Source organism: Campylobacter sp. US53 (assembly GCF_004378995.1).
Lineage (GTDB): Bacteria > Campylobacterota > Campylobacteria > Campylobacterales > Campylobacteraceae > Campylobacter_D > Campylobacter_D jejuni.
This window is the reverse complement of sequence record NZ_RYYH01000009.1, coordinates 1-57,671: the sequence shown is the minus strand read 5'-3', so window position 1 is coordinate 57,671 and position 57,671 is coordinate 1. Positions and strand designations below refer to the sequence as shown.

The following is a 57,671-nucleotide window of genomic DNA, read 5'->3' as shown; positions in this document are numbered from 1 at the left end:
GCACCATCTTCGATCAAAGTGATATTTTTATCTTTTAAAATTTCTTCTAAAGCCCTTAAATCACTCATTTGTCCAAACATACTTACTGCTATAACAGCTTTAGTTTTTGGGGTTATTGCTTTTTGCACTGCTTCAAAATCAAGATTGTAATTTGATAAATTTATATCTACAAAAACAGGTTTTGCGCCTGTTAAGGCCACAACTTCAGCTGTTGCTATGAAAGTAAAACTAGGCACTATAACTTCATCATCTTTGCCAATATCTAAGGCTCTTAAGGCAAGATATAAAGCACTGGTTCCACTTGAACAACCTATAGCGTGTTTAACACCTAAAAAATGAGCTAAATTTTGCTCAAATTCGTTAAGCTTTGCACCGCCTATAAAAGAAGAGCTTGATAAAACACTTTCAATTTCAGTATTGATTTCATCTTTGTATGCGAGATATTGGGCTTGAAGATTGATAAAATTCATAAAAAACCTTAGAGAAATAAAATTAAATAAAAATGTTTATTGTATTTTAGTTTTACTTAATTTAAAGTAATTTTGGTATGATATGTTTTTATAAAAATTTCTTTAGGAAAATTCATGGATATTAGAAAAGCTTATTTGGATTTTTTTGCATCAAAAGGACATGAGATAACCCAGTCAAGTCCTTTAGTTCCTGATGATGCAACTTTACTTTTTACTAATGCGGGTATGGTGCCTTTTAAAAGTATATTTACAGGAGAAATTCCACGCCCAAACCCTCCACGCAAAACAAGCTGTCAAACTTGTATAAGAGCGGGTGGAAAACACAATGACTTAGATAATGTAGGATATACCGCACGCCATCATACTTTTTTTGAAATGCTTGGAAATTTTAGCTTTGGAGATTATTTTAAAGAACAAGCCATAGCTTATGCTTGGGAATTTGTAACTGAAGTTTTAAAACTACCTAAAGACAGACTTTATGTAACCGTGCATGAAAACGATGATGAAGCTTTTAATCTATGGCAAAAACACATCCAAAAAGAAAGAATTTACAAATTTGGTGATAAAGATAATTTCTGGCAAATGGGCGATACTGGTCCTTGTGGTCCTTGTAGTGAGATTTTTTATGACCAAGGACAAGAGCATTTTAACTCAAGCGAAGATTATATGGGTGGAGATGGAGATAGATTTTTAGAAATCTGGAATCTTGTTTTTATGCAATACGAAAGAAGCGCTGATGGAGTGCTTAGCCCACTGCCAAAGCCAAGTATTGATACAGGAATGGGGCTTGAAAGAGTAACTGCAATTAAAGAAGGTAAATTTAGCAATTTTGATAGCTCGCTTTTTATGCCAATCATCAATGAAATTTCAAAACTTTGTAATAAAACTTATGTTTATGAAAGTGGAGCAAGTTTTAGAGTAATAGCCGATCATATAAGATCAAGTGTATTTTTACTCGCGCAAGGGGTAAGTTTTGACAAAGAAGGCAGAGGCTATGTTTTGCGTCGCATTTTGCGTCGTGCTTTAAGGCATGGATATTTGCTAGGTTTTAAACAAGCTTTTATGTATAAACTAGTTGATGTTGTATGCGATTTAATGGGCGGACATTATACCTATCTTAATGAGAAAAAAGACTTTATAAAAGAACAAATTCGCCTTGAAGAAGAAAGATTTTTAAGCACTATAGACAATGGGATTGAAATTTTTAATGAAGAGCTTAAAAACACCAAAGAAATTTTTAGCGGAGAAGTAGCCTTTAAGCTTTATGATACTTATGGTTTTCCGCTTGATTTAACGGCTGATATGCTAAGGGAAAAAAACCTCAAAGTTGATGAAGAAAAATTTGAACTTTTAATGAATGAGCAAAAAGCACGCGCTAAGGCTTCTTGGAAAGGAAGTGGAGATAAAACTGCAAGCGGAGATTTTAAAAACTTGCTTGAAAAATTTGGAGAAAATCATTTCGTAGGTTATGAAAAAGCAGAATGTGAAAGTAAAATTTTAGCCCTTTTAGATGAAGATTTTAAAGAAGTTTCCACCCTTAAAGATGCGGGTTGGGTGATGCTTGAAAACACACCTTTTTATGCAACAAGCGGGGGGCAAAGTGCTGATAGTGGCTTTATAGCTAAGCGTGAAGTTTTAGATACGCAAAAGTTTTTTAATCTCAATCTTAGCTTTGTAAAAGCAGGCGAAGAACTAAAAGTTGGCGATATAGTTCATGCAAGAATCGATACAGAAAAAAGAGAGCAAATCGCACGTCACCACTCAGCCACTCATCTTTTGCACCATGCTTTAAGAGAAATTTTAGGTTCTCATGTAAGCCAAGCAGGGTCTTTGGTTGAAAGCGATAAACTAAGATTTGATTTTACTCATCATAAAGCTTTAAGCAAAGAAGAGCTAGAAAGCGTTGAAAAAAGAGTTAATGAAATGATTATAAACTCAAGTGAGGCTATATTAGAAAATATGCCTTTAGAAGAAGCTAAAAAAAGCGGTGCTATAGCATTGTTTAATGAAAAATACCAAGGCAATGTGCGTGTTTTAACTCTAGGTGAAAGCAAGGAACTTTGCGGAGGAACCCATGTTAAAAATACTGCTCAAATAGGAAGTTTTTACATAGTTAAAGAAAGCGGTGTGAGTGCTGGAGTTAGACGCATTGAAGCTGTGGTTTCTAAAGCGGCTTTAGAATTTGTAAAAAATCAATTTGAAGAACTTTTTAAAGCAAAAGATGAACTTAAAAATAATGATATTTTAAGCGGGGTTAAAAAGCTTAAAAATGAAATTTTAAGTTTAAAAAATGAGCTTAAAAATTCAAGTAAAACCGAGCTTGATTCTAAAAATATCCAAGGTGTTGAAATTTGCGTAAAACGCGTAGATAATGGCGATATTAAAGCTATGATTGATGATTTTAAAAATAAATTTGCTAAAGCGGTGATTTTACTTATTCAAGTAAAAGATGAAAAAATCACTTTAGCAGCTGGTGTTAAAGATGCACCTTTAAAAGCAGGAGCTTTGGTTAAAGAAGCGGCGCAAATTTTAGGTGGAAATGGTGGCGGAAGAGATGATTTTGCTACTGCAGGTGGAAAAGATTTAAGCAAAATCAATGAAGCTTTAAAACAAAGCTTAGAAACGATAGAAAAAGCACTTTAATGTTAATTCTTGCTTCAAGTTCCATTTCAAGAGCTAACTTGCTTAAAACCGCAAAGATTGATTTTAGGCAAGTTAGTTTTGATTATGATGAAAATTTAAATAAAAATATTTCACCTTTTTTATATGTTCAAAAAATAGTTCTTGAAAAAGAAAGACAATTTTTAAGTACTTTAGGCAAAGATTTTCAAAACCAAAATTTGCTTTTTGCAGATAGTATAGTTTGTATAGATGAAAAAATTCTTACCAAAGCAAAGGATAAAAAAGAAGCTTATGAAATGCTTGCTTTGCAAAATGGCAAGTATGCAAGTATTTTATCGGCTTTTTTGCTTGTAAAACCTGAAAAAAGAGTTTTTTCTCTTTCAAAAACTACGCTTTATTTTAAAAATTTTGATGAAAATGTTTTAAGAGATTATGTAGAAAATGATCTTTATAAAGGCAAGGCGGGTTGTATTATGTGTGAGGGTTTTCATCAAAATTTCATCACTCAACAAGTAGGAAATCTAAGCACTGCTTTAGGGCTTGATATCCAAACTTTAAAGGCTTATTTATGAAAATATTAAAATATATTTTTTCATTTTTTACTCTTTTGTTTATAGCTGGATTTATTTATGTGGCTTATCTTTTCACAAGTGCTGATACTGAGGGTTATACTTTTAAAGAATACAAACCTCCTCTTACAACACAAATTTACGATAGAAATGGCAAGCTTGTGGCTAATATTTTTGAACAGCATCGTTTTTACGCTCCTTATGAAGAGCTTCCTCCACGCCTTATAGAAGCTTTAGTTGCTATAGAAGATACAAGCTTTTTTGAACATAATGGAGTTAATATCGATGCCATTTTTAGAGCTGCTGTAAAAATCATAAAAAGCGGTGGAAAAACCATGGAGGGAGCTTCCACTCTTACCCAGCAATTTATTAAAAACACAGAATTAACCCCAGAAAGAACTATTACGCGTAAAATTCGCGAAGCTTTGCTTGCTTATAAAATGGAAACCATTTTAACTAAAGAGCAAATTTTAGAAAGGTATTTAAATTTTATCTTTTTTGGACATGGGTATTATGGAGTAAAAACCGCAGCTTTGGGGTATTTTCATAAAAATTTAAATGAATTAAGCCTTAAAGAGATTGCTATGTTAGTAGGTATGCCAAAAGCACCTAGCAGTTATGATCCTACAAAGCATTTAGATCTTTCCATCTCAAGAGCAAATAATGTTATTTCAAGAATGTATAATCTAGGTTGGATTTCAAAAGCAGATTATGATACAGCCATTAAAGAAATTCCGCAAGTTTATGATGATACGCTTACTCAAAATGCTGCTCCTTATGTCGTAGATGAAGTGATTAAACAATTAAGCCCTAATATCAAAGACTTAAAAACAGGTGGATATAAAATCATTTTAAATATAGACTTAGATGTTCAAAATATGGCGCAGAATGCTTTGAAATTTGGTTATGATGAGATAGTAAAACGCGATAAAGATGCAAATTTAAGCACTTTAAACGGAGCTATGGTCGTGGTAAATCATCAAAGTGGCGATGTTTTAGCTTTGGTAGGTGGGGTTGATTATGAAAAAAGTAATTATAACCGTGCTACTCAAAGTATGCGTCAACCTGGAAGCTCTTTTAAACCTTTTGTGTATCAAGTGGCGATTAATTTAGGATATTCGCCTATGAGTGAAATTGCTGATATTTCTAGAATTTTTGAAGGTGGAGCGGGTAATAATGAGGATTGGAAACCTAAAAATGAAGGGGGTAAATTTTTAGGTTTAATTACCTTAAAAGAAGCTTTAATAAGATCAAGAAATTTAGCTACCATTAATCTCGCACTTGATATGGGGCTTGATGTTCTTTATTCTAAACTAATGGAATTTGGATTTAAAGATATACCGCCTAATTTATCAATCGTATTGGGAAGTTTTGGTATTTCTCCTTTGGAGTATTCGAAATTTTATACCATGTTTGGGAACTATGGTACGATTAAAGATCCTCAAATTATCAGACAAGTTCAGGATAAAACCGGTAAAACCATCATGGAATTTAACTCAAATGAGCGTAAAGTCAGCGATGAAGCGCAAAGTTTTCTGGTTTTAGATATGATGAGAAATGTTGTTGAAAAAGGCACAGGACGTAATGCAAGAGTAAAAGATATAGAAATAGCAGGAAAAACAGGAACAACGAATAAAAGTGTTGATGCTTGGTTTTGTGGACTTACGCCTGAAATAGAAGCAATCATTTGGTATGGAAATGATAACAACAAGCCTATGCGTTATACAGAAGGTGGGGCTAGAACAGCTGCTCCTGTGTTTAGAGAATTTTTAACTCAATATATAGAAAAATTCCCTGATACAACTAGAAAATTTAGCATTCCTAATGGGGTTTATCGTGGAAATTATAAAGGAGAAAGTGCTTATTATACCACCAAATCACCATTGCCAAAAGCAAATATGAAATTTAATGAAAGCGAGATTATATTTTGAAAGTAGAAAGATCTACTTTCAAAATGATTAAGCTTTTTTGATGATTATTTCATCATCTTTTGCATCAATGATAATGCTATCATTTTCATGAAGTTCATCAGCAAGTATCATATCGCTTAATTTATCTTCTATAAGATCATAAATAGCTCTTCTTAAAGGTCTAGCACCAAAATCAGGATCAAAACCATTTTTAGCGATTAAAAGGGCTGCATTTTCGCTTAAACTTGCTTTTATTCCCTTGTTTTCTAAGCTCATTTGCAAATCTTTAAATAAAAGCTTAACTATTTCATAAGCTTCATCTTTTCCAAGTGGATTAAAGGTGATAATATCATCTAAGCGGTTTAAAAACTCAGGTTTAAAGAAATTTTTTAACTCATTTTTTACCGCATCTTCTTGTTCTTTTCCGCTTAAATTCATAATAGCACTTGAGGCAATATTAGAGGTCAAAATAATAATAGTATTTTTAAAATCCACTGTTACACCTTTGCTATCGGTTGCTCTACCATCATCTAAAATCCCTAAAAGCACATTAAATACATCTTTATGTGCTTTTTCAACTTCATCAAACAAAAGCACGCTATAAGGTTTTCTTCGCACAGCTTCAGTAAGCTCTCCACCTTCTTCATGTCCTATGTACCCTGGAGGTGCACCTAAGAGTCTTGAAACACTATGTTTTTCCATAAATTCACTCATATCAAAGCGAATCATTGCTTTTTCATCGTCAAATAAAAATTTCGCCAAAGCTTTAGCTGATTGTGTTTTTCCTACCCCTGTTGGCCCTAAAAATAAAAAGCTTCCTATAGGTTTATTGTCCGCATTAAGCCCTGCTTTGTTGCGTTTAATGGCTCTAGCTAAAGCACTTAAGGCCTTATCTTGTCCTATGACACTTTCTTTTAAATGTTTTTCCACTTCTAAGAATTTTTGTTTTTCAGAAGTTAACATTTTTTGCACGCTAATACCCGTCCATTTGCTTAAAATTCCAGCAACTAAATCCTCATCTACTTGATTTTTAAGTAAAACTTCATTTTCGCTCATTTTTTTCCATTTATCTTCTAAGATTTCTACTTCTTTTTCAAGACTTGGAATTTTTCCATATTCTAGCTCGGCTGCTTTTTGAAATTCACCTCTAGTTTTAGCTAAAGAAGCTTCATTTTTAAGCAGATCAATTTCTTTTTTCTTAGTGCTTATACCATCAAAAACACTTTTTTCATTTTCAAACTGTGAATTTAGGGCATTTTGTTTTTCTTTTAAATTGGCTAGTTCTTTTGCGATTTCATCGAGTCTTTTTTGATTTTTCTCATCATTTTCCATTTTTAAAGCTTCATTTTCAACTTCTAAAGTTTCTATATCTTTGCGTACTTTTCTTAAAGAACTTGGTTCACTTTCAATCTGCATTTTCAGTTCAGCTGCAGCTTCATCGATTAAATCAATAGCCTTATCAGGTAAAAAACGATCTGCTATATAACGCTTTGAAAGTTTAGCTGCAGTTACTAAAGCGCTATCATTTATGGTTATATTATGATGAATTTCAAGCTTTTCTTTTATACCTCTTAACATAGCCAAAGCCTCATTAACACTTGGTTCACCCACATTTACAGGTTGAAAACGGCGTTGCAAGGCTGCATCCTTTTCAAAATATTTACGATATTCTTTTAAAGTAGTTGCGCCTATGGTATGGAGTTCACCTCTTGCAAGAGCGGGTTTTAAAATATTTGCCGCATCCATGCTGCCTTCACTCGCTCCAGCTCCTACTATAGTGTGAATTTCATCGATAAAAAGAATGATATTTTCACTTTTTATCACTTCATTAACTACAGCTTTTAATCTATCTTCAAATTCTCCTCTGTATTTTGCACCTGCAATTAAAGCACTCATATCAAGAGCGATAACTTTTTTATTTTGCAAAGATTTTGGAACATCTTTTTTAATAATTCTTTGTGCTAAAGCTTCTACTATAGCTGTTTTTCCTACGCCTGGTTCACCTAAAAGTATAGGGTTATTTTTGGTTTTGCGTATTAAAATTTGCATCAAACGCTCGATTTCTTCTTCTCTGCCTATAACAGGATCAAGTTTACCCTCGCTTGCTTTTAAGGTTAAATCTATACCAAATTTATTTAAGCTATCTAAGGTTTCATCGCTTGTTTTGCTATCGATTTTGCGTCCAGCTCTTAGACTTTCAAGCTCTTTTTGAAATTCTCTTAAATCTAAAAATTGCGCCAAAATTTCTTTAATAGGACTTTTTTGACTTTCGCTTATAAGCCAAGTATCCACACTTAAATAACTATCTCCATTAGCACTCATCAATCCTTTAGCATTTTCTAATGAATTTATAAGTTCATTGGAAAAGCGTATATTTTCACGGTTTACATTTGAACTCGTTGCAAGTTTTGAAATTCTGCTTTTAATTTCAAGTTCTAAGGCTTCTTTAGAAATATTTAATTTATTTAAAATTTGATTTAAAATACTTGCATTATCTACGCTTAAAGCCCATAAAAGATGTAAAGGTACAACTTCATTATTTTTAGAATGTATAGCTAAAGATGCTGCACTTTCAAGGTTTGAAAGCATATTATCAGTTAAAAAATCTTGTATATTTGCCATGTTTTATCCTTTATTTAGTTTATATACTTGACATTATATAACTTTAGTCATATAATGTCAAGTTAATTGAGTAAAATTTTTTAAATAATAGGACAAATGACTAATTTTAGATTATTTCATAAACATATCTATAGCCTTGTTTAATTCTTCTATACTTTGAATATCATTTTCTTCTACAGCATGTACCATACAATGAGCTAAATGTTCTTTTAAAACTACTTTTGCAGTATTGTTAACTTCGGCTTTTACGGCAGCAAGCTGGATTAAAATTTCACTACAGTCTTTGTCATTTTCAACCATTCTTTTAATAGCGCTTAAATGCCCTATGGTTCTACTTAGACGATTGCAAACTGCTTTAAGATGTTTTTGAGAATGTGTATGAGTATGTTTTTCTTGGCACATTGTATTAACTTTCTTTTTGGAATTTTTAGTCTATTTTAACATATTTTTAAGAATTTAAATTTATTTACGAAGTTTTAAGCAATTTTTATTAAAATTTACTCTTTAAACTAAAACTCAATGATGGAGCTTATTTTGAAAACAAAACGATTTTTTGCGGGTCTTGCAGGCTTTGCCACTACTTTTATTTTATGTCTATTTTTAACAAGTCATTTACAAGCTAAAGTTGATCAAAAAGAAGAGCAGGTTCAAAAACGCCTAGAAGCTTTAGATAAGCTTACAAAAACTCTTGCTATAGTAGAGCAATACTATGTGGATGATCAAAATATCAGCGATTTGGTGGATAAATCTTTATCAGGACTTTTAAGCAATCTTGATGCGCATTCTTCTTTTTTAAATGAAAAAGATTTTAATGATATGAAAATTCAAACCAATGGCGAATTTGGTGGCCTTGGTATAACCGTAGGTATGAAAGATGGTGCTTTAACAGTTGTTTCTCCTATAGAAGGAACACCAGCAGATAAAGCAGGGATAAAATCGGGAGATATTATTTTAAAAATTAATGATGAGGCCACTTTAGGAATTAATCTCAATGATGCGGTAGATAAAATGCGTGGTAAGCCAAAAACTCAAATCACTTTAACCATTTTTAGAAAAGGTGCAACAAAACCTTTTGATGTTACACTTACAAGAGAAATTATTAAGATAGAAAGTGTTTATGCAAAAATGATAGAAAATGAAAACATTCTTTATCTTAGGGTTACAAATTTTGATAAAAATGTTGTAGATGTGGCAAGTAAAGAACTTAAAAAATATCCTAATGTTAAAGGAGTTGTTTTAGATCTTAGAAATAATCCTGGTGGACTTTTAAATCAAGCTATAGGACTTGTAAATTTATTTGTAGATAAAGGTGTTATTGTTTCTCAAAAAGGACGCATCGCAAGTGAAAATCAAGAATATAAAGCCGATCCTAAAAACAAAATTTCTAATGCTTCTTTGGTTGTGCTTGTAAATGGTGGAAGTGCTAGTGCAAGTGAAATTGTAAGTGGAGCTTTACAAGATCTTAAACGCGGTGTTATTGTGGGTGAAAATACTTTTGGAAAAGGTAGTGTTCAGCAAATCATACCTATTAATAAAACTGAAGCTTTAAGGCTTACTATTGCAAGGTATTATCTTCCAAGCGGGCGTACTATTCAAGCAGTGGGTGTAAAACCTGATATTGAAGTTTTTCCAGGTAAAGTAAATACTCAAGAAGATGGTTTTTCTATAAAAGAAAGCGACTTAAAACAACATTTAGAAAGTGAGCTTGAAAAAATAGATAAAAATAAAAAAGAAGATAAACAAGAAAATAAAGACAATAAAAATCTAATCAGTCAAAAACAAATCAATGATGACGCACAGTTAAAATCAGCTATTGATACTATTAAAATTTTAAATATCAAACAAGGACAATAAAATGACAAAAAAAGAAATGCTCTACGAAGGAAAAGGTAAAAAACTTTTCAAAACTGATGATGAAAATTTACTAATTAGTGAGTTTAAAGATGATTTAACTGCTTTTAATGCAGAAAAAAGAGGCAATGAAAGTGGAAAAGGTGCATTAAACTGTAAAATCAGTACTGAAATTTTTCATTTGCTCGAAAAAAATGGGATTAAAACCCATTTGGTAGAAACTATAAGCGATACAGAACAAGTGGTTAAAAAATGTAAAATTGTTCCTATTGAAGTTATAGTACGCAATGTTGCAACAGGTTCTCTTACAAAAAGACTGGGTATTAAAGATGGTACTGTGCTACCTTTTGCTTTGGTGGAATTTTGTCTTAAAGATGATGCCTTAGGCGATCCTTTTATCAATGATGAGCATTGTTTGATTTTAAATTTAGTGCAAAATGAAGCTCAAATTAGTGAAATTAAAAATATGGCTAGAAAGATTAACTCTATTTTAACTCCATTTTTTGATAATAAAAATTTAAGGCTGATTGACTTTAAAATCGAACTGGGTTTAACTAAAGATAATGAGCTTGTTTTAGCTGATGAAATAAGCCCTGATAGTTGTAGATTTTGGGATAAATTTAGCAATGAAAAATTAGATAAAGATAGATTTCGTCAAGATCTAGGTAATGTAAAAATGGCTTATGAAGAAGTTTTAAAAAGAATATTAAATTAAGGAAAAATATGGAAGTTATTGTAAAAATTTCTTTAAAAAATGGGGTTTTAGATCCACAAGGCAAAGCGGTGGAAAAAGCTTTGCATTCTTTAAATTTTAATAGTGTTAAAGAAGTAAAAATAGCAAAACAAATCAAAATTTCTCTTGATGAGAAAGATGAAAAATTAGCCAAAGAACAAGTAAAAAAAATGTGTGAAGAGTTGTTGGTAAATAGCGTCATTGAAGATTATGAGCTTGTAATTGAGAAAGAGTAAAATGAAAGTTGCTATTATTAGATTTCCAGGGACAAATTGTGAATTTGATACAGCTTATGCCTTTGAAAAACTTGGAGTAAAAACGCAGATTGTTTGGCATGAAGAAAAAGAATTTGATGCAGATTTGGTTGTTTTGCCAGGCGGATTTTCTTATGGAGATTATCTAAGATGTGCAGCTATTGCAAAACTTGCTCCTGCTATGCAAGGTGTTTTTAATCATGCAAAAAAGGGAGGATATATCTTAGGCATTTGCAATGGTTTTCAAATTTTACTTGAAAGTGGTCTTTTAAAAGGTGCAATGAAGCATAACAACAATCTTAGTTTTATCTCAAAAAACCAAAATTTAAGAGTAGTTTCTAATGATAATGCCTTTTTGAAAAATTTCAAAAAAGATGAAATTATTAATTTGCCAATTGCTCATGGAGAGGGAAATTATTACGCTGATGAGACTACTTTAAAAGAATTGCAAGATAAAGATCTTATTACTCTAAAATACGAGCCAAATCCAAATGGTTCTGTATTTGATATCGCAGGAATTTGTGATGAAAACAAAAAAATCTTTGGACTCATGCCACATCCTGAGCGTGCTTGTGAAAAAGTCCTAGGTAATGATGTAGGTTTAAAAATGCTTAAAGGCTTTTTATTTTGAAAATTTTATTAACTTTAATTTTTAGTGTTGTTGTATTGTTTGGCAGGGGTGAAATTTCTGTATTTAGTGGCCAAGATGAAAATATGCAAAAAGAATTACAAAAATTACCCCAAGAAGAACAAAAAATTTATCAAAATATTCCGCCAAGTGATGAAAATAATGACTTTGAAAGCAATGTAGATGATCCTTTTGTAGCTAAAGGGAGTTTGGTTCTTACAAATGATGAATATCCAAGTAGGGTATATGTTGGAGAAGTTTTTCCTATTACGATCTATGCTCGCACTACGGAAAATACAAAATTTGATTTTAACATAAGCGTAGAAAAAACTAACTTATCTTTTTTAAATCCAGATGCAAAATGGGAATTTATCAATAACGAATATAAAACAACTTTATGGTTTGAAGCTAAAAATTCAAACGCTAGTTTGAGTAAAATTTCTATCAAACTTCTTAGAAATAATGAAGCTTTTCAAGAGGCTAATATCAATCTTAATCCTATCAAATTTGAAAATACTTTATCCAATAAAGATTTTTCACACCTTGTGGCAAGTTCTTTGGAAATTAAAAAGGTTAAAGCGAGTTATTTTGATGATGCTAATATCATTATGATGGTAGAACTAAACGCAACCAATACAAATCTTAAAAGCTTTTTTATAGAAGGAATTCAAAAGCAAGGTATTGAAAATTTAAAAGGGGATTTTAATGCCTCTAGTGCTTTTTATTATGCTATTTTGCCATTAAGTAAAACAAATTTTGAATTTTCGTATTTCAATAAAGATAGTAAAAAGCTTGAAAATATAAATTTAAAATTAAAAATTAGTGACGATGAGATTAGCACTCAGAGTGATTTAAATCCTGTAAATAAAGACTTAAATATTTATAAACAATATACCTTATGGTTTTTAGCGGTTTTATTTGGAGCTTTATTTGTATGGAGAAAAAATTACATTATTCTGGCTTTGGCAGTTGTTTGTTTTGCACTTAGTTTTCTTGTAGATACCAATACTCAAAATGCAATTATCAAGGCTGGTTCTAGGGCTAAAATTTTACCTACAGAGCCTTCAACTTATTTTTATACGGCAAATGTAGATGAAAAAGTAGAAGTTTTAGGCAAACGACAAAATTATATTAAAGTACTGTTTTCTGATGGAAAAATAGGTTGGGTTAATAAAGATGATTTACAAAAAAATTAAAGCTCTTTATTTTTGGATTTTTTTTGTTTTAAGCGTTGCTTTGGTGGTTTTTTGTTTTTGCTTTACAAAATCTCAAAACACACTTTGGAAAATCCGAAAAATTTGGGCTAAATTTCAAAGATATACCATCTCTTATAAACAAGAAATCATTGGTGCTTTTAATCCACAAGCTCAGATGATTTTAATGAATCATCAAAGTGCTTTAGATATTATCGCTTTAGAAGAGTTATATCCTAAAAATTTATGCTGGATTGCCAAAAAAGAATTAGGAGAAATTCCTATTTTCAAAGTTGCTATGAAAAAACCAAAACTTCTTTGTATAGATAGAAAAAATCCGCGTGATTTAGTACGAGTTTTAAAAGAAGCAAAAGAAAGAATTAGTGAAGATAGGGTTTTGGCTATTTTTCCAGAAGGAACTAGATCTAAAAATGAAAAAATGCTTAAATTTCAAAGTGGAGCAAAAATTTTAAGTGAAAAATTAAATCTTAAAGTTCAACCCATTTTAATTGTGGATTCTGCAAAAATTTTAGACACAAAAAGTTTTAGTGCAAGCAGCGGAGTGCTTAAAATCATTTGTATGGATTTAGTCGATATAAATGATGACAAATGGCTTGAAAAGACCAGAAAAAAAATGCAAGAATTACTCGATCAAGAAAGAGCTAAGCTTTGCTAAATACCCTTTTAGTTGTTGGTTTTGGGGGATTTATAGGAGCAATCTTAAGAATGCTTTCTATTAATTTAGTGAATAAATTTTTTCCTTATTCTATCAGCTTTGGAACTCTTTTTGTTAATGTTTTGGGTTCTTTTATCATAGGATTTTTGTTTTCTTATGCACAAAATAAAGGTTTATCTCCTTTACTTAAAAGCTTTATAAGTACAGGTTTTTTAGGAGCTTTTACAACTTTTTCTACTTTTTCTTATGAAAATTTACTTCTTTTGCAAAGTGGAAATTGTTTTCATTTTGCGTTAAATATTATCTTAAATGTCTTTCTTTGTTTATTTGCCGCATGGCTTGGTTTTATAATTTTCAAATAAATCTTTAAATTTACTTTAGAATTTGTATTTTTTGCTAAAATACCACTTTAAAAAATCACAAAGGAGACTAAAATGCAATTTCAAACCGAAGTAAATCAGCTTTTACAGCTTATGATACACTCTTTATATTCTAATAAAGAAATTTTTTTAAGAGAACTTATTTCAAACTCAAGTGATGCTTTAGATAAGCTTAATTTTTTAAGCGTAAGTGATGATAAATATAAAAGCTTAAAATTCGAACCTAAAATTGAAATCAAAATTGATAAAGATAAAAAAACTTTAAGTATTAGTGATAATGGTATAGGTATGGATAAAGATGATCTTATCAACAACCTTGGAACCATAGCAAAAAGCGGTACTAAAAGCTTTTTAGAAAATTTAAGCGGTGATGCTAAAAAAGATTCTCAACTCATAGGACAATTTGGAGTAGGTTTTTATTCTGCTTTTATGGTGGCTAGCAAAATCGAAGTTTTAAGCAAAAAAGCTTTAGATGATAAAGCTTATCTTTGGAGTTCTGATGCAAATGGTTATGAGATTGATGACGCAAGCAAAGAAGAACAAGGCACAAGCATTACTTTATACTTAAAAGATGATGAGTTTGCTAATACTTATAAAATCGAAAGCATTATAGAAAAATATTCTAATCATATTCAATTTCCAATTTTCATGGAAAAAGAAGAATTTACTCCTGCTAAAGAAGGCGAAGAAGAAGGAAAAACTGAACTTAAAATTTCTCAAATCAATAAAGCCAATGCTTTATGGAGAATGCAAAAATCAAGCCTTAAAGCAGAAGATTATGAAAGATTTTATGAGCAAAATTTTCATGATTCAAACAAACCTTTATTTTATCTTCACACTAAAAGTGAAGGAAAATTAGAATACAATTCTTTATTTTTCATACCACAAAATGCACCTTTTGATTTATTTCGTGTGGATTATCAAAGTGGCCTAAAACTTTATGTAAAACGTGTATTTATCAGTGATGACGATAAAGAACTTTTACCAACTTATTTGCGTTTTGTGCGTGGGATTATCGATGTAGAAGATTTGCCGCTTAATGTAAGTCGTGAAATTTTACAAGAAAATCAAATTTTAAAAGGTGTTAAAGAAGCTAGCGTTAAAAAGATTTTAGGTGAACTTGAAAAACTCAAAAACAATGATAAAGAAAAATACTTATCTTTCTTTAAAACTTTTGGTAAGGTATTAAAAGAAGGACTTTATGGTTTTGGCGGAGAAAAAGACAGTCTTTTAAAACTCATGCTTTATAAAAGCACTAAAGGTGAAAATTTACGCTCTTTAGAGGAGTATAAAAATGACCTTCAAGGCGAACAAAAGGAAATTTTTTATATAGCAGGAAATAATGAAAGTTTATTAAGAACTTCTCCTTTACTTGAAGAGTATAAACAAAAAAATATAGAAGTTTTACTTATGGATGATGAGATTGATTCTTTGGTAACTCCTATGCTAGAATTTGAAGGTTTAAAATTTGTAGCCATCAATCAAGTAGAAGATAAAAATGAACTAAGCGATGAAGAAAAAAATATTTTTGCTCCACTTGTAGCTAAATTTAAAGAACTTCTAAAAGATCAAGTTGAAGATGTAAGACTAACCAGTCGTTTAAAAGATAGCCCAAGTTGTATAGTTTATGATAAAAATAAACCTGATTTTGCTATGCAACAACTCTTAAAACAAATGGGTCAAGAGCAAAATTTCAAACCTATTTTAGAAATCAATCCAAAACACGCTATTTTTACAGGTCTTAAAAACAACGAAAATTTTAGTGCAGATATAGCAACACTAGTTTTAAATATGGCAAAACTAAGCGAAGGTATGGGGGTGGATAATCCTGCTGAATTTAATGCAAGTCTTACAAAAATTATCAATAAGGCTTTTTCATGATAGAAAATATCCCTGCAAGTCTTTGGACAAAGCAAGATTTAAACGCATATCAAATTTTTGATGTGCGTACTCCTTTAGAATGGGAAGAAGGTATTTTACCTAATGCGCAATGTGTGGCTTTATATGATAATCAAGGGCTTTTAAATGCTAAATTTTTAGATGAATTTCAAAGCAAAAGAGATGAAAGTAAAAAACTTGCTTTTATTTGTCGTAGTGGCCATAGAAGCATGGTTGCAGCTGAATTTATAGCTGAAAAATTGGGACTTGAAAGCATCAATTTAGATGGCGGAATGCTAGCCCTTAAGGGTTATTAATGCTAGGAATTTATTTACTCATAGCAGCTTTGTCTTTTTTAGCTCTTTATTTTGCTGTTAAAAAGCTTACTTTAAATATAGACGAGCAAACCCTTTTAGAGCCTATTAAAATGGATGTTTATCCGAAATTTTGCGATTTAATCGATGAAAAAATCAGAGAATTTAAAGAAAATGTCCAAAATACTAATTTAGCATTAAAAAATTCTGATCAAAAAGATGAATTTTTAGAAAAACTTGGGGATTTAAGCAGAGAGTTGACTTTCATACAAACCATGAATTTAAGCAATAAAAACGATAGTATTTGGCAAAATGAACTTTTTTCTTTTTTAAAGGAATTAGAAAATTTATTGCTTGAGTATCTAGAAAAAGGCGAAGAAGAAGCCGAAAATTTAAGAGAATTTCTGATGAATGAATTTGAAAAACTAAAAGGTTAGGCATTGCAAGAGGAAAGAAATTCTTTAAAATATTTTAAATTTATTTCATGGAGTATTTTTACTTTAGTTCTGATTTTTATTTTAATTCGTTATGACGAGCTTGCCAATCTTTTAGCAGGAGTGGCAATACTTCTTATTGGAATGACTAATTTAGGTATAGGTTTTAAAGCTTTTAGTGGTGGTTTGCTTGAAAAAATTTTAGCGAAGTCAACCGATACAAAGATAAAAAGTATACTTTTTGGTACTTTAAGTACTTTAATTATGCAATCTTCAACTTTAGTTTCTATTATTACGATTTCTTTTTTGAGCGCAGGGCTTATTTCTTTGGGTGCGGGCATAGGGATTATTTTTGGAGCAAATTTAGGAAATACGACAAGTTCTTGGCTGATTGTTGGTTTGACAAATATTAAAATTTCAATGCTAGCTATCCCACTTTTGATTATTGGAGTATTATTTTTCTTTCAAAAAGATAGTGTTTTAAAAGGTTTAGGTAATATTTTTATTGGTATAGGATTTTTCTTTTTGGGTGTGGATTATATTAAAAGTGGTTTTGAAAATTTTAAACATATAATTGATCTTTCTCGTTTTGATTTTGCTGGGTTTAAAGGAGTTTTTGTTTTTTTAGGATTAGGTGCTTTGCTTACAGGAGTTATACAATCAAGCACAGCTACAATGGCTATTATTGTCGCTGCTTTACTTGCAGGACAAATCAGTTTGGAAAATTCCTTAGCAGCAACTTTAGGCACTAGTGTTGGAGGAGTTGTAACGGCTGTTTTAGCTTCTTTAAGTACCAATATTGAAGGAAAGAAATTAGCGTTTGCAAATTGTATTTTTAATTTTGGTATAGCTTTTTTAATAGTGCTTATTTTTCCTTATTTTATACATTTTCTTAATTTTTTATCCATTGTATTAAACATAGAAGATATAGCTTTGAAAGTAGCATTATTTCACACTTTGTTTAATTTAATTGGTGTTGTGCTTTTTTCATTCTTTACTCCTCAAATTGTTCTTTTTTTAAATAAGATAGTAAAAGCTCCTAAAGATAAGAATAAAGACAAGCCTTTATATCTTGATAGTAGTTTGGTTAAGTTTAGTGACACAGCCATCGAAGCTTTAAGGAAAGAAAGCGAGCATCTTTATAACAATACCTATGCAATTGTTGCTCATGCTATAGGTTTTAGTCGTAAAGATATACAAAGTGATAAAAGTTTTAAAGAAATTTTAGAAAATAAAAAGTGGTTTAGTAAAAATGTGGATTTGGACTATTTGTATCAAACTAGGATAAAGGTTCTTTTTGAAGCTATTATCGATTTTTCAACTAAAGCACAAGTTTATATTAACGATGAAACAAAGAATCATAAAATTTTTACCTTTAAGATGGCAGCTAAAAATTTAGCCGAAACAACTAAAAATTTAAAAATTATCCAAGCAAATATTAAGAAATATTCTAGTTCTTCTAATGAATTTTTGGCTTTAGAGTACAATAAAATTAGATCGAATTTAGGAGAGCTTTTAAGAAGTATTGAAGAGCTTAGAGTGGTTGAAGATCGTGAAAAGCTTTATTTGATTATTAAAAATCTTCAAAAAGGAAAAGAAATTTTAAAAGAAATCGATACTTTAACCTTGAGCAATGTTGAACATCTTATTGCAGTAAGAAAAATCACAACAGCTGAAGGAATTTCAATACTTAATGATGCAACTTTTGCTGCTAAGATTGCTGAAGAACTTATAGGTGCTGTTGAGGTGATATTTTCTAAAGATATATCAAACTAGTTGTTTGTGCTAGTTTGGTTATTGTCTTGTATAGGCGTTAGAAATTCTTCATTGATTAAAATATCAACAACATCTTTAAACATAGGCAAAGCACTTTGTGCAGCATAATAACTATAAGGTTTAGTAGGATGTCTTACGAGAACTCCTATGGTATAGGCGTGATTTAAATCATTTGCAAAACCAAAAAAGGATGCATTGTAGCGATTTGAGGTATAACCTTGTCTTTCGGCTATTCTTGCCGTTCCTGTTTTACCTCCTGCAATAATACCTTGTGTAATTGCCTTTTTTCCTGTTCCTTTTTCTATAACATTTATAAGAACATTTTGCATCGTTTTAGCGGCTTCGCTAGAAAGAATTTTTTCTTTTTTTATATCATCATCAAGATTTGTAAAGCGTCCATTTTGATAGAATTTTTCAGCTAAACGTGGTGTGATATAAAACCCATCATTGTTGAAAACATTATAAGCTGCAAGGAGTTGTATAAAGGTTGTTTTAAGTCCATAGCCATAACTTAAAACAGATTTTTCTATATCTCTTAAGCGCTTAGAATTTGGAATTTCTCCTTTTTGTTCATAGGGTAGATCAATACCACTTTTTTCGCCAAATTTAAATATTTTAAGTCCTGATACGATTTCTATATTGTTAAGCCTTTTAGCAATTTGTATCATGCCTATATTTGAAGAATATCTTATAACTTCCTCCATAGTCATTTTGTCCATTTTGTGATCGTCTTTGATGGTGAAACGTCCTAGCTTGTAAGAACCGCCATAAGTATTAATCACTTCATCCATTTTTATTTTACCAAGTCTTAAGGCTGTTGTAAAGATAAAAGGTTTGATAACAGAACCTGCTTCATAGCCGTATTCTATAGCGCTTGCATTAAGAACTGATAGATCTTTTCCACGATTTTGCGGATCATAGCGCCTTGAGCTTGCTAGAGCTAAAATTCTTCCTGTTTTGCTTTCCATTACTCCAACTATGATTTCATTGGCTTTTAAATCCTCATTTCTTTGATCTATAGCTTTCTCTATACTTTTTTGCAGTTTTAAAGAAAGATTTAAATATAAATCACAACCATTGATCTTTTTTTGTTGTAGTGAATTTAGATTTAAAATAATATTTCCACCTATATCTTTAAGTCCTTGAATTTTTTCATTTTGAACAGGACTTAGACATTCATCGTAGTATTTTTCTAAACCTTTAACTCCTATATTTTTTAAAATTCCACTTTCTGGATCTAATATCATTTTGGTATAACCGATAATAGGAGTAAAAGAATCTTTTGACATGTAAATTCTATCTTCTTCATGTTCGATGATATTTAATCCTCTTGTTTCAACTCTTCCAGAGTTGTTTGTAAAAGCTTTGAAAAAACCTTGTATATAAAGTTTTTTAGCAAGGTCTTTAAGATAGCTTGCTTGCTTGGAATCTAAGTTTTGCAAAAGAACAAAATTATAAGAGCGTTTTTTTTGATTTTGCATTCTTTTTTTAATATCTGCTACTTGATCGTTACTTATCCCACTATAAATTTGAAAAAGCTTTAAAAATAGATCAAATTTATCTTTGTTAATACTTCTAAGATCAATTTCAGCGCGATAAATTTGTTTAGAACTTGTGATAGTAAAATTATCTTTAGTTATAATCGATCCTCTTAGAGCAAGAGCGTATTGATCTTTTTCGGTGTTAGGTATATGACGTTTTGATGTAAGAAAAAAAGTAGAGCTGATAAAAATAATCATAAACAAAAGTGCCATGCAGTAGGCAAAGGCAACTTTTGAAACCCTATTTTTTTTATATTCTTGCATTAGGGTTTAAATTTGAGTTCTTGTGATTTCTTTATAAGCACTGATCGCTTTATTTCTTACTTCTAGCATAAATTTCATGCTGCTTTCAGCTTTAGTGATAGCTATAGCTGCTTGATGTAAATCTTTTACTTGTCCTGTGGCAATGTCCGTCATTGCAGCTTCTCCACTTTCTTGTGCTTTATTTAAATCATCGATTTCATTTTTAAGCATCTTGGCAAATTCATCACCAATTCCTCTGGAATTTTGACTTTTGTTGGTATTTGAAATATTATTATTTAATCTTAAATCATTAATATTGTTCATTTTTTATTATCCTCTTAATAAATCAATCGCACTTTGAGCTATAGTTTTTGCACTTGTAAAAGCACTTACATTGGCTTGATAAGCTCTTGTAGCTTCAATTAAATCTGCCATTTCAATAATAGGGTTTACATTTGGATACGCTACATAACCTTCAGCATTTGCATCAGGATGGCTTGGATCATACTTCATACGAAAATCTTTGTCATCTCTGACCACTTTATCCACTACAACACTTTGAATAGCGGGTTTAGCCTCTTCTGGCGAACTTGGATCATTTAAAGGATTTTCATATTTTAAAAAATTATTATCTTTGTTAATTTGCTCATTTAAAAGCTTATCAAAATCTGTTGCTTTAAAGATCACTTCGCGTCTTCTATAAGGCCCACCTTCAGCTGTTCTTGTAGTGTTTGCATTAGCTATATTAGAGCTAATAACATTCATTCTAAAACGTTGAGCACTTAAACCATAACCACTAATATCAAAATCACTTAAGTATGCCATAATTTACCTTTAACTTAATTTAGAGCTTGCATCAAGTATAGAACTAAAGATATTGCTTTGTCTTCTTAAAACTCCATCAAGAGCTGTTATCATAACTGTATTTTTACTCATTTCTGTAGTTTCTACATCTAGATCAACAGTATTTGCATCATTTCTTGCTAAATGACCATCTCTTAAGTAAATAGTAGATTTATTAGGATCAGGGAATTTCCAAGGTTTTTGATGCCCTTCTTCAGTTACAGCTAATTGCAATTCTTTATTGTCATTTTTTTTGAAAATTTCATTTGCACGATTTACCAAAGCTGTTTCAAATTCAATATCTCTTGCTTTATAAAAAGGAGTATCAACATTTGCAAGATTGGCATTGATGAGTTGATTTCTTAGATTTCTACCCGCTAAAGCACCAGTGACTAGTTCTTTTGATTTAAATGGGTTAATCATTTTTTATCCTTTTTATAATTTTTAATATTAACAAGCAAATACCGTTCCAATTTAACTATTTTGTATAAAAATATCAAAATTATTTTCCTTTTTGTAAATTTATGGCTTTATTGTGATCATCTATATTTGTGCTAAAAATATGAACCCCAGTATTTTTATCACGCACAAAATATAAATAATCTGTCTTTAAAGGAAAAATAGCCGCACGAATAGCAGCTAAAGAAACATTGCAAACCGCTTCTTTGGGCAATCCTGTAAATTTATAGGTATTATAAGAGCTATTATCTTGTCTTATTCTTTGTGGGGTAACTTTTACATGGGAGTAAATTCCATAATTTAAAGTTCCATCCATTTGAAGCTTCATACCTTTTTTAAGTCGATTGTAAATTACACTTGCAACTATAGGCATTTCATTTTCATTAGCAGCTTCTTTTTGTATTACAGAAGCGATGATGATATATTGGTGCCATTTTTTTGGATTATAATCACCGAAAATTTTCTCAGAAGTTTTTTTATTGGAAATTTCAGCATAGTTTAAAAGCATTTGAATGAGTAGATTTTCTGTAATGCCTTTTGGGATTTTATAAGTTTCTGGTAAAAAAACTCCTTCATCATAAGGAGCTTGAGCTTGAAATTCTTTTAAAAGTATATCTTTATCAAGTCCAAGTTGTTTGGCTGCTTGTTCTAAAAAGATTACGCTTGTTTCTCCTGGGATAAGAGTAATGGTTTGAAGTGCTGCTTTAGCAATAGTAAGTTTATGTAGAAATTCAGCCCTATTTAAATCTTTAGTACCTATGTTGATCCAGCCTGATTGGGGGTGTCCTAAAAAAAATAAAATATATTTATCAATACTACTCATCTGATATTTATTTTGCTTTAAATATGTTATAATTTGAGAAATTGAACCTTGGGGAATAAATACCACAGAATTGCTTTTTAAAGGCTGAGTTAGATAATAAAAAATCCCCAAAAACAATATCAAAAAGAAGTTGCGTATGAAAAAGAAAATTTTATATATTGTTGTATTTTTTGTTGTGTTTATATTAGCTTTGTTTATAGTGCTTAAAAATGGGATTGTCATCTCTAGTATCCAATTTGATTTTTTAAAATTAGAACAATTATATATTAAATTAGATAAAAAATTAATTGTACGAGCAAAAAATATCACTATAAATGAGACTCAAAATTCCGAAATTTCATCACAAACTCACTCTTCTGATAATGCTTCAACAGAGATTTTAAAAATAACAAAAAATTTAAAATATCTATATACTTTTGTTGAAGAGATTGATATACAAAATTTAAATATAGAAGATAATCATGTGCGTATTTTATTTAAAGATAATGAATTTTTTATAGATAATGATTTATTATTTTTAAAATTAACATTACAGCGTCAAAATAAAGAACTTATAGCTGATATTAAAAAACTTTTATTAAAAGATTATGATTTAAATATTGATGGAAATTTAAGTATCAATACTAAGAGCGAGTTTTATTATTTTCAAGGTAGAGCAAGCGGAGAATTGCTTGACTTTAACGCAAGTATCTCTTACAAAGATAAAAATTTAGCTTATAAAATAGAAGATTTAAACATTAGAAATATTACGGAAATTTTTAAAAGAGTTAATAAAAGAATAGAACTTCCGCAGAGTTTAAATCTCTGGGTGGCATATAAGGCTAAGGGAGAATTTTATCATTTGGATTATTTGCAGGGCTTTATAGATTTTGCTAAAAATAATTATTATTTAGATAATATTAACGCATCAGGTTATGTTAATAATGTCAAAGTTCGTTTGGATGATAAAATGAATGCTATTGAAATTCCAAAACTCGATTTAAATTTAAACAAACAAAAACTTGATTTTGTTTTTAATAAAGCTTTCTATAATGGTGCTGATTTAAGTTCTAGCAAGGTTTATCTATATGATTTGTTCGATGAAAAAAAAGCTGGGATTTATTTGCGTATTAAGTCTGGTAATCTAAAATTTGATGAAAAACTTGCTAAAGCTTTAGAGGATTATCATTTTTCATTACCTTTTTATCAAAAAAGCGGAAAAATTAAAAGTGATTTGGAGCTTAAAATTGATTTTCATGATAAGGGTGAAATTTCTTATAGTGGTATTTTAGCTTTAGAGAATGCTAGTATTTCTTTGGCTGATTTTAATATTACAAAAGCATTTGTAATATTAAATCAAAATGATTTAAATATAGAAAATGCTAGTGTTAAAAATAGCTTTTTAGAGGCTGATTTTAATGCTAAATTTGACTTACAAAAACAGCAAGGAAATTTCAATACTCAGATTTCAAGGCTTTATTTTGATAATGGAGAGCTTTTAGATTTAAAAAATCAAAATGTAGAAGTAAAATTAGATTATTCGCAAAATGTTAACATTAGTATTCCTCAGTGGAATTTGATTTTAAATTTTAAAGATGGATTTGAGGCTAATCTTAATAATCCTAAGATTTTATTTTCATTTTCTCCATTACTTAAAAAGTTTGGGTTTATCGATGCTAAAAATGTTTATTATAAAACTTTAAATTTTAAAGATTTTAATGCAAGCGTTAATGATGCTTATTTTAAAAATAATTTACTTATCAACGGTCAAACTCCTTATGAAAATGATAGCTTTGATATTGTAAAAAATAAGGGCATTATCGAAATTCATACTCAAAGTGATACAGCAAGTGCTAAAATAAGTTCTGATAATAAAGAAATTCATTTAAAAAATTTAAGTTATATTTATAGAGAAGATTCTTCAAATTCAACATTTGATATTTCTACTAATACCCAAAATATTAGTTTTGGTGGAGCAAATGTAGCTTTAATTTTGCCAGATTCTAATAAAACTTTGGCTTTTGATAGGGTAGAGGCTGATTTAAAAGGCAATGCTTTGGATCTTAAAGGTTCTAGAGGAAATGCAAAATTTGATCTTTATTATTCTTCTAATGATTTAAATTTAAACGTTAGCAATATCGATGATAATTATTTAAATGAATTTTTGCAAAAACAAGCTGTTCAAGATGGAGTATTTAACTTAAGTATAAAAGGAAGTGGATTGGAGTATTTTGATGGACAGATTGATTTTAAAAATACTTATGTAAAGGATTTAAAAGGTATAAATCAGCTTATTTCCTTTATCGATACTGTACCAAGTTTATTGATGTTTAAATCTCCAACTTTTAATCAAAAAGGTTTAAGCTTGCATGATGGAAAGATTATTTTTAATAGAAAAAAAGATCTTTTGAGTGTTTCGGCTATTAATTTAAATGGCGATAGTGTAGATATATATGGTTTAGGATCAGCAAATTTAAGATTAAATACAGTGGATTTTAGCTTAGAGCTTAAAACTTTAAAATCAGCTTCAGAAGCTATATCCAAGGTTCCAATTTTAAATTATGTAATTTTAGGTAAAAATCAAGAAATTAGTACAAACTTAAAAATAGATGGAAGTATAGATGACCCTAAATTTCATACCGAAATTTTAACAGACACTCTAAAAACCCCTTTTAATCTTATTAAAAATATCATACAACTTCCTGCCAATTTACTTAATTAAAAATATTTAAAGTTTGTTTGAAAACTAAAACAAACTTTAAACTTACTCTTGCATTTTTTTTTATTTGTAATATACTTAAAAATGAAAATAAAAATAAGTATTTTAAAGGACTAAAAATGCAAATTACTTATACCTTAACAGATGAGTCGCCAGCTCTTGCGACTTATTCGTTTTTGCCTATAGTGAAAGCTTTTTTAAGTAGGGCACATATAGGAGTAAAAACCTCGGATATTTCTTTATCTGGAAGGATTTTAGCTACTTTTAGCGAGTATTTAAAAGAGGAACAAAGATGTGAAGATGCTTTAGAGCTTTTAGGTGAGCTTGTAAAAAGATCGGATGCAAATCTTATTAAAACCCCAAATATTTCAGCTTCTATTCCTCAGCTTAAGGCAGCGATTAAAGAATTGCAAGATAAGGGTTACATGTTACCAAATTACCCAGATGAGCCAAAAAATGATGAAGAATTGCAAATTAAAACAAAATATCAAAAAGTTTTAGGTTCAGCGGTTAATCCTGTGTTAAGACAAGGAAATTCAGATCGTCGTTCAACAAAAGCGGTAAAAGACTATGCAAAAAACAATCCTTATCGTGTGGTTGAGTTTAATCCAAATTCAAAAACTCGTGTTTCTTACATGAAAGAGGGGGATTTTTTCTCTAATGAAAAAGCGGTTTTAATCGATCAAGATTGTGTGGCTAATATAGAATTTACAAGTATTGATGGTAAAAGTGAAATTTTAAAAGAGGGTTTAAAGCTTGAAAAAAATGAAATTTTAGACGCTACTTTTATGGATGTGCAAAAACTTCAGGAATTTTATGCAAAAGAAATTAAAGCAAGCAAAGATGATGATGTGCTTTTTTCTTTGCATTTAAAAGCTACAATGATGAAAGTAAGCGATCCTATACTTTTTGGCTATGCGGTAAAAGTATTTTTTAAAGAATTATTTATCGAATTTCAAGATGAATTTGAAAAATTAGGTATTAATCCAAATAATGGTTTAAGTGAGCTTTTAAGTAAGATCGAAAATTCAAGCAAAAAAGATGCAATTTTAAAAAAATACAATGAAATTTTAGCTAAATCTGCTGATATTTCTATGGTAAATTCAGATAAAGGCATTACAAATCTTCATGTTCCAAGCGATGTTATCGTTGATGCTTCTATGCCTGCAATGCTTAAAAATGGCGCAAGATTGTGGGATAAGGAAGGTGAGGAAAGAGATACAAATGCCGTAATTCCTGATCAAACTTACGCAACTATTTATGAGGCGGTTATTGAAGATTTACATAAAAATGGCACTTTAAATCCTTCAAAACTTGGCAGTGTATCCAATGTGGGCTTAATGGCTAAAAAAGCTCAAGAATACGGTTCTCATGATAAAACTTTTGTGGCTAAGGAAGAGGGGACTTTTAAAATAGTTTCTAACAGTAAAGTTTTATTAGAACATAAGGTTAGAAAGGGTGATATTTATAGAGTCAATCAGGCTAAATTTGATGCGGTGTTAAATTGGATTGATTTAGGTATAGAAAGATCAGAACTTAGTGGAGCCGAGGCCATTTTTTGGTTAGATAGCAAAAGATCTAGTAATAAAATCATGATAACTTTGGTACAAAATCGTTTAAAAGAAAAGGGTAAAAATATAGCTATTTTAGCTCCAAAAGAAGCTTGTTTAAGAAGTTTAGAGTTAATCCGAGAAGGTAAAGATGTTATTTCTATCACGGGTAATGTTTTAAGGGATTATTTAACTGATCTTTTTCCTATTTTAGAGCTTGGAACAAGTGCAAAAATGCTTTCTGTTGTGCCTATGTTAAATGGTGGAGCTATGTTTGAAACAGGAGCAGGGGGTTCAGCACCTAAACAAGTAGAACAATTAGTCGAAGAAAATCATCTGCGTTGGGATAGTTTGGGTGAATTTTTGGCCTTGCAAGCAAGTTTGGAATTTTATGCAAATAAATGTAGCAATCATAAAGCTAAGGTTTTGGCAGAATGTCTTGATGAGGCTATAGGCGAATGGCTTGAAAATAATAAAGTTCCATCAAGAAAAGTTAAAGAAGATGACAATAGAACAAGTCATTTTTATTTAGCAATGTATTTTGCAAATCATTTAGCAAGACAAGCAAGTGATATGGAGCTTCAAAGCTTTTTTAAAGATATTGCCCTAGAGCTTTCTTCTAATGAAGAAAAAATCAGAGCCGAATTTAACGATGCACAAGGTGTGAAAGTGGATTTGGGTGGGTATTATAAATTTGATGATGAAAAAGCAAATAAAATTATGCGCCCAAGTGCAACTTTTAACGCTATTTTAGAAAAAATAGGACAAAGATGAAAATCACTATTATAGGGGCTGGCAATGTAGGCTCAAGCGTAGCTTATGCTTTGATTTTAAGAGAGATAGCAAATGAAATTGTTTTAGTAGATATCAATGAGGATTTACTTTATGCAAAAGAACTAGAGCTTACTCAAAGCATAGCTGCTTTAAATTTAAATATAGATTTACTTTGCACTAAAGATTATACTTATACTAAAAATTCAGATATAGTGCTTTTTAGTGCAGGTTTTGTTAGAAAAGATGGGCAAAGTAGAGAAGAATTGCTTCAGTTAAATACAAGTATTATGCTTGATTGCGCTAAAAAAATTAAAGATTTTACAGAAGATCCACTTTTTATTATTTTAACCAATCCTGTGGATTTTCTACTTAATACTCTTTATGAAAGCGGAATTTTTTCATCAAAGAAAATTATAGCCATGGCAGGAGTTTTAGACAATGCAAGATTTAAGTATGAGCTTGCCAAAAAACTTAATGTCAAAATGTCAAGCGTGGATACAAGACTTATTGGTTTTCATAATGATGATATGGTTTTGGTAAAATCTTACGCAAGTGTTAAAAATAAAAATATAAGCGAATTTTTAAATGAAGAAGAATTTGATGATTTGGAAAATGAAGTTAAAACAGGTGGAGCTAAAGTAATCAAACATCTTAAAACTTCAGCTTATTTAGCTCCCGCTAGTGCTTGTATAAGAATGCTTGAGTCTATAAGAAGTGGAGAGTTTTTACCTATGAGTGTGATTTTACATGGAGAATTTGGAGTGCAAAACAAAGCCTTAGGAGTGATGGCAAGATTAGGACTTGAAGGTGTGATTGAAATCATGAGATTAGATCTTAGTTTGCAAGAAAAAGACAAATTAGAAAAATCTTTAATCAAATATCAATATAAAGGAGAATAAATGAACATACATGAGTATCAAGCAAAAGCAATTTTTGCAGATAATGGTATCCCTACCTTAAAGGGAAAAGTTGCATTTAGCGTAGATGAAGCTGTGGCTAATGCTAAAGAATTAGGTGGTAGTGTTTGGGCAGTTAAAGCTCAAATTCATGCAGGAGGTCGTGGTCTTGGTGGTGGTGTAAAAATCGCTAAAAATTTAGATGAGGTAAAAGATTACGCAAGTAAAATTTTAGGAATGAATTTGGTAACTCATCAAACAGGAACTGAAGGTAAGCTCGTGCAAAAACTTTATATAGAAAGTGGTGCTAATATAGTAAAAGAGTATTATTTGGCTATTTTATTTAATAGAATGGCAGAGCAAATTACCATTATCGCTTCAAGTGAAGGAGGGATGGATATAGAAAAAGTAGCCAAAGAAAGCCCTGAAAAAATTGCAAAAGTAGGCATTGATCCACAAATTGGATTTAAAATGTTTCATGGACTTGAAGTAGCGAGATTTTTAGGACTTGATAAAGATGAAGGCAAAAAACTCATTTCCATGATAGCTAAACTTTATAAGCTTTACATGGATAAAGATATGAATATGCTTGAAATCAATCCTTTAATTAAAACTGCAGAAGGGGATTTTTATGCCCTTGATGCAAAATGCAGTTTTGATGATAGTGCACTTTATCGTCATCCTGAAATTGCTGAACTTAGAGATATTACCGAAGAAAATCCTGCTGAAAGAGAAGCGGCTGAATTTGGCTTAAGCTATGTGAAATTAGATGGAGATGTAGCTTGCATGGTAAATGGCGCGGGTTTAGCAATGGCAACTATGGATATTATTAATTATAGCGGTGCAAAACCTGCAAATTTCTTAGATGTAGGTGGGGGAGCTTCTCCTGAAACTGTTGCAAAGGCTTTTGAAATCATTTTAAGAGATAAGAATGTAAAAGTTATATTTATCAATATCTTTGGCGGTATTGTTCGTTGTGATAGGATAGCAAATGGAATTTTAGAAGCTACTAAGAATGTTGAGGTAAATATTCCAATTGTAGTGCGTCTTGATGGTACTAACGCAGCAGAAGCAAAGACAATTTTAGATAATTCAAATCTTAAAAATATCAAAGCAGCAACCAATCTTAAAAACGGTGCAGAGCTTGTAAAAAGTTTAGTAGGATAAGGATGGAAAATGAGTATATTGGTTAATAAAAATACAAAAGTAATAGTTCAAGGTTTTACAGGTAAAGAAGCAACTTTTCACGCTGAGCAATGCATGGCTTATGGTACAAATATAGTTGGAGGTGTTACTCCTCATAAAGGTGGACAAACTCATTTAGGTAAACCAGTTTTTGATACTGTTGCAGATGCGGTTAAAGCAACAAAGGCTGATGTGAGCTTGATTTTTGTGCCTGCTTTTGCTGTGGGTGATAGCGTGGTTGAAGCAGCTGATGCTGGTATTAAGCTTGCAGTTGTAATCACAGAGCATACGCCTGTAAAGGATATGATGTTTGCTAAGCAATATGCTAATAAAAAGGGTATGAAAATCATTGGGCCAAATTGTCCAGGTATTATCACTTCTGAAGAATGTAAGTTAGGTATTATGCCAGGTTTTATTTTTAAAAAAGGTTGCGTGGGGCTTATTTCAAAAAGTGGAACTTTAACTTATGAAGCTGCTAATCAGGTAGTTCAAGGTGGTTATGGAATTTCTACTGCAGTAGGAATTGGCGGTGATCCTATTATAGGTCTTGCTTATAAAGAACTTTTAAGTGAATTCCAAAAAGATGATGAAACTAGGGCTATTGTAATGATAGGTGAAATTGGCGGTAGTTTGGAAGTGGAAGCAGCTAAATTTATTAAAGAAAATATTAGCAAACCTGTGGTAGCATTCATTGCAGGTGCAACTGCTCCAAAAGGTAAAAGAATGGGGCATGCAGGTGCCATAGTAGGAAGTGCTGATGAAAGCGCTGCAGCTAAAAAAGAAGCTTTAAAAAGCTATGGAATTCATGTGGTGGATTCTCCGGCTTTAATTGGTGAAGAAATTCAAAAAATATTAGGTTAATAAAGGAAAAAACATGAGTATGACAGCTCCAAAAGATACACCTGTTTGGGTAGATGAGTATAGATGTAAAGCATGCAATATTTGTGTTAGCTATTGCCCCGCTGGGGTTTTAGCTATGCGCGATGATGTGCATGCAGTTTTAGGACAAATGATAGAGGTAGTACACCCTGAATCCTGTATAGGCTGTACCGAGTGTGAGACACATTGCCCTGATTTTGCTATTATGGTGGCAAAAAGAGATGAATTTAAATTTGCCAAACTTACTGCTGAGTCTAAAGATAGAGCTGTAGCCGTAAAAAATAACAAATACAAAAAATTAGCATAGGAAAAATAATGAGAGAAGTTATAGCAACAGGTAATGTTTTAATCGCCAAAGCTGCGATTGATTGTGGATGTAAATTTTTTGGAGGCTATCCTATTACCCCTAGTAGTGAGATAGCTCATGAATTAAGCCATATGCTTCCTGCAAATGATGGAACTTTTATACAAATGGAAGATGAAATTTCAGGTATTAGTGTGGCTATTGGTGCGGCAATGAGTGGAGTAAAATCCATGACTGCAAGCAGTGGTCCTGGAATTTCTTTAAAAGCAGAGCAAATAGGACTTGCATTTATTGCCGAAATTCCACTTGTGATTGTAAATGTTATGAGAGGTGGTCCTTCAACAGGTCTTCCAACCCGTGTAGCACAAGGAGATTTGTTTCAGGCTAAAGCACCAACTCATGGGGATTTTGCAAGTATTGCTATTGCTCCTGCAAGTCTTGAAGAAGCTTATACAGAAACCATTAGAGCGTTTAATTTAGCTGAAAAATATATGACTCCAGTATTTTTACTTATGGATGAAACTGTAGGGCACATGAATGGTAAAGCGGTTTTACCTGATTTAAAAGATATTAAAGTGTATAACCGTAAAAAATTTGAAGGAGATAAAAAGGATTACAAACCTTATGCAGCAGGAGAAAATGAGCCTGCAACTTTAAATCCTTTCTTTACAGGTTATCGTTATCATGTTACAGGACTTCATCATGGAGATATAGGTTTTCCAACTGAAGATGGAGTTATAGTGAAAAAAAATATGGAAAGACTCATAGGTAAAATAAAAAACAATCAAGAAGATATTTGTGCTTATGAAGAGTATATGCTTAATGATGCTGAATTTTTAATCATTGCTTATGGAAGCGTAAGTCGTTCAGCAAAAGAAGCTATACAAAGATTAAGAGAACAAGGGATTAAAGTGGGACTTTTCCGTCCAATTACTCTTTATCCAGTGGCTGAGAAAAAAATTGCTGAAGTTGTAAGCAAATTTAAAAAAGTAATGGTAAGCGAGCTTAATATGGGACAATATCTTGAAGAGATTGAAAGAGTAACTTCGCGTCGCGATTTTATTAGCTTACACCGTGCAAATGGTCGTCCTATCACTCCAAGTGAAATTATTGCTAAGGTAAAGGAGAATATATAAATGGCTTTTAATTATGATGAATATCTAAGAGTAGATAAAATGCCTACTCAGTGGTGCTGGGGATGTGGCGATGGTGTTGTTTTAAAATGTATTATCCGTGCAATAGAAAAACTTGGTTGGAATATGGATGATGTTTGTCTTGTTTCGGGTATAGGTTGTAGTGGTAGAATGAGTTCTTATGTAAATTGCAATACAGTTCATACTACTCATGGTAGAGCAATAGCTTATGCAACAGGTATTAAATTAGCCAATCCTAGCAAACATGTTATTGTAGTAAGCGGAGATGGCGATACTTTGGCAATTGGTGGAAATCATACCATACATGGTTGTCGTAGAAATATTGATTTAACCCACATTGTGATCAATAACTTTATCTATGGACTTACGAATTCTCAAACAAGTCCAACTACTCCAAAAGGTTTTTATACAGTAACAGCTCAATTTGGAAATATTGACCCTAATTTTGATGCGTGTGAATTAACTAAAGCTGCAGGAGCTTCTTTTGTGGCAAGGGGCAATGTGATTGAAGCTAATAAGCTTGAAAATTTAATTTACAAAGCTTTAGCACATAAAGGTTATAGTTTTGTAGATGTTTTTTCAAATTGTCATATCAATCTAGGCAGAAAAAACAAAATGGGTGAAGCTGTGGCTATGCTTGATTGGATTAAAAACCGTGTTGTAGATAAAGCTAAATTTGAAAGCATGGATTTTGAAGAAAGAAAAGATAAATTTCCAACAGGAATTTTACATGAGGATAATTCTCAGCCAGAATATTGCCATGCTTATGAAGAAGTGCGTCGTGCTGCTAAGGAAAAAAGAATGGTGGATTTAGGAGCTTTAAAATGAAATATCAATTAAGATTTGGCGGTGAAGGTGGACAAGGTGTTATCACCGCAGGAGAAATTTTGGCAGAAGCAGCTATTAAAGAAGGTCGCCAAGCTTTTAAGGCTTCTACTTACACTTCGCAAGTGCGTGGCGGTCCTACTAAGGTAGATATTATCATTGATGATAAAGAAATTTTATTTCCTTATGCTGTAGAAGGAGAGATAGATTTTATGCTTTCAACCGCAGATAAGGGTTATAAAGGTTTTCGTGGGGGTGTAAAAGAAGGAGGCATTATAGTTGTAGAGCCAAATTTAGTACATCCTGAAAGTGAAGATTATAAAAAATGGCAAATTTTTGAAATTCCTATTATTACCATAGCTAAAGATGAGGTAGGAAATGTGGCTACTCAATCAGTTGTAGCACTTGCAATTGCTGCTTATATGAGCAAATGTATAGATTTAGATGTTTTAAAAGAAACTATGCTTCATATGGTTCCTGCAAAAACTCGTGACGCAAATGCTAAAGCTTTTGATCTGGGTGTAAAATACGCTACTCAAGCAAAACCACATTCATAATAAATTCCGCACTATGCGGAATTTAACTTCTAAAATTTTATATATTGCAAATAAAATTTAAATTTTAATTATTTTAATTTAGCTACTTTTAACGATTAAAATTTTATAATCAAAAACTTATATTTTCAAGGAAAATTAATGGATTTTTTTGATGAAATGTTTAATAAAACTCCAAAAGAAAAATTTATAGAAATTATACAAAATGGAAATTTAGGAGCCTTAGAAAAAGTTTTTGAGGAATTTTTTGCTGATCATATTGCCATGATAGAACTTTTAGAAAAACAAGGTTTAACAGAAATGGATGTAAAAAATTTCATATTAGAAAATGGTGATTTCATAGAAGAAAGACAAAATGATATTTATATAGAATTAGGCGCAAAAATTTTAGGACACGAAGGCTAAAATTGTTTAAAATAAGCCCCTATCTAATTTGTATTTTTTTTATTTTTGGTAATGTTTTAGCATCTGAACCAACTTTTGATTATACTTATAAATTTATACTTAAAAAAGATGAGAGAGCTAGTGTGCAGATTAAAGAAATAGGCTATGAAGATAAGGTGCAAAATTTTGATTTTTATTGGACTTTGTTTGATAATACTAATATCATCGTACATTCGAAATTTCGCAAATATCCGCGTCAATTTGTGATGAGTTTAAGAAGAAATTTAGATTGGGTAACTCAAACTTTAATACCTGATTATACCAATCCACATATTGATAGAGCAAGACTGATTTTAGAATTTAGTGGTTATAATAAAGGTTTGGCAACTTTTACAGTTTATATAGAAGATAAGGAATCTCGTTTAATGGTAGAATTTTTAGATCCGAGAAAAAAAGCTTTACAAAATCCACCGCAAAACAATCAGGTTGTTCCTATGATTAATTTTAACAAACCTCAGGTAAAACCATTAACAAACAAAGAAAATAATAATAGCAATTAACAAGGAAAAGATAGTGCAAAAAATAGATGAATTAATAAAACAGTTTTTACAAGAGCTTGACTATGAACCTATTTTAAATATGCTTTCAAATGTAAAATCAGGAAAGAAGTTACGTTCTAAATTATTATTAGCTATCGCAGATGAGAGTGAGATTGCTTTTAAAATTTGTGCAACTATAGAATTGATACATCTTGCTAGTTTGTTACATGATGATATTATCGATGAGAGTGAATTAAGGCGTGGAGCAAGATCTGTCAATGCTGAATTTGGTACAAAAAATGCTCTTATGTTGGGTGATATTTTGTATTCAAAAGCCTTTTATGAATTGAGCAAAATGGATGCTAGATTTGCAAGTATTATTTCAGATGCTGTTGTAAAGCTTGCTATAGGTGAACTTATGGATGTTGATTTGGGAGAGAAATTTAATATCAATAAAGAAGCTTATTTGAAAATGATTTATAATAAAACAGCTGTTTTGATCGAAGCAAGTGCGAGATGCGGAGCTATTTTGGCTGGATTATATGAAAAAGATTTTGCAGAATATGGAAAAAATTTAGGACTCGCTTTTCAGATGATTGATGATATTTTAGATATTAAGAGTGATGAAAAAATTCTTGGAAAACCTGCTATGAATGATTTTAAAGAGGGTAAGACTACCTTACCTTATATTTATCTTTATGAAAATTTACAAGAACAAGATAGGATATATTTGCAGACTTTATTTAAAAAAGATTTAAATGAAAATGAAAAAGAGTGGCTAAAAACTAAATTTGAAGAACAAAAAGCTTTGGAAAAAGCTATTTTAGAAGCTAAAACTTATGCAAAAAAGGCTAGCAAAGCGATTGAAAAATATGATAATAAGAAGCTTAATGATATTATTAAAGCTATGATAGATAGGGAATTTTAATGTATTATTGTATATCTTTTACTCACAAAAATACAGATATTGCCTTAAGGGAAAAGTTAAGCTTTTCCAATGAAGCTAAAAAAAGTGAGTTTTTAAAAATTATCAGTACTCATAAAAATATTGAAGAATGTTTGGTTATAAGTACTTGCAATCGTGTTGAAATTGTTGCTTTTGTAAAAATGGCCTGTGTGGAGTTTATTGTTAAATCTTTGGCTTTGCTTTGTGATGTGGATAAAGATATTTTACTTGAAAAAGTTGATATTTTTGAAGATAGTGGAGCAATTCACCATCTTTTTTCTGTAGCAAGTTCTTTGGATAGTTTGGTGGTTGGAGAAACTCAGATAGCAGGACAATTAAAAGATGCTTTTGCTTTTGCTGTAAAAAATAGCTTTTGTGGAGTACACCTTTCAAGAGCAGTGCATAGTGCTTTTAAATGCGCTGCTAAGGTACGTAATGAAACTCAAATTTCTAAAAATCCTATTTCTGTAGCTAGCGTTGCTGTAGCAAAAGCAAAAGAACTTGCAGATTTAACGCAAAAAAAAGCTGTTGTTATTGGAGCTGGAGAGATGGGAGAACTTGCGGCAAAACATTTAATTGCTGCAAGTGCTAAAGTGATTATTTTAAATCGTGATTTACAAAAAGCCAAAGATTTGTGCGAGAGACTTGGTGTTTTAAGCGAATATGATAGTTTAGAAAATTTAAAAAAATATTTAAATCAATACGAGTTTTTTTTCTCAGCTACCAATGCACCAAATGCTATTATTACAAATTCTTTAATAGAAGAACTTCCTTACAAAAGGTATTTTTTTGATATTGCAGTTCCAAGGGATATTGATATCAATGAAAATGAAAATATATCTGTTTTTGCTGTAGATGATCTTGAGATTGTAGTTCAAAAAAATTTAGCACTAAGAGAACAAGAAGCTCGCATGGCTTATGGGATAATAGGTCGTGAAACAAGTGAATTTTTTAGGTATTTAAACGATTTGGCTTTGATGCCTATTATCAAAGCTATGCGCTTGCAAGCTAAAGAATATGCAGATAAACAACTTGAAATTGCGTTAAAAAAAGGATATTTGAAAAAATCCGATAAAGAAGAGGCTAGAAAGTTGATTCATCAAGTTTTTAAGGCTTTTTTACACACGCCTACTGTAAATTTGAAACATTTACAAGGTAAAATGCAAAGTGATACAGTGATTAATGCTATGCGTTATGTTTTTGATTTACAAAATAATCTTGAAGGTTTAAATCAATATAAATGTGAATTTGATATGGAGAATAATGATGAGATTTACTAAATTTTATGCACCAAGTTTAAAAGAAGCGCCAAAAGATGCGAGTTTGCCTAGTCATATTTTTTTAACGCGTGCAGGTTTTGTAGAACAAATTGGTAGCGGACTTTATAATTTCTTGCCTTTAGGAAAAAGAGTTTTGGACAAAATTAAAAATATAGTTAAAGAAGAAATGGATAAGGCTGGAGCACAAGAAGTAAATCTTAGTTTTATTACTCCTGCAAGTTTGTGGCAAGAAAGTGGGCGTTATAATGTTTTTGGAAAAGAACTTTTGCGTTTTAAAGACAGAAAAGAAAATGAATTTGTTTTAGGTCCAACACATGAAGAAGCTATGCTTTCTTTGGTAAAAAACAAAATCACAAGTTATAAACAACTTCCTTTACATTTATATCAAATCGGACTTAAATTTCGTGATGAAGCAAGGCCTAGATTTGGACTTTTAAGATGTCGTGAATTTTTGATGAAAGATGGATATAGTTTTCATGCTAATGAAGAAGATTTAGGGCGTGAGTTTGAGCTTATGTATAAAACTTATTCTCAAATTTTACAAAGAATGGGACTTGATTTTAGAGCAGTTGAAGCTGATAGTGGGGCTATTGGTGGAAGCGGTTCTAAGGAATTTATGGTTTTGGCAAAAAATGGGGAAGATGATATTTTAATTTGTGAAAATTGTGATTATGCGGCTAATGTTGAAGCTGCAAAAAGAGCTAAAAAAATTTGTCAAGATGAGCGTCCTGAAGCAAATTATGCAAGTAAATTTCACACTCCAAATATTAAAACTATAGATTCTTTAGCGCAATTTTTTAAAATTAATGCTTTTTATACGATTAAAGCAGTGGTAAAAAAAGCTATTTATGAAAATGAAAGCAAATTAGTTGTGTTTTTTATAAGAGGAAGTGATGATTTACAAGAAATCAAGGCTCAAAATGCTTGCAATGCCCTTGAACTAGTCGATGCAAGCGAAGAAGAATTGGAAAAAGCTGGTTTAGTAGCTGGTTTTATAGGTTTTGTGGGATTAAAAGATATAGATTTTTATATAGATTTTGAGCTTGAAAACGAAAAACAAATGATTATGGGTGCGAATGAAAAAGATTATCATTTAATCGGCATTGATGTTGTAAATTTAAACAAAGATCGTTTTAAAGATTTGATTGAAGTTAAAGAAGGGGATTGCTGTGCTAAATGTGGAGCAAAATTAAAACAAAGCAAAGGTATAGAAGTAGGGCATATTTTTAAACTAGGACAAAAATATTCCAAAGCGATGAATGCAAATTTCTTAGATGAAAATGGCAAAAGTCAGCCTTTTTACATGGGATGTTATGGCATAGGTGTTTCACGCTTGTTGGCTGTAGCTATTGAAGCAAGTCATGATGAAAAAGGATGTATTTGGAATAAAACTTTAGCTCCTTTTGTGCTTGAAATTATTGTTTCAAATCTCAAAGATGAAAAGGCTTTAGAATTTGCCAATAAGCTTTATGAGGATTTAACCAATCTTGGATTAGAGGTATTGCTTGATGATAGAAATGAGCGTTTTGGGGTTAAAATGAATGATTTTGAACTTATGGGCTTTCCTTATGCGTTAGTTGTTGGTAAAGGATTAGAAAAGAATGAAATAGAGCTTATCCAAAGAGAAGGTTTGATAAAAGAACTTATAAAAACTGATGAACTTATGGAAATTCTTAAAAAGAAAGTGTTATGAATTATAAATTAAGTTTAAGTCCTTTGTTTGTACTTGAAATTATTGCAAGTGTGCTTTTTATAGTTTTTTTTGGTTTTGGTAATTTTTTGTTTTTCATACTTTTGAGTATGATTTTTGGGGTGGTTTTATTGGGTGTTTTTTGGAAAAATATGCTTGAATTTCAAATGGGTGGCTTAAAGGATATGTTAACACAATTTTCTTTTGTTATCGCAGGATTTTTGCTTGTTGTTCCAGGGATTATTACAAGTGTTTTTGGAATTTTTGTATTTTTCTTTGGTATTACTTTGAAATTAATGACTAAATCAAAATATCAATACGCTAAGCAAGAGTATCAAAATTCTAATGAAGAAATCATTGATGTTGAAATTATAGAGGATAGAAAATGAAGCTTATTATCGCAACAAGAAAAAGTCAATTAGCCCTTTGGCAAAGTGAGCATGTAGCCCAAATTTTAAAAAATACACATCAAATTGAAGTGCTTTTAGAAGGTTTTAAAACAAAAGGTGATGTTTTGCTGGATTCTCCTTTGGCAAAAATTGGCGGTAAGGGACTTTTTACAAAAGAACTTGAAGAAAGTATGTTAAGAAAAGAAGCACATTTGGCGGTGCATAGTTTAAAAGATGTGCCTAGTTTTTTTCCTCAAGGTTTAGTCTTGGCAGCGGTAAGTAAAAGAGAGCAAAGCAATGATGCCATGCTAAGTCAAAATTATAAAGATTTTCTTTCTTTGCCAAAAGGTGCAAAAATAGGCACTACTAGTCTTAGACGCAAGATGCAGATTTTATTACTAAGACCTGATTTAGAGATTATTTCTTTGCGTGGCAATGTTAATTCTCGTATAGAGAAATTAAAAAATAATGAATTTGATGCGATCATTTTAGCTATGGCGGGAATTAAACGTTTAAACTTAGATAAGCAAGTGAATTTTGTTTATGAATTTAGCAAGGATGAGCTTATTCCCTCGGCTTCTCAAGGAGCTTTAGGTATAGAAAGCATAAATGATGAAAAAATTTTAGAACTTTTAAAATGTTTAAATGATGAAAATGCTTTGATTGAAACAAGCATTGAAAGAGAATTTATTGCTACTTTAGAAGGGGGTTGTCAAGTTCCTATAGGTATTAACGCAGAGCTTTTAGGAGATGAAATTTGTGTGCGTGCAGTGCTTGGACTTCCTGATGGAAGTGAAATTTTAAAAGATAAAAGAATGATTAAAAAGAATGATTTTAAAGGTTTTGGGGAGAGTTTGGCTAAGGAGTTTATTGCTAAAGGTGCTAAAGAACTTTTAAAAAAAGCTGAGAGCATGCTATGAAAGAATTTATTCAAATTTTAAAAGAAAATGATCTTTTAAGGGTAATTGAAGAGCCTGTAGATGTAGATCTTGAAATCGCTCATTTAGCTTATATAGAAGCTAAAAAAGGAGAAAAAGGTAAGGCTTTATTGTTTAAAAATCCTATAGATAAAAAATTAAATAAACAATATAAATTTCCTGTTTTGATGAATACTTTTTGCAATGAAAAGGCTTTAAATTTAGCTTTTGGGCGTGATTATGAAGAGGTGGCTGAAGAAATTTCAAAACTCACCAAGCTTCATATTCCTACGAGTTTTAAAGCAAAAATGGATTTTTTTATGAATTTGTTAAGTTTTAAAAATGTTCCTCCTAAAAGACTGAAAAAAAATAAAGCCTTGTATGATTATGAAATTTTAAACTCCCTTGAAGAACTTCCAGTACTTAAAACTTGGGAAGATGATGCGGGTAAATTTATCACCATGGGGCAAGTTTATACGCAAAATTTAGATAAAACTCAAAATAATCTTGGAATGTATCGTTTGCAAATGAGTGATAAAAATGAACTTTTAATGCATTGGCAAATTCATAAAGATGGGGCAAATTTTTATCACGAATACAAAAATGCTGGTTTTAAAAAAATGCCTGTAAGTATAGCTATAGGCGGAGATCCGCTTTATATTTGGTGTTCTCAAGCACCTTTACCTAAAGGAATTTTTGAACTTTTGCTTTATGGTTTTATTAAAAAAACTCCTGCAAAACTTACCCCTTGTGAAAATGGTATTTTTGTACCTTATGATAGTGATGTGGTTATTGAAGGTTATGTGGATTTAGAAGAGTTTAAAATTGAAGGTCCTTTTGGAGATCATACGGGTTTTTACACTCCTGCTGAACTTTTTCCTGTGATGAAAGTAGAAAAAATTTATACTAAAAAAGATGCGATCTATCAAGCAACAGTTGTAGGAAAGCCTCCTTTAGAAGATAAGATTATGGGGCTTGGTACCGAAAGAATTTTTTTACCCTTGCTTCAAACTTCAGTACCTGATTTAATTGATTATAATATGCCTGAAAATGGAGTTTTTCATAATCTTATCTTAGCAAAAATCGATGCAAAATATCCCGCTCATGCGCAACAAATTATGCATGCATTTTGGGGAGTGGGGCAAATGAGTTTTGTTAAACATGCGATTTTTGTAGATAAAAATGCACCTTCTTTGAAAGATTATAATGCTTTAATTCCTTATATCTTAAATCGTTTTGATACAAAGAAAATTTTAATTTCAGAAGGAATTTGCGATCAATTAGATCATGCTTCGCCTAATGCTTGTTTTGGGGGTAAAGCAGGACTTGATGCTTGTAAGGAAACACAAGTAGAAGAGCTTGAAATTTTAGAAGATGAAAAATTGTTAGAACTTTTTAAAACCAAGGTAGAGCTTTTAAATTTAAAGCAATTTTATAAAGAAAGCAAAAGTCCTATAGTTTGCATTTTGCTTGATAAAAAAGAAAAAATCGAACAAAGTTTTAATAAACTTTTAGAATTTAAAAAACATTTTAGGATTTTAGTATTTTTGGATACCGAAAATAAGCTTGAAAACCCTTATATGCTTGTTTGGCGTGTGGTAAATAATATAGATGCTAAAAGAGATATTTTTATCAAAGAAGAAAGACTTGGAGTGGATGCAAGTGCTAAGGGTGAAGCCGAGGGTTATTTAAGAACTTGGCCTAAGCAAACAGATTGCACTAAAAGCGTGATAGAAGATTTAATCTTGCGTAATATTTTAGAAAATAATCCAGATCTTTTTAATAAATTTGAAATTTTTTAAGATAGTTGAGATTTTTTTAAAATTTTGGTACAGTTTTTGCTTATTGTTTTTTTATATTGAAAAATAATTTTTTTCTTTACTAAGTGTTCATAAATTTATAAATTTGTCGATATAAGCTTGTAACTAGCAATAAGAAATTTTAAAAAGGATTTTAAAATGGAAATATCGAAGGCAAATGGGCAAATGGATACAGCTTTGGCAAACATTAGCCAAAGAACAAGTGAGACACAGGCTAGTTCAAACATTCAAACCGATAGAAGTCAAAGCCAAGGAGGCGATGATGGACAACAAGGTGTGAGTGAAAAGTTAGCTAATATTACAAAAAAGTTAAATGAGCAAATGGATTCTTTAGATACTAATGTCCGTTTTGGTTATAGCGATAAAATTAATTCTATGTATATTAGCGTGACTGAAAAAAGTACTGGAAGGGAAATTCGTCAAATCCCTAGTGAAGAAGCTATGAGATTAGCTGAGTATTTTAGGGATGTGATAGGAATGATATTTGATAAGGAGAGTTAAAAATGGCATTTGGTAGTTTATCTAGTTTAGGATTTGGTTCTGGAGTTTTAACTCAAGATACTTTAGATAAGTTGAAAGAAGCTGAACAAAAAGCTCGCATTGATCCTTATACTAAAAAAATCGAAGAAAATACAACTAAACAAAAAGATTTAACTGAAATAAAAACAAAATTGCTTACGTTTCAAACCGCAGTTTCTTCTTTAGCAGATGCAACAGCTTTTGCAAAAAGAAAAGTAAGTGCTAGTGTTACCACTAATCCTCCAGCAAGCCTAACAGCTAGCAGTGGGGTATCTTTACAAAGCATGAAAATAAATGTTAAGCAACTTGCTCAAAAAGATGTTTATCAAAGCAAAGGTTTAGCAAATGATGGTGGGTATGTTGATCCTAATTTAGGGGATAAACAAGCTTCTTTTACACTTATTCAAAATGGAAAACAATATACTGTTACCTATGATAAAAACACAACCTATAGAGATTTAGCTGATAAAATTAATGAAGCTACAGGTGGTGAGATCGTTGCAAAGATTGTAAATACAGGTGAAAAAGATGCTCCTTATCGTTTAACTTTAACCAGCAAGGAAACCGGAGAAGATAATGCTATCGGGTTTTTTGATGGATATAAAGATGATAAAGGAAGATATGTAGTTGATAAAAATGCTTCAAAGCTTTTTTCAAATCTTGGTTGGGAATTAGATAAACCTTTATCAGATACTGCAGGAAGAGAAGGAAGTGTCGATGGTGATTATATTCTTACTCTTGATTCAGAAACTTTTAAGGGTTATGGGATAAAAGATAATGAAGAAAGTCCTTTACATATACAAAAAGCTCAAAATGCTGAATTTACCCTTGATGGGGTTAAGATGATACGCCAAAGTAATACTGTGACAGATCTTGGTGTTGGACTTACTTTAACCTTGAATAAAACTGGAGAAATTGATTTTGATGTTCAGCAAGATAATGAAGCTGTAACTAAGGCTATGCAAGAATTAGTAGATGCTTATAATGACTTAGTAACCAATCTTAATGCTGCTACTGATTATAATTCTGAAACAGGAACTAAAGGAACTTTACAAGGTGTAACTGAAGTAAATTCTATACGCTCTAGTATACTTTCTGCTTTGTTTGATTCTCAATCAGTTAGTGGAACTGTAATTGATGATAATGGCAACAAAGTTAATGCTACAGTTATGCTTTCTATGCAAGATTTTGGTTTAACTTTGAATGATGCTGGGACTTTAAGTTTTGATTCTTCTAAATTTGAAAGCAAGGTAAAAGAAAATCCTGATTTTGCGGAAAGTTTTTTTGCAGGTATCACCCAATATCAAGATATTTCTCATACTGGAGACTTGATTGAAAAAGATAGTTTAAAAGATTATTTAACTCCTAAAGAAGAAACTAGTGATAGTGTTGAAACAAGAAGTGAAGATGAAAAAAATAAAGGAATTACATTTAAGCCAGGTGATTTTAAGATAGTTTATAATGGTCAAACCTATGATATATCAAAGACTACAAGTGGTGAAAATTTTGTACTTACTGGGTCAACTGAAGAAGAAATGCTTAAAAATTTAGCTACTCATATCAATAGTCTTGGTATAGATGGTTTAAAGGTTAAAGTTGAAGAATATAGCAAAAACGGAGAAGTAGGTTTTAAACTTAAATTTAGTGGTGATGGAAGTTCTGATTTTTCGATTAAAGGAGATGCTAAAAAATTAAAATTATTTGGTTTAAGTGAAACCACTATAGCTGCAAAACCTATAGAAGGTAAAGGTATCTTTGCTCAACTTAAATCAACACTTCAAGGGATGACAGGAACAAATGGTTCATTAACTAAATATGATGAGAGTTTAACTAATGATACTAAATCTTTAAATGAATCAAAAAAATCAGCTCAAGATATGATCGATGCAAGATATGATACAATGGCAAATCAATGGTTGCAATATGAGAGCATCTTAAATAAACTTAATCAGCAATTAGCAACTGTAACTAATATGATCAATGCAGCGAATAATTCTAATAATTAAGGATAAAAAAGATGCAAAATAGTTTAGCTTATAATGCTTATTCTCAAAATCAAGCGGGGATAGAATCTCCGCAAAAACTTATTGAAATGCTTTATGAGGGAATTTTGCGTTTTTGTGCAAGAGCTAAAGTGGCGATAAGAAATGAAGATATAGAGCAAAGAGTATACTTTGTAAAAAGAACAACAGCTATTTTTATAGAACTTATTAATACTTTAGATTATGAAAAAGGTGGAGATGTGGCGCATTATTTAAGTGGGCTTTATACAAGAGAAATTCAACTTTTATCTTTGGCAAATTTAGAAAATAACGAAGAAAGAATTAATGAAGTTATAAATGTAACCAAAGGTTTACTAGAGGCTTGGAGAGAAGTGCATAGTAATGAAACAATGGCTCAATGATTTTAAACTCGCATTAATTCAAGAAGATGTTAACAAACTTAAAAATTTACTTGATGAACTTGATATGAAAGCTTTTGTTAAAAATTTAGCCAAAAAATCGCCTTCAGAAGATTTTTTAAAAGAAAATGCAAATGATGTATTTTATCAAGTTCAAGCTCTTTTGCAAGAAGCTGTTACACTAATCGAACAAAAGAAAAAAACAAAGGCTGTTGAAATTCAAAAATTTCAAAAAGCTTTGACCTATGTTAGATCTTAAAAAGCATAGCGATAAGCCGAGTTCTGTCTTGAATGCTCATTTATCTAGTTTTGTTTTTGCAAACAAAATCAAGCGAAGGGTTAAAACAAAGACGCTAACCATCCCTTCTTGCTGCACATTGGGTTTACATAGCCGAAATTGTTACCAAAATCGCTGGTGGGCTTTTACCCCGCCGTTTCACCTTTTCCACTTGTGTGGTAGTTTTCTTTCTGTTGCACTATCCCTTAGGTTGCCCTAGCCATCTGTTAGATGGAATGCTTGTCTTTAGCAGCTCGGACTTTCCTCTTCTAAAAAGAAGCGAGCATTTACTATGCTTTAAATTTGGATTTTAACGTAATTTTACTTATTTTTTTATCAAATAAAATAATTTTATTGTGATATCAATCAAAATTTGATAAAATTATTTTTTATTTTTTAACAAAGGAAATTTATGGCATCTTATTCAATGGGTGATTTAAAAAAGGGACTTAAAATAGAAATTGATGGAATTCCTTTTAAAATAGTTGAGTATCAGCATGTAAAACCAGGTAAAGGCCCTGCTTTTGTGCGTATTAAAATCAAATCTTTTATTGATGGTAAAGTGCTTGAAAAAACTTTCCATGCAGGCGATAAATGCGAAGCTCCAAATCTAGAAGATAAAACCATGCAGTATCTTTATGATGATGGTGAAAATTGCCAGTTTATGGATACACAAACGTATGAGCAAGTAGCTATAAGTGATGATGATGTGGGTGAGGCAAAAAAATGGATGCTTGATGGTATGATGGTAGATGTGCTTTTCCACAATGGTAAAGCTATCGGCGTAGAAGTTCCACAAGTTGTTGAACTCAAAATCATCGAAACGGCTCCAAATTTCAAAGGTGATACTCAAGGATCAAATAAAAAACCAGCTACATTAGAAACAGGTGCGGTAGTGCAAATTCCTTTTCATGTATTAGAAGGTGAAGTTATACGTGTTGATACTGTGCGTGGTGAGTATATAGAAAGAGCGAACAAATAATACAAAAAAAGCTTTTGGACTATTCCAAGGCTTTTTTAAATTTATATAAAATTTATTTTGTTACTTAATTTCTCATTCTATTCTTAAAAATATTTTTTTAAACTTTTCTTCAATTTAAAATTTCTATAATATTCCTAATTTATATTGTGGAGATGGTTGATGGAATGGTTACTTCTTGCTTCTATACCTTTGATTGTTTTAGGTTTTGCTTTAAAGATTAATCCTTTTTTAGTGGTAACTTCAGTTGGAATTTATGCTGGACTTGTTTCAGGTTTTGATTTTGTTAAGGTTGTTAGTGATATAGGAAAATCTTTTGTAGATAATCGCTATGTTGCTATAATTTGGCTTATTTTACCTTTACTTGCTGTTTTGGAACGCAAAGGCTTAAGAGAGCAGGCTAAAAATTTAATATCCAAAATAAAAGTTGCCAGTACAGGACGAATTTTAATGTGTTATTTTGTTTTTAGACAAGTTACTGCAGCTTTAGGGCTTTTATCTTTAGGCGGACATGCACAGATGATAAGACCTTTAATAGCCCCTATGGCAGAAGCTGCAGCTAAGCTTAAATTTAAAAACTTAACACATAAAGATAGTCAAAAAATCAAAGCTTTTTCTGCGGGAACGGATAATGTTGCTGTATTTTTTGGAGAGGATATTTTTATAGCCGTGCATTCTATTTTATTTATTAAAGCTTTTTATGAGAGCAATGGTATTATTGTTGAGCCATTGCATTTATCAGTTTGGGCTATACCAACTGGAATTTTGGCTTTAATTATCCATTGTTCTAGACTTTATTTATTTGATAAAAGATTAGAAAAAACTTATAAAGGGTCGAGTGATGATAAGTCTTGATTTGCTTTATTATATTGTAGGAATTTTATTTTTAGTTTTTGGAATTTTAAGTTTTTCTAATCAAGCTAAAGATATAAAATCAAGAATAAGCGGCGGGGTATTCTGGATAAGTTATAGTTTTACTTTTTTACTAGCAGGAGTTTTGCCTCATTTTGTGATGGGTTGTATAGTGATTTTACTAGCACTTATAGCAGGATTTAATTTATTAAAACCAGCAAAGATTGAAGTTAGCAAAGAAGAAAAAGAATACGAGATAAAACATGCAAATATTTATAAAAATAAACTTTTTATTCCTGCTTTAATGGTTCCTTTGATTACACTTATTGGGACTTTTTTATTTCCCTATTTGAGTTTTTTTGAAAATAAAAATGCTACATTGATGGCTTTGATTATAGGTATAATTATTTCTTCAGTGGTTGCTTGTTTTATGTTTAAGGCTTCTCCTAAAAGAGCCGTTAAGGATGCAGCACATAGTATGGATCACATTAGTTGGGCGGCGCTTTTACCGCAAATTTTGGCTACACTTGGAGTAGTTTTTGTTTCTACGGGAATGGGCGATCAAGTATCTAAACTTTTATCTAGTTATATTAGTTTAGATAATGCCTTTATTACAGTAGCTGTGTATTGTATTGCTATGGCGCTTTTTACTATAGTAATGGGCAATGCTTTTGCAGCTTTTCCTGTGATTACTGCTGCTATTGCTTTGCCGATTTTAATCATACAAATGCATGCAAATCCTGCTATTATAGGAGCGATTGGAATGCTTAGTGGATTTTGTGGAACTTTAATGACGCCTATGGCTGCAAATTTTAATATAGTTCCTGCGGCACTTTTAAATTTAGATGATAAAAATGGCGTAATTAAAGCCCAGTTTATGTCAGGACTTGTTTTGCTTATAGCTAATATCTTTTTAATGTATTTTTTAGCTTTTAGATTTTAAGGAGAAAAAATGGAAAAATTTATAAAACAATTTAGCTTTATTGCACTAGAAAATATTTTTAGAGAATTGCCAAATAAAATCACACATTCTTTTAATGATATCAATGATATTAAACCGCCAAAACTTATGTATCCTATATTTTATGGTTCTTATGATTGGCATTCTAGCGTGCATTCTCACTGGCTTTTGGTGAAAATTTTAAAAGATTTTTCTCATTTTGCCCCAAAGGATGAAATCATCAAAGCCTTAGATTCTCAATTTAGCAAAGAAAAAGCAGAAGGAGAGCTTAAGTATCTTCAAAACCCTGCGCACAAAGGTTTTGAAAGACCTTATGGATGGGGATGGTTTTTAAAACTGGCTTTGGAGATAAATTTACTTACTAAGGAAAATGACAAAGCTGAAATTTGGGCTAAAAATTTAGAAGGTATAGCTGATTTTTTTGTTAAAGAATTTAAGGAGTTTTTGCCTAAGATGGATTATCCTATACGAGTTGGAACTCATTTTAATAGCTCTTTTGCTTTGTATTTTGCTTTAGAATATGCAAGATTTAAAAAAGATCAAGAATTGGAGTATTGCATCATCCAAAGTGCTAAAAAGTGGTTTTTAAATGATAAAAATATGCAAGCTTTAGAGCCTTGTGGAGATGAGTTTTTATCTCCTGTTTTGATGGAAGCGGTGCTTTTAAGTGCTGTTTTACCTAAAAATGATTTTGTAAAATTTTTTAAAGCATATTTGCCAAATTTAGAAACAAAAGAACCTGCAACTTTATTTACCCCTGTGAGTGTGAGTGATAGGAGCGATGGTAAAATAGCACATTTAGATGGGCTGAATTTAAGTCGTGCTTGGTGTTTTAAAATACTTTCAAATTTTTGCGATGAAAATTTAAAAATTCTTTTAAGAAACAATTCTACAGAGCATTTTGATAAAGCCATAGCTCATATAGAAGATGATTATCTTGGGTCGCATTGGCTAGGAAGCTTTGCTTTGCTTGCTATGGATGTGGATATTTTATAAAAAATTTCATAAGATGAGTAAATTTGTTACTAAATAGATATTTTTTAAATTTATATTTTGTTTTTATGCTTTGAAAAATATATTTTTTGATATTATAAGCCCAATAATATTTTAAAGGATGATAATGGTTTTTTTAATCATCTCTAGTATTATAGTGGCTATTATTTTGGGCTATATTACTAGACATAATGTTGGAATTTTTGCTATGATTTTTGCTTATGTTATAGGAGCTTTTTTTATGGATTTGGCTCCTAAAAAAATCATAGCTTTTTGGCCTATTTCTATATTTTTTGTTATTTTTGCTGTTTCATTGTTTTATAATTTTGCAACCGTAAATGGAACTCTTGAAAAATTAGCTGGACATTTGATGTATCGTTTTGCTAATCATCCTTATTTGCTTCCTTTTGTTATTTTTGTGGTTAGTGCTATTATAGCTGCTTTAGGAGCGGGTTTTTATACGGTTTTGGCTTTTATGGCACCACTTACTTTTTTACTTTGCGATAAAATCGGTTTAAGTAAAATTGCTGGAGCTATGGCTATAAACTATGGTGCTTTGGGAGGAGCAAATTTTATGACTTCTCAAAGTGGGATTATTTTTCGAGGATTGATGGAAAATTCAGGTATTGAAGCAAATGAAGCTTTTGTAAATTCTAGTATTATTTTTGCTTTTACTATAATTTTGCCTATTATAGTATTATCTTTTTTTGTGTTTAATGCTTTTAAAAATAAGATGCAAATCAGTGTTATTTCAAAACCTGATCCATTTGATTATAAACAAAAAACTACTTTAATTCTCATGTTTATGATGATTATTGTTGTTTTAATCTTTCCTGTGTTAAATATTATTTTTCCACATAATGAGACAATTAGTTATTTTAATAAAAAAATAGATATAGCCATGATAGCCATGATTTTTGTTGCCATTGCTTTATTTTTAAAATTAGCCGATGAGAAACAAGTTGTTGCTTTAATTCCTTGGGGAACCTTGATAATGATTTGTGGAGTAGGGATGTTAATTAGTATAGCGGTTGAAGCGGGGGCTATAAAATTATTTTCAGATCTTGTAGAAAATGAGATCAATGTGATTTTTATTCCGTTAATAATGTGTGCTATTGCAGCTTTTATGTCGCTTTTTTCAAGTACTTTGGGCGTGGTTACTCCAGCGCTTTTTCCTATAGTTCCAAGCATTGCTGCAAGCAGTGGATTAAGCGAGGTATTGCTTTTTTCTTGTATTGTTATAGGGGCTCAAGCTTCTGCTATTTCTCCTTTTTCTTCTGGAGGAAGTTTAATTTTAGGATCTTGTCCTGATAAATATAAAGAAAAATTATTTAAAGATTTGCTTATTAAAGCTGTGCCTATAGGATTTATGGCGGCGATTTTAGCCACTATTATAATGAGTTTTATTTTATAAGGATAATTTAGTGAAGATTGATACTCATGCACATATATTTTTGAAAAAGTTAAATACGGTTGCAAATGCAAGATATAAACCTGATTATGACGCTAGTTTTAAAGATTATAAAGCAAATTTAGATCATTATGATTTTGATAAAGGGGTTTTAGTTCAGCCAAGTTTTTTAGGTGTTGATAATGAATTTTTGCTTCAGAGTATCGAAAAAGATGAAAATATAAAAGCTATAGTTGTGGTTGATGAAGGTATTAAATTTGATGAGCTTAAAAAACTAAAACAAAGAAAAGCTTGTGGAGTTAGATTAAATTTAATTGGCAAAGAATTGCCAAATTTTAAAAGTACGGTTTGGACTCAATTTTTTGAAAATTTAAGTAAGCTTAAAATGCAAATAGAAATTCAAAGAGATTTAGACAATAATCTTGTTGATATTGTTGAAAATTTAATTCCTTATGGTTGTAATATTGTTATCGATCATTTAGCAAGAGCTAATACAAACTTAACAAATTTAGAGGATCTAATTTGTTTAAAAAACTCTAGAATATTTTTTAAAATTAGCGGTTTTTATAGGGCAAAAATAGATTATGCTAATAATGAACAAGCTGTAAAATTTGCAAAGAAAATATATGAAATTTTAAAAGAACATTTTCCACTTAGCAATTTTGTTTTTGGAAGCGATTGGCCGCATACAAATTTTGAAGTAAATGTTAATTTTTCATCGGCTCTAGTAGCTTTCAATGAAGTTGTCGTATCTAAAAAAGAACAAGAGCAAATTTTGGGGGATAATGCTTGTGCTTTATTTGACTTTTAAGCTTTTTGTTTTATCCTAAAGATGTATTTTGCAATGCGTTCAAAATGTACTCTTAGATAAGGTTTGTAAATTACAAAACCACCTAAAAGTCCTAAAATGCTTCCTATTACGACATCAATCAAACGAGCGAGTATCAATGTATCTGCATTTTCACTCATAAAATTAGCTGCTTCTGAAAGATAAGTAGCATAAGGAGTAAAGAAAATCATAGCTAAAGCATAGTTTCGATTGACTAAAAATTGTCCTATAAAAAACAAAGACATCATAAGTAAAACAAGCTCTATATTGTGAAATTGTTTAGATAAAAGCCACCATGCAAAACATACTCCTAAGGCCGTTCCTATGATACGTTGAATTTGTTTAATCCATATAGAGTTTAAAGTTACACCTTGCATAATAGCTGTGCAAGAAATGGCTATCCAATAACTTCTTTCAAGTTCTAAAAAAGTTCCTAAAAATATAGAAAAAGCCACAAAAGAACCCATAATCAAAGAATCCACAAAAACTGCATCAAAACCTATGTATTCTCTAGGTGGAATTTCGCCAGGTAAAGCATTTTTAAATCCATAAATCACAACGATAGAATATAACAAAGCCATTAAATTAGCCACCATTGCTCCAAGAAAAACAAGACCCACTAAAAAAATAAAATCCTTAGCTTCAAAAGGAGAATAAGCTCCTAAAACACAAGAAAATACAAAGAAGAAATATCCAGGTGCGCCAATGTTATAATATCTAATTAAAACAGAACTTCCCATGGCCACAAGTCCTATAGGGATGAAGGCAAAAACTGAAGGCAAAAAATGAGTTAAAATTCCTAAGAAAAAACTAGAAACTATGCCAAAAGAACAGCACATCACAACAGCCATTCTATGATATAAAGGAGTGTTTGGAACATATAAAAAAGATAAAGCTCCTATCATGGCAATGAGCCCATAGTTTAATTTTCCAAAAAATACACTAAACCCTAAAACTATACCCACACCCAAAGCCGCAAAAAAAGGCATTTGCCAAACTTGTTCGCTTGAATTTAGTTTAGCAATTTCTTTAAAGTGTTGCTTTAGTATTTCTAATTTATTCACTCTCGAATTTGTCCTTCCCCATTGATTATATATTTATAAGTGCAAATATCTTCAATCCCCATAGGACCTCTAGCATGCAATTTGTTAGTTGAAATTCCAACTTCTCCACCAAAGCCAAATTCTCCTCCATCGCTAAAACGCGTTGAAGCATTAGCATAAATGCAAGATGAGTTTATAAGGCGTTGAAATTTAGCGATATTTGAAGCATCATTTGAGATAATGCTTTCAGAATGCAAGGAGCTGTGTTTGTTGATATGCTCTATAGCTTCATCGCAATCTTTTACTAATTTTACACTTAAAGCAAAATCAAGCCATTCTGTATCAAAGGTATTTTCATTTGCTTTAAAAACTTCTAAATTTGAGTTGTTAAAATAAGCCAAAGCATTTTCATGGGCGTGAATTTTTACCTTAAATTTTTTAAATTCAGGGATTAAAAGACTTATAAAATTTTTAGCAATTTTTTCATGGATTAAAAGCGTTTCTAAAGCGTTGCAAACACTTACTCTTTGACACTTTGCATTAAGGATTATTTTTAAAGCCATATCTAAGTTAGCACTTTGATCTACAAAAGCATGACACAAGCCCTTATCTTGCTTAATGAGAGGAATTTTAGTATTGTTTGCAATTTCTTGTATCATATTTGAACTACCGCGAGGTATGATCACATCGATTAAATCATCAAAAGTTAGAATTTGTTTGATCTCGTCTCTTTGAGTAAGCATGGCAAAACAATCTTGCAAACTAAATTCCTTAAGTGCTTTGCTAACAAGAGTAAATATAGCTTTGTTTGTAAATTTTGCTTCACTTCCACCTTTAAATACACAAGTATTAGAACTTTTTATCATTAAAGCTGCAATTTCAGCACTAAGACTAGGCCTTGCTTCGTAAATAACACAAATAAGTCCTAAAGGAATGCTTATTTTTTGTATGCTCAAACCCGCATAATTTTTCCAAGCTTTAGAAATTTTGCCTATAGGATCTTCGATGTAAGCGATTTTTTCTAGGCCTTCACAAAGAGTTAAAATGCGTTTTTCATCTAACAAAAGCCTATCTTTTATTGCTCCACTTTTTGTGAAATTTGCTATATCTTTTTCATTTGCTTCTAGGATAATTTTGAAATTTTCTCTTAAATTTTGAGCTAATTTTAAAATAATTTTTTCTTTATCTTTAGGTGTTAAGTTAAGTAGTTTTTGAGAATTTTTCTTAATATTTTCAAGCAAATTTCGCATTTTTAATCCTTTATTTACAAAAAACTTGATAAATTATACAAAAAAAATCAGAATTGAAAGGTAAATATAAATGAAAAAAATAGATTTAATTATAGTAGGTGCAGGTCCAACAGGCATAGGCTGTGCGGTTGAAGCTAAGCTTAAAAACAAAGAGGTTTTGATACTGGAAAAATCAAATAACATTTGCCAAACTTTAATGCAATTTTATAAAGATGGCAAGAGAGTAGATAAAGCTTATAAGGGATGCGAAGGAACTAATCATGGACATGTTCCTTTTGAAGATGGCACCAAAGAAAGCACTATAGAAACTTTTCAAAACGCATTGAAAGAGCACAATATAGAAATTGAATTTGGCTCTGAAGTTGAGAGTGTTAAAAATGAAAATGGAGTTTTTTTAGTAAGCACAGCTAAAGGTGTTTATGAGTGTAAAAACATTATCGTTGCTATAGGTAGAATGGGCAAACCTAATAAGCCTGATTACAAACTTCCTATGACTTTAACAAAAATCATTAATTTTAATGCCAATTCAGTTTTGGGAAATGAAAAAATTCTTGTTGTAGGTGGCGGAAATTCAGCAGCAGAATACGCTGTGGATTTGGCTAATTCAAATCAAGTTAGCCTTTGTTATCGTAAAAAAGAATTTACAAGATTAAATGATATCAATCTTAAAGATATTCACGAAGCTGGAAATTCGGGTAAAGTAGAGTTAAAACTAGGAATCGACATTAATGAAGTAGAAGATGATAGTGGCAAGGCTAAGGTAAATTTTACCGATGGTACAAGCGATATTTATGATAGAATCATTTATGCTATTGGTGGTTCTACTCCACTTGATTTTTTACAAAAATGCGGGATTAATGTTGATGATAAAGGTGTGCCTTTAATGGATGAAAATAAACAAAGCAATGTTAAAGGTATCTTTGTAGCAGGAGATATTGCTACTAAAAATGGAGCAAGTATAGTTACAGGGTTAAATGACGCTGTAAAAATTCTTTCCGTGCTTTAAAATTTAGCCTTTGGGCTAAATTTGACTTATTAATAAGTAAATTTTATAATTCTTATTATTTTAATTTAAATCTATGAAAATGCAAAATAAAATCAATACAAAAACAACAATAAGAACTTATCGTCTAAATTTCTATATTTTAGGACTTCAAGCACTATACTAGCGTCTTTAAAAATATTTTATTTTAATATTTTTAAAGGATTTATATGTCAAATATTTTTAGCACTTTAAGCCCTTTTAGGCTTTTTATAAAATGCGCCGTGCCAAATGTTATAAGCATGGCTTTTATTTCTTTTTATTATATAGTTGATGGAATTTTTGTTGGAAAATATCTAGGAAGTGATGCTTTAGCGGCACTAGCCTTGATTATTCCCTTTATTATGATGTCTTTTGCTTTGGCTGATATGATAGCTATAGGTTCAGCAGTGCAAATTTCTATGCATTTGGGTTTGGGCAAGAAGAATTTAGCTAGAAAGATATTTAGTTCTAGTATATTGATTATTTTTCTAATCTCTTGCTTTATTGGAATTTTGGAGTATTTTTTAGGACCTGTTTTGATTGATTGTCTAAATGTTAGTGATGAGATTAAAACTATGGCTAAAAAATGTATGTTTGTTTTTGCTTTATTTGCACCTTTTACCATGCTTTCTTTTGCCTTGGACAATTATTTAAGAATTTGTGGAAAAACAACCTATAGTATGATTATGAATATAATCATAGCTTTAAGTAATATTGTATTTGATTATCTTTTTATAGTTGTATTTGGTTGGGGCTTGTTTTCGGTAGCCCTTGCAACTTGTTTAGGAATTGTTTTAAGTGGTATTTTTGGAATTATTCCTTTTTTATTTCAAAATTTAGAGCTTAAATTCTCAAGTTTATATATAAATTTGAGAATTTTTAAAAATATTCTTTATAATGGAAGTAGCGAGTTTTTTGGCAATGTTTCGGGTTCTTTATATAGTATTTTTGCAAATTTTGTTTTATTAAAAATTTCTACCACTCAAGCCGTGGCAGCTTTTTCTATTATTTTATATATTGATAGTTTTATCATAATGCTTATTATTGCTATGGGGGATGCGATGCAACCTGCGCTTAGTTATAATTATGCTAAAAAAGATTTTTTAAGGATTAAAGCCATTATAAAAGTGGTATTTTTTGCAGGGGGAATTTTATCTTTATTTTCTATAGTGTTTATATTGATATTTGGAGAAAATTTGATAACACTTTTTGCAAAAGAAAATGATCAAGAATTTAAAACTTTTGCTTATACAGCTTTGATGCTTTTTGCTTTTAATTATCTTTTTGCATGGTTTAATATTCTAAGCGGTTCTTTTTTGACAGCTTTTAATAAGGCAAGCTTTTCTTTGGTTCTAAGTTTAACGCAAAATTTATTCATGCCTTTATTTTTTCTTTTGCTTTTATCCTGTTTTATAGGTTTAAATGGAGTATGGTTAAGTCCATTTTTTGCTGAATTTTGTGTTTTGATTTTAGCTTGGATTTTTTTTAAAAGGATTTTTAAAGATCTATCTTTATAGTGGATAGATCTTTTTTAAATTTTATCAAAGGAGCTTTTTTAGAATTTATATCCTATTCCAGTTAAAACAACTTGATAGGTTTCATCATAAAATCCTATATCGCTATTTCTTTTTTCTATACCATAATTTGCAAAACCATAAAGTCCGTTATAGCCCAAAAATTGATTTTTAACAACTTTTAGATTAAGCTTAACTATATTACCGTCTTGTTTTTTGTGGAAGATAGGATCTGTTCCTACTGCTTCATATTTGCTAAGACTTAAATTTGGGGTGAAGATATAGTCATTAGCAAAAGCTAAATTTGCTCCCATGCTTAAACCATATCTTGAGTAACTTTGAGCTTTTCCATCTGCATCATTATAATCATAACTTAGTCCTAAATTTAACAAACTGTAATTGTAATTTAATTCAAACTCGTGATAATACCCCTCTCTTTTTAAAGAGCTGTACTCAACTGCGTCTTTATCATATTTGTTTTTGCTAAATAAATATGAAGCTGTAAATTTTCCTAAATCACTTTCGTAAAGTTGAGAGATTTTAAAACCATATCTATCAACACCAGTTTCTTCTCTATTGCCTGTTTGATAAGGATTTGCATAAGCTTTTTCTCTTAAAGAAGAGATTACAGAAAAAGAAGTGCTAAAACGCTCTAAATAAGCTTTTTCGTAACCTAAAGCTATACCGCTGATATCTCTTCCATTATAGTTTTTGATAAAAACTCTATCATTGTCTATAAGGTTGCCATAGTAAAGTTCTACACCGATAAAAGGAATAAAAGAAGAGTCCGAATTATCAGCATCATAACCACCTAAGTAATCACTATCTGCTAAAGTTGAAATATTACTTTTAATATCTCTTGCACCTACACCTATGCTTAAATTTCCACTAAAACCTTCTTGAAAATCTACAGCCATAGCTGACTGGGCTAAAATGGAAGCTAAAATACATGAAAATAAATGTTTTTTCAAGCGTTCTCCTAATAAAATAAATGTTATGATGATAATTGTAACTAACATTACTTTAAATATTTATAAAAAATTAAAGTTTATAATTTTAAGTTTTTTTAGATAAAATTTTTAAAACTATTTATAAGGAAATTTAGTGCAACAAGAATATTATGACTTGGATTTAGAACGAGCTATTTTAAGCAGTTGTATCATGAGTGAAGAAGCTTACGCTAGTATAGCAGGCGATATTAGCCCAAAAGATTTTAGTCTTAAAGCTCATGAAGATATTTTTAAAGCAATTATAGCTTGTAGCAACAACAAAGAGCCTATTTCTATAAGTTTTTTAAAAAAACATAAAAAAATAGATGAAGAGATTTTAGCAGAAATTCTTGCTACTCCTTCTATGATAGATTTGTCTGCTTATGTAAATGAACTTCGTGAAAAGTCCGTAAAAAGACAACTTTTGAGTTTTGCACATCTTTTACCAACTCGTATCAATGAAGATCGTGCCGTAAGTGAAATCGCAGATGAAATTGGTAAAGAAATTTTTAGCATTACAAATCGTGTGAATTCTAGAGATATTAAAGATGTTGATATGGTAATATCAGAACTTTTTGAAGAATTTAAAAAGCAAAAAACTTTAGAAAATAAAGGTATTATAGGGCTTGATACAGGTTTTGAAGGTTTAAATAAAATGACAAAAGGTTTTAAAGGGGGTGAACTTATAATAATCGCTGCGCGCCCAGGTATGGGAAAGACAACTCTTTGTTTAAATTTCATTGATAAGGTTTTAAGACAAAATAAAGGCGTGGCTTTGTTTTCTCTTGAAATGCCTGCAATTCAAATCATGCAAAGAATGCTATCTTCCAAAACTTCCATTCCTTTGCAAAAAATTTTAACTGCAGATTTAAACGATGACGAATGGGAGCGTTTAGGAGATGCTTGTAATGATTATAGTCAAAAGAAATTATATATTTACGATAGTGGTTATGCAACTATTGCTGATGTAAGGGCTATTTTAAGGCGTTTAAAATCCCAAGATGAAAATATAGGACTTTGTGTGATTGATTATATAGGGCTTATGATGAGTAATTCAAATTTTAATGATAGGCATTTGCAAGTGAGTGAAATTTCAAGAGGACTTAAGCTTTTGGCCAGAGAGCTTGATATGCCTATTATCGCACTTTCGCAACTTAATCGTGGTTTAGAACAAAGGGCAAATAAGCGTCCTTTGATGAGTGATTTGCGAGAAAGTGGAGCTATAGAGCAAGATGCGGATGCTATTTTGTTTGTATATCGCGATGAGGTTTATAGAGAACAAGAAGAAAAAGAAAGAGAGAATAAAGCTAAAGCTGAAGGCAAAGCTTATCAAAGGCTTTTTATACCAAATCCTATGCAAGAAAATGCTGAAATTATTGTTGGAAAAAATAGAAATGGACCTGTTGGAACTATAGAAGTTGTATTTTTAAAAGAAAAATCTTGTTTTGTAGATAAACCTATAGGTTATGAAACTACCGAATTTACAGGCTAGCTTTAATTAATATATATTAATTAAAAATATCTCACAAATAATTTCAATATTTAATCAAAATTTACTCTCATTAAATCAATTTTTTCTATAAAATAAAATTTAAATTCAAACCATATAGTTTTATAATAGTTAGT

General features: G+C 30.8%; 54 protein-coding genes, 1 other RNA gene and 1 pseudogene (1 of these 56 running past the window's edge). 44 read left to right on the top strand and 12 right to left on the bottom strand.

Translation table 11 applies throughout. From position 1 onward, the window contains the following. Nucleotides 1-470: the start of a DegT/DnrJ/EryC1/StrS aminotransferase family protein gene (locus ELQ05_RS07220; RefSeq protein WP_070316902.1), read on the bottom strand. Its footprint begins 604 nt before the window's first position; only the first 470 of its 1,074 coding nucleotides appear in the window; the start codon lies at nt 468-470; its stop codon lies beyond the left edge, outside the window. Between the two features lie 114 nt (nt 471-584). On the opposite strand from ELQ05_RS07220, the gene alaS reads away from it, so the two are divergent. The 3 genes from alaS to ELQ05_RS07205 are packed head-to-tail and all read left to right on the top strand — an operon-like array spanning nt 585 to nt 5,592. Then, nucleotides 585-3,113, top strand: coding sequence for an alanine--tRNA ligase (gene alaS / locus ELQ05_RS07215; protein ID WP_134240051.1), 2,529 nt, complete (start codon nt 585-587; stop codon nt 3,111-3,113). Further along, nucleotides 3,113-3,664: a septum formation inhibitor Maf gene (maf, locus tag ELQ05_RS07210; RefSeq protein WP_070299690.1), complete on the top strand. Its 552-nt coding sequence runs from the start codon at nt 3,113-3,115 to the stop codon at nt 3,662-3,664. The genes alaS and maf overlap by 1 nt, the downstream gene beginning before the upstream one ends. Next, nucleotides 3,661-5,592, top strand: coding sequence for a penicillin-binding protein 1A (locus ELQ05_RS07205; protein ID WP_096702581.1), 1,932 nt, complete (start codon nt 3,661-3,663; stop codon nt 5,590-5,592). Before maf ends, ELQ05_RS07205 begins: the two co-directional genes overlap by 4 nt. A gap of 27 nt (nt 5,593-5,619) precedes the next feature. On the opposite strand, the gene ELQ05_RS07200 is transcribed toward ELQ05_RS07205, so the two are convergent. Both ELQ05_RS07200 and ELQ05_RS07195 read right to left on the bottom strand, forming a co-directional pair. Continuing rightward, nucleotides 5,620-8,193 carry an ATP-dependent Clp protease ATP-binding subunit gene (locus ELQ05_RS07200; RefSeq protein ID WP_096702583.1) on the bottom strand — a complete coding sequence of 858 codons (2,574 nt, stop codon included), beginning with the start codon at nt 8,191-8,193 and terminating at the stop codon, nt 5,620-5,622. Between the two features lie 111 nt (nt 8,194-8,304). Then, nucleotides 8,305-8,595: a metal-sensing transcriptional repressor gene (locus tag ELQ05_RS07195; protein WP_002855280.1), complete on the bottom strand. Its 291-nt coding sequence runs from the start codon at nt 8,593-8,595 to the stop codon at nt 8,305-8,307. A 117-nt stretch (nt 8,596-8,712) separates the two neighbouring features. Here ELQ05_RS07195 and ELQ05_RS07190 point away from each other — a divergent pair, with 117 nt between their 5' ends. The 11 genes and pseudogenes from ELQ05_RS07190 to ELQ05_RS07140 all read left to right on the top strand — a co-directional run bounded on the left by ELQ05_RS07190 (nt 8,713) and on the right by ELQ05_RS07140 (nt 18,310). Further along, nucleotides 8,713-10,047, top strand: a complete 1,335-nt coding sequence (locus ELQ05_RS07190) for a S41 family peptidase (protein ID WP_040966503.1) — start codon at nt 8,713-8,715, stop codon at nt 10,045-10,047. 1 nt (nt 10,048) lies between these two features. Beyond that, a complete protein-coding gene (gene purC, locus ELQ05_RS07185; protein ID WP_002854922.1) occupies nt 10,049-10,759 on the top strand; it encodes a phosphoribosylaminoimidazolesuccinocarboxamide synthase in 711 nt (236 codons plus the stop codon). Nucleotides 10,760-10,767: 8 nt separating this feature from the next. Further along, nucleotides 10,768-11,013 (top strand): phosphoribosylformylglycinamidine synthase subunit PurS, encoded by a 246-nt coding sequence (purS, locus tag ELQ05_RS07180; protein WP_070317424.1) that lies wholly within the window; start codon nt 10,768-10,770, stop codon nt 11,011-11,013. Between the two features lies 1 nt (nt 11,014). Beyond that, nucleotides 11,015-11,687, top strand: a pseudogene (gene purQ / locus ELQ05_RS07175) (phosphoribosylformylglycinamidine synthase I). Next, nucleotides 11,659-12,855, top strand: a complete 1,197-nt coding sequence (locus ELQ05_RS07170) for an SH3 domain-containing protein (protein WP_070317422.1) — start codon at nt 11,659-11,661, stop codon at nt 12,853-12,855. Before purQ ends, ELQ05_RS07170 begins: the two are co-directional and overlap by 29 nt. Next, nucleotides 12,836-13,528 (top strand): 1-acyl-sn-glycerol-3-phosphate acyltransferase, encoded by a 693-nt coding sequence (locus tag ELQ05_RS07165; protein ID WP_134240050.1) that lies wholly within the window; start codon nt 12,836-12,838, stop codon nt 13,526-13,528. The genes ELQ05_RS07170 and ELQ05_RS07165 overlap by 20 nt, the downstream gene beginning before the upstream one ends. Beyond that, complete coding sequence (crcB, locus tag ELQ05_RS07160; RefSeq protein ID WP_079862103.1) at nt 13,522-13,890, top strand: fluoride efflux transporter CrcB; 369 nt, start codon at nt 13,522-13,524, stop codon at nt 13,888-13,890. Before ELQ05_RS07165 ends, crcB begins: the two co-directional genes overlap by 7 nt. Nucleotides 13,891-13,962: 72 nt before the next feature. Continuing rightward, nucleotides 13,963-15,789 carry a molecular chaperone HtpG gene (gene htpG, locus ELQ05_RS07155; RefSeq protein WP_070316894.1) on the top strand — a complete coding sequence of 609 codons (1,827 nt, stop codon included), beginning with the start codon at nt 13,963-13,965 and terminating at the stop codon, nt 15,787-15,789. Then, nucleotides 15,786-16,103 (top strand): rhodanese-like domain-containing protein, encoded by a 318-nt coding sequence (locus ELQ05_RS07150; protein WP_002870957.1) that lies wholly within the window; start codon nt 15,786-15,788, stop codon nt 16,101-16,103. Before htpG ends, ELQ05_RS07150 begins: the two co-directional genes overlap by 4 nt. After that, entirely contained in the window at nt 16,103-16,537 is a 435-nt protein-coding gene (locus ELQ05_RS07145; protein ID WP_002893739.1) for a hypothetical protein, read from the top strand. Before ELQ05_RS07150 ends, ELQ05_RS07145 begins: the two co-directional genes overlap by 1 nt. A gap of 3 nt (nt 16,538-16,540) precedes the next feature. Beyond that, a complete protein-coding gene (locus ELQ05_RS07140; RefSeq protein ID WP_070316893.1) occupies nt 16,541-18,310 on the top strand; it encodes a Na/Pi cotransporter family protein in 1,770 nt (589 codons plus the stop codon). On the opposite strand, the gene ELQ05_RS07135 is transcribed toward ELQ05_RS07140, so the two are convergent. From ELQ05_RS07135 to mltG, 5 genes are all read right to left on the bottom strand, one after another. After that, nucleotides 18,307-20,115 (bottom strand): penicillin-binding protein 2, encoded by a 1,809-nt coding sequence (locus ELQ05_RS07135; RefSeq protein ID WP_070316892.1) that lies wholly within the window; start codon nt 20,113-20,115, stop codon nt 18,307-18,309. The two genes, ELQ05_RS07140 and ELQ05_RS07135, sit on opposite strands and share 4 nt — an antisense overlap. A gap of 6 nt (nt 20,116-20,121) precedes the next feature. After that, entirely contained in the window at nt 20,122-20,418 is a 297-nt protein-coding gene (gene fliE / locus ELQ05_RS07130; RefSeq protein ID WP_070316891.1) for a flagellar hook-basal body complex protein FliE, read from the bottom strand. Between the two features lie 6 nt (nt 20,419-20,424). Further along, on the bottom strand, nt 20,425-20,919 hold the full coding sequence (gene flgC / locus ELQ05_RS07125; RefSeq protein ID WP_070316890.1) for a flagellar basal body rod protein FlgC: 495 nt from the start codon (nt 20,917-20,919) through the stop codon (nt 20,425-20,427). Nucleotides 20,920-20,928: 9 nt separating this feature from the next. Continuing rightward, a complete protein-coding gene (gene flgB / locus ELQ05_RS07120) occupies nt 20,929-21,360 on the bottom strand; it encodes a flagellar basal body rod protein FlgB (protein ID WP_070316889.1) in 432 nt (143 codons plus the stop codon). Nucleotides 21,361-21,439: 79 nt separating this feature from the next. Then, nucleotides 21,440-22,441, bottom strand: coding sequence for an endolytic transglycosylase MltG (gene mltG / locus ELQ05_RS07115; protein ID WP_052785373.1), 1,002 nt, complete (start codon nt 22,439-22,441; stop codon nt 21,440-21,442). Between mltG and ELQ05_RS07110 the strand changes: the two genes are divergently transcribed. The 21 genes from ELQ05_RS07110 to ELQ05_RS07010 all read left to right on the top strand — a co-directional run bounded on the left by ELQ05_RS07110 (nt 22,356) and on the right by ELQ05_RS07010 (nt 44,182). After that, complete coding sequence (locus ELQ05_RS07110; RefSeq protein ID WP_070316888.1) at nt 22,356-24,920, top strand: DUF3971 domain-containing protein; 2,565 nt, start codon at nt 22,356-22,358, stop codon at nt 24,918-24,920. The genes mltG and ELQ05_RS07110 overlap by 86 nt on opposite strands. Nucleotides 24,921-25,036: 116 nt before the next feature. After that, nucleotides 25,037-27,241: an NADP-dependent isocitrate dehydrogenase gene (locus ELQ05_RS07105; RefSeq protein ID WP_052785401.1), complete on the top strand. Its 2,205-nt coding sequence runs from the start codon at nt 25,037-25,039 to the stop codon at nt 27,239-27,241. Beyond that, complete coding sequence (locus ELQ05_RS07100; RefSeq protein ID WP_052785375.1) at nt 27,238-28,140, top strand: malate dehydrogenase; 903 nt, start codon at nt 27,238-27,240, stop codon at nt 28,138-28,140. Before ELQ05_RS07105 ends, ELQ05_RS07100 begins: the two co-directional genes overlap by 4 nt. Further along, on the top strand, nt 28,141-29,304 hold the full coding sequence (gene sucC, locus ELQ05_RS07095) for an ADP-forming succinate--CoA ligase subunit beta (RefSeq protein ID WP_052782882.1): 1,164 nt from the start codon (nt 28,141-28,143) through the stop codon (nt 29,302-29,304). Nucleotides 29,305-29,313: 9 nt separating this feature from the next. After that, the gene (gene sucD, locus ELQ05_RS07090; protein ID WP_052782881.1) at nt 29,314-30,183 is read left to right on the top strand and encodes a succinate--CoA ligase subunit alpha; all 870 of its coding nucleotides are present in this window, start codon (nt 29,314-29,316) and stop codon (nt 30,181-30,183) included. A gap of 13 nt (nt 30,184-30,196) precedes the next feature. Next, a complete protein-coding gene (locus ELQ05_RS07085) occupies nt 30,197-30,508 on the top strand; it encodes a 4Fe-4S binding protein (protein ID WP_052782880.1) in 312 nt (103 codons plus the stop codon). Nucleotides 30,509-30,516: 8 nt separating this feature from the next. Then, entirely contained in the window at nt 30,517-31,641 is a 1,125-nt protein-coding gene (locus tag ELQ05_RS07080; RefSeq protein ID WP_002921590.1) for a 2-oxoglutarate synthase subunit alpha, read from the top strand. Beyond that, a complete protein-coding gene (locus ELQ05_RS07075) occupies nt 31,642-32,487 on the top strand; it encodes a 2-oxoglutarate ferredoxin oxidoreductase subunit beta (RefSeq protein WP_002854895.1) in 846 nt (281 codons plus the stop codon). Further along, complete coding sequence (locus tag ELQ05_RS07070) at nt 32,484-33,041, top strand: 2-oxoacid:acceptor oxidoreductase family protein (protein WP_002870949.1); 558 nt, start codon at nt 32,484-32,486, stop codon at nt 33,039-33,041. The genes ELQ05_RS07075 and ELQ05_RS07070 overlap by 4 nt, the downstream gene beginning before the upstream one ends. 138 nt (nt 33,042-33,179) lie before the next feature. After that, on the top strand, nt 33,180-33,443 hold the full coding sequence (locus ELQ05_RS07065; protein WP_052782879.1) for a DUF2018 family protein: 264 nt from the start codon (nt 33,180-33,182) through the stop codon (nt 33,441-33,443). 2 nt (nt 33,444-33,445) lie between these two features. Next, on the top strand, nt 33,446-33,982 hold the full coding sequence (locus ELQ05_RS07060; protein ID WP_096702589.1) for an exporting protein: 537 nt from the start codon (nt 33,446-33,448) through the stop codon (nt 33,980-33,982). Between the two features lie 13 nt (nt 33,983-33,995). Beyond that, a complete protein-coding gene (locus ELQ05_RS07055; RefSeq protein ID WP_134240049.1) occupies nt 33,996-34,889 on the top strand; it encodes a hexaprenyl-diphosphate synthase in 894 nt (297 codons plus the stop codon). Then, nucleotides 34,889-36,187 (top strand): glutamyl-tRNA reductase, encoded by a 1,299-nt coding sequence (hemA, locus tag ELQ05_RS07050; RefSeq protein WP_134240048.1) that lies wholly within the window; start codon nt 34,889-34,891, stop codon nt 36,185-36,187. The genes ELQ05_RS07055 and hemA overlap by 1 nt, the downstream gene beginning before the upstream one ends. Continuing rightward, nucleotides 36,171-37,880: a proline--tRNA ligase gene (locus ELQ05_RS07045; RefSeq protein WP_096702595.1), complete on the top strand. Its 1,710-nt coding sequence runs from the start codon at nt 36,171-36,173 to the stop codon at nt 37,878-37,880. Before hemA ends, ELQ05_RS07045 begins: the two co-directional genes overlap by 17 nt. Next, nucleotides 37,877-38,266, top strand: a complete 390-nt coding sequence (locus tag ELQ05_RS07040; RefSeq protein ID WP_096702597.1) for an FxsA family protein — start codon at nt 37,877-37,879, stop codon at nt 38,264-38,266. The genes ELQ05_RS07045 and ELQ05_RS07040 overlap by 4 nt, the downstream gene beginning before the upstream one ends. Continuing rightward, on the top strand, nt 38,263-39,186 hold the full coding sequence (gene hemC, locus ELQ05_RS07035; protein WP_096702599.1) for a hydroxymethylbilane synthase: 924 nt from the start codon (nt 38,263-38,265) through the stop codon (nt 39,184-39,186). The genes ELQ05_RS07040 and hemC overlap by 4 nt, the downstream gene beginning before the upstream one ends. After that, nucleotides 39,183-40,985, top strand: a complete 1,803-nt coding sequence (locus ELQ05_RS07030) for a menaquinone biosynthesis decarboxylase (RefSeq protein WP_134240047.1) — start codon at nt 39,183-39,185, stop codon at nt 40,983-40,985. Before hemC ends, ELQ05_RS07030 begins: the two co-directional genes overlap by 4 nt. 156 nt (nt 40,986-41,141) lie before the next feature. Beyond that, nucleotides 41,142-41,504 carry a FlaG family protein gene (locus ELQ05_RS07025; RefSeq protein ID WP_070316882.1) on the top strand — a complete coding sequence of 121 codons (363 nt, stop codon included), beginning with the start codon at nt 41,142-41,144 and terminating at the stop codon, nt 41,502-41,504. Nucleotides 41,505-41,506: 2 nt separating this feature from the next. Next, a complete protein-coding gene (gene fliD / locus ELQ05_RS07020) occupies nt 41,507-43,528 on the top strand; it encodes a flagellar filament capping protein FliD (protein ID WP_134240046.1) in 2,022 nt (673 codons plus the stop codon). 11 nt (nt 43,529-43,539) lie between these two features. Next, nucleotides 43,540-43,926 carry a flagellar export chaperone FliS gene (fliS, locus tag ELQ05_RS07015; protein ID WP_002933464.1) on the top strand — a complete coding sequence of 129 codons (387 nt, stop codon included), beginning with the start codon at nt 43,540-43,542 and terminating at the stop codon, nt 43,924-43,926. Continuing rightward, nucleotides 43,907-44,182, top strand: a complete 276-nt coding sequence (locus tag ELQ05_RS07010; protein ID WP_088303756.1) for a hypothetical protein — start codon at nt 43,907-43,909, stop codon at nt 44,180-44,182. The genes fliS and ELQ05_RS07010 overlap by 20 nt, the downstream gene beginning before the upstream one ends. Here ELQ05_RS07010 and rnpB read toward each other — a convergent pair. Beyond that, nucleotides 44,179-44,499, bottom strand: an RNA gene (gene rnpB, locus ELQ05_RS07005) — RNase P RNA component class A. The genes ELQ05_RS07010 and rnpB overlap by 4 nt on opposite strands. Nucleotides 44,500-44,612: 113 nt before the next feature. On the opposite strand from rnpB, the gene efp reads away from it, so the two are divergent. The 6 genes from efp (at nt 44,613) to ELQ05_RS06975 (ending at nt 50,207) form a co-directional block, all read left to right on the top strand. After that, nucleotides 44,613-45,182, top strand: coding sequence for an elongation factor P (efp, locus tag ELQ05_RS07000; RefSeq protein WP_002855210.1), 570 nt, complete (start codon nt 44,613-44,615; stop codon nt 45,180-45,182). A gap of 159 nt (nt 45,183-45,341) precedes the next feature. Continuing rightward, on the top strand, nt 45,342-46,034 hold the full coding sequence (locus tag ELQ05_RS06995) for a DUF969 domain-containing protein (protein WP_096702603.1): 693 nt from the start codon (nt 45,342-45,344) through the stop codon (nt 46,032-46,034). Beyond that, nucleotides 46,021-46,974 carry a DUF979 domain-containing protein gene (locus ELQ05_RS06990; RefSeq protein WP_052785381.1) on the top strand — a complete coding sequence of 318 codons (954 nt, stop codon included), beginning with the start codon at nt 46,021-46,023 and terminating at the stop codon, nt 46,972-46,974. The genes ELQ05_RS06995 and ELQ05_RS06990 overlap by 14 nt, the downstream gene beginning before the upstream one ends. A gap of 9 nt (nt 46,975-46,983) precedes the next feature. Continuing rightward, the gene (locus ELQ05_RS06985) at nt 46,984-47,988 is read left to right on the top strand and encodes a DUF2891 domain-containing protein (protein WP_134240045.1); all 1,005 of its coding nucleotides are present in this window, start codon (nt 46,984-46,986) and stop codon (nt 47,986-47,988) included. A gap of 118 nt (nt 47,989-48,106) precedes the next feature. After that, nucleotides 48,107-49,399, top strand: a complete 1,293-nt coding sequence (locus ELQ05_RS06980; protein WP_134240044.1) for an SLC13 family permease — start codon at nt 48,107-48,109, stop codon at nt 49,397-49,399. A gap of 10 nt (nt 49,400-49,409) precedes the next feature. Next, entirely contained in the window at nt 49,410-50,207 is a 798-nt protein-coding gene (locus ELQ05_RS06975; protein WP_002933481.1) for an amidohydrolase, read from the top strand. Here ELQ05_RS06975 and ELQ05_RS06970 read toward each other — a convergent pair. Then, complete coding sequence (locus tag ELQ05_RS06970; protein ID WP_052785385.1) at nt 50,204-51,289, bottom strand: FUSC family protein; 1,086 nt, start codon at nt 51,287-51,289, stop codon at nt 50,204-50,206. The genes ELQ05_RS06975 and ELQ05_RS06970 overlap by 4 nt on opposite strands. Next, the gene (locus ELQ05_RS06965; RefSeq protein ID WP_134240043.1) at nt 51,286-52,518 is read right to left on the bottom strand and encodes a glutamate-5-semialdehyde dehydrogenase; all 1,233 of its coding nucleotides are present in this window, start codon (nt 52,516-52,518) and stop codon (nt 51,286-51,288) included. Before ELQ05_RS06965 ends, ELQ05_RS06970 begins: the two co-directional genes overlap by 4 nt. Nucleotides 52,519-52,588: 70 nt before the next feature. Between ELQ05_RS06965 and ELQ05_RS06960 the strand changes: the two genes are divergently transcribed. Both ELQ05_RS06960 and ELQ05_RS06955 read left to right on the top strand, forming a co-directional pair. Next, nucleotides 52,589-53,524 carry an NAD(P)-binding domain-containing protein gene (locus tag ELQ05_RS06960; RefSeq protein ID WP_070316876.1) on the top strand — a complete coding sequence of 312 codons (936 nt, stop codon included), beginning with the start codon at nt 52,589-52,591 and terminating at the stop codon, nt 53,522-53,524. A gap of 206 nt (nt 53,525-53,730) precedes the next feature. After that, nucleotides 53,731-55,059: an MATE family efflux transporter gene (locus ELQ05_RS06955; RefSeq protein WP_096702609.1), complete on the top strand. Its 1,329-nt coding sequence runs from the start codon at nt 53,731-53,733 to the stop codon at nt 55,057-55,059. Between the two features lie 38 nt (nt 55,060-55,097). Here ELQ05_RS06955 and ELQ05_RS06950 read toward each other — a convergent pair whose 3' ends face one another. Further along, nucleotides 55,098-56,027 carry a DUF2860 family protein gene (locus ELQ05_RS06950; protein WP_070316875.1) on the bottom strand — a complete coding sequence of 310 codons (930 nt, stop codon included), beginning with the start codon at nt 56,025-56,027 and terminating at the stop codon, nt 55,098-55,100. A 133-nt stretch (nt 56,028-56,160) separates the two neighbouring features. Here ELQ05_RS06950 and ELQ05_RS06945 point away from each other — a divergent pair, with 133 nt between their 5' ends. After that, nucleotides 56,161-57,537: a replicative DNA helicase gene (locus tag ELQ05_RS06945; protein WP_096702611.1), complete on the top strand. Its 1,377-nt coding sequence runs from the start codon at nt 56,161-56,163 to the stop codon at nt 57,535-57,537. The last annotated feature ends 134 nt before the right edge of the window (nt 57,538-57,671 follow it).

Coding starts and splice junctions, on each gene's coding strand:
- alaS (WP_134240051.1), top strand. CDS start 585: ATGGATATTAGAAAAGCTTATTTGGATTTTTTTGCATCAAAAGGACAT.
- maf (WP_070299690.1), top strand. CDS start 3,113: ATGTTAATTCTTGCTTCAAGTTCCATTTCAAGAGCTAACTTGCTTAAA.
- ELQ05_RS07205 (WP_096702581.1), top strand. CDS start 3,661: ATGAAAATATTAAAATATATTTTTTCATTTTTTACTCTTTTGTTTATA.
- ELQ05_RS07200 (WP_096702583.1), bottom strand. CDS start 8,193: ATGGCAAATATACAAGATTTTTTAACTGATAATATGCTTTCAAACCTT.
- ELQ05_RS07195 (WP_002855280.1), bottom strand. CDS start 8,595: ATGTGCCAAGAAAAACATACTCATACACATTCTCAAAAACATCTTAAA.
- ELQ05_RS07190 (WP_040966503.1), top strand. CDS start 8,713: ATGATGGAGCTTATTTTGAAAACAAAACGATTTTTTGCGGGTCTTGCA.
- purC (WP_002854922.1), top strand. CDS start 10,049: ATGACAAAAAAAGAAATGCTCTACGAAGGAAAAGGTAAAAAACTTTTC.
- purS (WP_070317424.1), top strand. CDS start 10,768: ATGGAAGTTATTGTAAAAATTTCTTTAAAAAATGGGGTTTTAGATCCA.
- ELQ05_RS07165 (WP_134240050.1), top strand. CDS start 12,836: ATGATTTACAAAAAAATTAAAGCTCTTTATTTTTGGATTTTTTTTGTT.
- htpG (WP_070316894.1), top strand. CDS start 13,963: ATGCAATTTCAAACCGAAGTAAATCAGCTTTTACAGCTTATGATACAC.
- ELQ05_RS07150 (WP_002870957.1), top strand. CDS start 15,786: ATGATAGAAAATATCCCTGCAAGTCTTTGGACAAAGCAAGATTTAAAC.
- ELQ05_RS07145 (WP_002893739.1), top strand. CDS start 16,103: ATGCTAGGAATTTATTTACTCATAGCAGCTTTGTCTTTTTTAGCTCTT.
- ELQ05_RS07135 (WP_070316892.1), bottom strand. CDS start 20,115: ATGCAAGAATATAAAAAAAATAGGGTTTCAAAAGTTGCCTTTGCCTAC.
- fliE (WP_070316891.1), bottom strand. CDS start 20,418: ATGAACAATATTAATGATTTAAGATTAAATAATAATATTTCAAATACC.
- flgC (WP_070316890.1), bottom strand. CDS start 20,919: ATGGCATACTTAAGTGATTTTGATATTAGTGGTTATGGTTTAAGTGCT.
- flgB (WP_070316889.1), bottom strand. CDS start 21,360: ATGATTAACCCATTTAAATCAAAAGAACTAGTCACTGGTGCTTTAGCG.
- ELQ05_RS07110 (WP_070316888.1), top strand. CDS start 22,356: ATGAAAAAGAAAATTTTATATATTGTTGTATTTTTTGTTGTGTTTATA.
- mltG (WP_052785373.1), bottom strand. CDS start 22,441: ATGACAATCCCATTTTTAAGCACTATAAACAAAGCTAATATAAACACA.
- ELQ05_RS07105 (WP_052785401.1), top strand. CDS start 25,037: ATGCAAATTACTTATACCTTAACAGATGAGTCGCCAGCTCTTGCGACT.
- ELQ05_RS07100 (WP_052785375.1), top strand. CDS start 27,238: ATGAAAATCACTATTATAGGGGCTGGCAATGTAGGCTCAAGCGTAGCT.
- sucC (WP_052782882.1), top strand. CDS start 28,141: ATGAACATACATGAGTATCAAGCAAAAGCAATTTTTGCAGATAATGGT.
- sucD (WP_052782881.1), top strand. CDS start 29,314: ATGAGTATATTGGTTAATAAAAATACAAAAGTAATAGTTCAAGGTTTT.
- ELQ05_RS07085 (WP_052782880.1), top strand. CDS start 30,197: ATGAGTATGACAGCTCCAAAAGATACACCTGTTTGGGTAGATGAGTAT.
- ELQ05_RS07080 (WP_002921590.1), top strand. CDS start 30,517: ATGAGAGAAGTTATAGCAACAGGTAATGTTTTAATCGCCAAAGCTGCG.
- ELQ05_RS07075 (WP_002854895.1), top strand. CDS start 31,642: ATGGCTTTTAATTATGATGAATATCTAAGAGTAGATAAAATGCCTACT.
- ELQ05_RS07070 (WP_002870949.1), top strand. CDS start 32,484: ATGAAATATCAATTAAGATTTGGCGGTGAAGGTGGACAAGGTGTTATC.
- ELQ05_RS07065 (WP_052782879.1), top strand. CDS start 33,180: ATGGATTTTTTTGATGAAATGTTTAATAAAACTCCAAAAGAAAAATTT.
- hemA (WP_134240048.1), top strand. CDS start 34,889: ATGTATTATTGTATATCTTTTACTCACAAAAATACAGATATTGCCTTA.
- ELQ05_RS07045 (WP_096702595.1), top strand. CDS start 36,171: ATGATGAGATTTACTAAATTTTATGCACCAAGTTTAAAAGAAGCGCCA.
- ELQ05_RS07040 (WP_096702597.1), top strand. CDS start 37,877: ATGAATTATAAATTAAGTTTAAGTCCTTTGTTTGTACTTGAAATTATT.
- hemC (WP_096702599.1), top strand. CDS start 38,263: ATGAAGCTTATTATCGCAACAAGAAAAAGTCAATTAGCCCTTTGGCAA.
- ELQ05_RS07030 (WP_134240047.1), top strand. CDS start 39,183: ATGAAAGAATTTATTCAAATTTTAAAAGAAAATGATCTTTTAAGGGTA.
- ELQ05_RS07025 (WP_070316882.1), top strand. CDS start 41,142: ATGGAAATATCGAAGGCAAATGGGCAAATGGATACAGCTTTGGCAAAC.
- fliD (WP_134240046.1), top strand. CDS start 41,507: ATGGCATTTGGTAGTTTATCTAGTTTAGGATTTGGTTCTGGAGTTTTA.
- fliS (WP_002933464.1), top strand. CDS start 43,540: ATGCAAAATAGTTTAGCTTATAATGCTTATTCTCAAAATCAAGCGGGG.
- ELQ05_RS07010 (WP_088303756.1), top strand. CDS start 43,907: ATGAAACAATGGCTCAATGATTTTAAACTCGCATTAATTCAAGAAGAT.
- efp (WP_002855210.1), top strand. CDS start 44,613: ATGGCATCTTATTCAATGGGTGATTTAAAAAAGGGACTTAAAATAGAA.
- ELQ05_RS06995 (WP_096702603.1), top strand. CDS start 45,342: ATGGAATGGTTACTTCTTGCTTCTATACCTTTGATTGTTTTAGGTTTT.
- ELQ05_RS06990 (WP_052785381.1), top strand. CDS start 46,021: ATGATAAGTCTTGATTTGCTTTATTATATTGTAGGAATTTTATTTTTA.
- ELQ05_RS06985 (WP_134240045.1), top strand. CDS start 46,984: ATGGAAAAATTTATAAAACAATTTAGCTTTATTGCACTAGAAAATATT.
- ELQ05_RS06980 (WP_134240044.1), top strand. CDS start 48,107: ATGATAATGGTTTTTTTAATCATCTCTAGTATTATAGTGGCTATTATT.
- ELQ05_RS06965 (WP_134240043.1), bottom strand. CDS start 52,518: ATGCGAAATTTGCTTGAAAATATTAAGAAAAATTCTCAAAAACTACTT.
- ELQ05_RS06960 (WP_070316876.1), top strand. CDS start 52,589: ATGAAAAAAATAGATTTAATTATAGTAGGTGCAGGTCCAACAGGCATA.
- ELQ05_RS06955 (WP_096702609.1), top strand. CDS start 53,731: ATGTCAAATATTTTTAGCACTTTAAGCCCTTTTAGGCTTTTTATAAAA.